Below are 43,658 nucleotides of genomic sequence, written 5' to 3'. Positions count from 1 at the left end.
TTGGGATAGTTTTATCACAGCATTTCAATGTTGCAAGCAAGTGATCGGTAAGTTTTTTACCGTCGGTATTGAAGGTAACAATTGTAGAATTCGTCATCGAATCAGGCGTGGATTTAGGAGAAGTTGCAACTTTTCTAAAAAGCTCGAAAATCATTTTAAAGCCTTTGATTTGACTTTCTTTTACCTTAATAACGGATTTGTTTAACGCCAGCATACTTTTTGAAACACCACCCGTTTTTTTTTGTTTGGTCAGATATGTTTTGGAGATACGTGGTTAGTATGCAACATGATGCAGAAAAAGCATTGACTAAATATGCAAAAGAATATGAAAGTTGTCCAAGATTGTTATTCCTGGTTTGAATCGAAACTCAGGGTTGAATAGAATTTCAATAGGGTAAGATTTATAAATATAGAGTTTAGTTTTTTTTAATTAAAAAAATAATATATAAATTTTTTCCTTTTTTATATTGGAATAATCACTCGTTTTTGATCCTATCATTATTTTAAATAGAAATTATAGTTTTCTATTAGTGTGATTCTTTTCTCATATTTTTTTAAATATAGTATGAAATCTTATAGTAATTTAAAGGGTGGTATTTATTTCGCTATTTTTTCTCTGCATGCTGATATTTAATTTTTCCAGTAATTATTAAATTATACTTAATTTTTATGTATTTACATAAACAAAAGACTCTGATAAGACTCTGTTTAAAATAACTGTATTTAAATTAATCCAGAATAAATGGGCACTAATCAATAATAATGGGGTAAACAATGAGTAATATTTCAATCTTAGTAAAAAAACCAAATGGTGGATTTGAAGAAAAAGCTATTTCAGATATCCAGACAGGGACCAACCAGATTAGTTTACAACAGGGTGAGTTATTAAAAGTTGGAGTTACTCCAGATCAGATTCAAAGTATTAGCCAAGAGGGAAATAATCTGGTCATTCGCCTTAAAGATGGCAGCCAGATTATGGTAGAGAACTATAATATTTTGACTGATCCACAAATTGTACTGGGTGATGGCAGTAATTTATGGATGGCAGAAGCCACTCAGGGGGCAGGTGGTGAATTAGTCATTAACTATAATCCAACGACAACTGTCGTTGGTACATCAGGAGCTGCCAGTAGTGCTGCGATTTCAGCCACTGCTTTAAAAATTGGCTTAGGATTGGCTGCGATTGGGGGGATTGCTGCGGCAGCAAGTGGTGGTGGGGCATCGGGTTCCGCGCCTATTGATCGTGAACCACCCGAGCCAGGCGCTCTTAATGTAGAAGATTTTCTTGATACGGGGCGTTCCAATACCGATAAAATCACCCAGGATACCAGTTTTAAATTGGTACTGAATGGACAGGAACCCAATGCTTTAATTTCTTACTGGGTATCAAAAGATCAAGGTGAAACCTGGCAAGAAACCACATTAGATCAGCAGGAACTGCTTGATGGCAGTTATCAATATAAAGCGATTGTTAAAGATCAGGCAGGGAATCAGTCAGAAACTGAAATCGTGACTGTTGTTATTGATACGACCCCGCCTCCAGTACCAGCGCTTATATTGACTGAGTTTAATGACACAGGAAGTTCAGATAGTGATGGGGTGAGCCAGGATAAAAGCTTTAAATTGAGCGTAAATGGGGTATCAGAAGATATTGCTGTTGAATTCTGGATTTCTAAAGATGGTGAATCTTGGGAGGTGACAATCTCAGATCAAACGGATCTCCCAGATGGTATTTATCAATATAAAGCGGTACTTACGGATTTAGCAGGCAACACATCTGAAACAGCTGTGAAAACTGTGACTATTGATACGACAGCCCCTGTAGCTGGAACACTGGCTATTACTGATTTTAATGATACAGGCAGTTCAGCAAGCGATAAGATCAGTCAGGACAAGAACTTTAAATTAAGTCTTAGCGGACAGGAGGCCGGAAGTACTGTTCAGTATCTGGTGTCTAACGATCAGGGTGCGACCTGGCAAGCGACTACAGCAGAGCAGTCGAATCTGGCGGATGGCATTTATCAATTCAAAGCCGTCGTGACTGATGTTGCTGGTAATACAGATGAAACAGCGATTCAAACCATCACAGTCGATACGACAGCCCCTGTAGCTGGCACACTGGCTATTACCGAATTTGAAGATACGGGCAGTTCAGCAAGCGATAAGATCACTCAGGACAAAAACTTTAAATTAAGCCTCAGTGGACAGGAAGCCGGAAGTAATGTTCAGTATCTGGTGTCAAAAGATCAGGGTGCGACCTGGCAAGCGACTACAGCAGAGCAGTCGAATCTGGCGGATGGCATCTATCAATTTAAAGCAGTCGTGACCGATGTTGCGGGTAATACAGCTGAAACAGCGATTCAAACCATCACAGTCGATACGACAGCTCCTGTAGGAACACTTGCTATAACTGAATTTAATGATAGCGGCAGTTCTGCAACGGATAAGATTAGTAATGATCATAATTTTAAACTGGGTGTAACCGGTCAAGAAGCCGGAAGTACTGTCCAGTATCTGGTGTCAAAAGATCAGGGTGCGACCTGGCAAGCGACTACAGCAGAGCAGTCGAATATGGCGGATGGCATTTATCAATTTAAAGCCGTTGTGACTGATGTTGCTGGTAATACAGCTGAAACAGCGATTCAAACCATCACAGTCGATACGACAGCCCCTGTAGCTGGCACACTGGCTATTACCGAATTTGAAGATACGGGCAGTTCAGCAAGCGATAAGATCACTCAGGACAAGAACTTTAAATTAAGCCTCAGTGGACAGGAAGCCGGAAGTAACGTTCAGTATCTGGTGTCAAAAGATCAGGGTGTGACCTGGCAAGCGACTACAGCAGAGCAGTCGAATCTAGCGGATGGCATCTATCAATTTAAAGCAGTCGTGACTGATGTTGCCGGCAACAGTGCTGAGACAGCAGCACAAACGATCACTGTTGACACCGTTGCCAACACAGGTCAGCTGAACCTGGTTGAATATGATGATACCGGGGCTTCTCAAAGTGATTTCATCAGTCAAGACAATAGTTTTAAATTGGAAATTACGGGTCAGGAAGCTGGGGCAATAGTGCAATACCTGATTTCCACCGATCAGGGTGTTACCTGGCAAACCACCACAGCAGAGCAAGCCAATCTGGCGGATGGTATCTATCAATTCAAAGCCGTTGTGACCGATGTTGCTGGTAATACAGCTGAAACAGCAATTCAAACCATCACAGTGGATACCACAGTACCTCCTGCAGCTACGTTAAATATTACAGATTTTGAGGATACAGGTCTTTCATCTACAGACAAGATTACTCAGGATAAAAGCTTTACCTTTACTATTGGCGGTCAGGAAGCAGGGACTACTGTCCAGTATTTTGTGTCTAAAGATGGGGGAGGAACATGGCAGGAAACCTCTGCAGCACAAAACGACCTGAACGATGGTTCTTATCAGTTTAAAGCGGTTGTGACAGATAAGGCTGGAAACCAGACCGAAACGGCTATTCAAAATATCGTGGTCGACAATACAGCTCCGATTGCCGGGAGTTTAGCAATTACTGAGTATCTGGATACAGGTGATTCTGGCTCTGATCAAATCAGTCAGGGTAAGAGCTTTAAACTCAATGTGAGTGGGGCAGAAGCCGGAACAACGATAAGCTACTGGATGTCCAAGGATGGCGGTACCTGGCAAGGCGTATCGGCCGACCAGACAGATCTGGACGACGGGGTTTATCAGTTCAAGGCTGTGGTGACCGATGTTGCTGGCAATACATCAGAAACTGCGATTCAAAGTGTGACCGTAGATACCACAGCACCCGCTGTTGGTACTCTCAGTATTAGTGACTACGATGATACCGGTAGCTCGACGACTGATCAAATTAGTCAGGATAAAAGCTTCCAGCTGGGTATTCATGGTCAAGAAGCGGGTACTACGGTGCAATATCTGGTTTCCAAAGATCAGGGCGCGAGTTGGCAAGTAACCAGTGCTGAACAAACCAATCTAAATGATGGTACATATCAGTTTAAGGCAGTCATTACGGATATTGCGGGGAATCAGTCAGAAACCAATGTAGAAACGATTATTGTTGACACAACAGCACCCCAACCAGGTAGCCTTATCCTGTCAGATTATGAAGATACCGGCGTATCGGCGACTGACTACATTAGTCAGGACAAGAACTTTACTCTGGGTATTATTGGGCAGGAAGCTGGCACGACCGTGCAATACTATGTGTCAAGCGATGCAGGGCTCACTTGGGCGGTAACAAATGCTCAGCAAAGTAACCTGGCCGATGGTGTCTATCAATTTAAGGCAGTGGTCACTGATATTGCCGGGAATAGTTCAGAGACAGCAGTGCAGACTATCACGGTAGATACCACAATTTCTGAGATTTTCTTACCGCTGGGTGCGGCTGATACCGGAATATCAGATTCTGATTTTATTACCCAGTCCAATACGTTTACTCTGGCTTTGCAAGGTGACGATTTTCTTAGTGATTTAACCGAGTATCTGGTGTCAAAAGATGGCGGCCCATGGCAAACCACAACGGCTGCGCAAAGTAACTTGGCCGATGGTGTCTATCAATTCAAGGCCATGGTCACAGATGTTGCAGGTAACATTGCAGAAACTCAGGTGCAGACCATTACTATTGATAATACACCACCTGTGCCAGGGCAGATTATGGTGAATGACTATCAGGATACTGGCCGTTCAGGTACGGATTTTATCAGTCAGGATAAAAGCTTTAGTTTGAATATTGCGGGTCAAGAGGCTGATACGACGGTGCAATATTTAATTTCTACCAACCAGGGTGTTTCGTGGCAAGAAACCACGATTGAACAAACTGACCTTGCCGATGGAGAATATTATTTTAAAGCGGTTGTCACCGATATCGCAGGTAATACGGCAGAAACAGCGGTTCAAAAGATGACAGTTGATACCACTGCACCTGCGCCTGGACAGCTTGTTTTTGAAAATTTCGTTGATACTGGCCGTTCGACATCTGATTTAATCACGCAGGATCATAGTTTCAACCTCAATGTGATTGGGCATGAAGCAGATGCAATAGTCAGCTACTTTGTTTCGCAGGATCAGGGACAAACCTGGCAAGCAACGGTGGCAGAGCAGCAAAACCTGGCTGATGGTACATATCAGTTTAAGGCGGTTATTACTGATGTGGCAGGCAATGAGTCTGAACTGGTTAAAACTGTTGTTGTAGATAATCAGGTGACAGCAACCTGGGGATTAAAACAGTTTGAGGATACCGGTAAATCAGGGGCAGATTATATTACCCAAGATCATACTTTTGAATTGGGATTTGCCAATGAAATCTATGAAGGTGTTGATATTAGCTATGAAATATCTGTAGATGGCGGCACGTCCTGGACATCTACCACGAAAGAGCAGGTTAGCCTGGCAGATGGAACATATTTGTACCGTGCCACCGTAAAGGATCTGGCTGGAAATATTGCCAATATTAATCCTCTTGGCGTCACTGTTGACACTACCTCACCGCAGATTGGTGAACTGGAAATTACGCAGCTAAGATATACAGGTAGTACTTCAGACCAGATCAGTAGTGATAATAAATTTAATCTGGCCCTGACCCGACAAGAACCATATACAGATCTGGTTTACCAAATTTCCAGTGATGGTGGGCAAACCTGGACAAATACCACAGCTGATCAGAATTTGGCAGATGGAACATATCAGTTTAAGGCAGTGGTCACTGACATTGCAGGTAATGTTTCTACAACGAATGTGGAAGAAGTCACCATAGATACGACTGCGCTTGGAATTGAGTCAATCCAGTTTGTTCCTGATTTTTATAATAATGGTTATTTAAAAGTCAAACTGGATGCAGATGATGTTTACTATGGTGAGCTTTATAACGTCGATGGTAGAGAAGTTGGTTGGTCATATACAACAATTGAGGATCATACCATTAACTTCGATTTAAGTGGGTATTTGGTGGATCCCGCCTATAAACTTGATCAAGGTATAAAAGTTGTACTCTATGATAAGGCCGGAAATACCACAGAAACCTTCTACCAGATTCCAGTAGATACGACTGCACCAAATCCAATCCAGAATTTCAGCTTTGAGGCCAACGAAGATTGGGGAGGGTTTAATCTGTCAGGTAAAGTGGATGAAAATGTTAAATTACTTCTTGTGACTGAAACAGGTCGTCAGATCTATGCGGGGAACCTATACAGTTCAGATTTCAATGTTTGGGTCGATACATATTATGCCCAAGGTGAAACTGTGAATATTCTTCTCGAAGATCCGGCAGGAAATAGAACGGTAGTAGATCAAGTCCTGATTCCAGCTGATGACGATATCTTACCAGCCCCTGATCAGGTGCAAATTAATGCTGATGGTACCGTGGTGAGTGGTTATGCAGAGCCTGGCTCGAGAATAGTCGTCCTGGATGAGCAAGGATCTTGGATAAATAATGACTGGTATAACTCCTTTGCAGATAGCACTGGATACTTTGAAATCGCAATTAATCTGCAACAGTTGCTGGGACAACCACTTTTTGTGGCTGCCACAGATTGGGCAACAGGTAAAGCGGGCAGCTTTGTCGAAATATCAGCTCCGCTGGATAGTACACCACCGACTGTCAGTATCTTAAGTATTGATCAGGATTATATTTCTGCACAGTCAGAGGCGGGCGTAAAAGTACGGGTGTTAGCAACAGATGGAACTGTCATTGAAGAAAATATCTATGTAGATGCATCAGGTTACTTTGATATTTATATGTGGGGTAAACATTTCTGGTTGGGTGAGGATCTGATAATTGAAGTTACAGATAAAAATTACAATGTAACGAGTGAAACTGTCCATTATGATTTTGCAGTGGATGCCCCTGCCGCGCTAACAGATGTTCTTATACAGGATAATGGCTTTGAGATATCAGGAAAAGCCGAGCCAAATACAACGGTCTATGTATTTGATCAAAATCAACAGCTTGTCAGTAGTTATTATACCTATAGTCAAGGTGAGTTTAGTGGTTATTTAGATAGGCCTTATTTAAATGGCGAAACCTTATACTTTAAAACTTATAATGGGTCTTACAGTGCTCATACGGTCATTACTGCTCCAGTTGATACAACACCGCCAGAGATTATAGAAGAGCTAACTGTGATTACAACGGGTACCTATTTCTTCGAGCTTACTGGTCAAGCGGAAAAATATGCAACTATTGAGCTCTTTGTTAATGGACAGCTTATTAACTCTCAGCGTATATGGAATGATGATGGTAAATTCACGTTTACTTTACTTAAAGAGCAGTATACCGGGGAACAAATCAGGGCAAGGGTTATTGATGAAAATGGACGTAGTAGAGAATTTGTAACCATTGATCTGCCAAATGATGTAACCCCACCGAAGCCCGTATCAAATTTGGGGATTTCTGCTGGTACACTTTATGGGCAGATGGAACAGGATGCATATCTAGAATATAAAGTGGTCCTCAAAAATGGCCAAAGCTTTGAAAGTATTGCAGGTTATAGTTATCTGGATGGTACATTTAGTGTTGGTGTGAGCTATGCCAGCCCTATTGATTATATTGAATTCACTGTAAAAGATTATGCGGGCAACTATAGCACTACGACTGTTGTCAATTATGAGGATATTCCTGAGATCACAGAAGATGTATTAGCAGGCACTGCCGGCGATGATGTTTTTATTGTAGATGCTCAATATGACTTCGTAAAAGATTATGCTGTTACAAGCATCGATGGTCAGCTGACGGTGGTCGATAACGGAGGGTATGACCGGGTAGAAAGTTCAGTAAGCTATGATCTCTCTTGGACTCGCTATGATTCAGAACTTCAGGGTTATGTCTATACAGCTGAATTTGTGGAAGAGTTGAAGCTTGTTGGCCAGGCTGCGATTAACGCCTATGGTAATGAGCAGGATAATATTCTGATCGGTAACGATGCAAATAATATTCTGAATGGCCGTTGGGGGAATGATACATATATTGGTGGTGCAGGGTCAGACACTGTTCAATTATACTATCTCACTGGGGACGGAACTACAGATGGAAACGGACATGATGTCTGGGAAGATTTTACGCTAGGTGATACCTACACGGATTCACAGGCAGATAAAGTAGATCTCACTCAATTACTTTATAACTATAGTCCGGACAAATCTGTGGATAATTTTATTAAAGTGACGACACAAGGAAGTGATACTGTCATCAGTGTGGATATTGATGGCGCAGATGGCAATGCTTTTGTTTTTAGTGACATATTAACGCTGAAAAATGTAAATACTTCACTGGAGGAGTTAATTAATAATCACCAGTTAAAGTATATGTATTAATCTAATCTCGTCACTTTAAAAACCCCGAAATGATTCGGGGTTTTTTTATTGTCTATTCTTTATTGCACGGCTTGATATCGTTGATCTACGTAAGCGTCCGCTGAATCCCATACCAATTTTAATTCGATTTAGGTTTCCAGCAGTGCGGCAGCAATTCTTCAATCTGGGTCTTTAAATGAGGTTTGAAGAGTTCCTCTAATTCTTTTAATCGGCCTAGTACCATGGCAACGCGTATTAAATTTTCAAATGAAACATTTCGACAAGCTTCCAGATTAGATACTGTATTCACACTAATACCAGCACGTGTAGCGACGTCTGCCTGAGTCATTTCCAGATAAAGTCGTTCTTTACGAAGCCTCTCACATAATAAAGTAACAACTTCTTCAGGTTTTCTAAATTTTAAATCTATGATATTGGGTCTTATGTCCATATATGTCTATTAAGCCACAAAATAATGGAGTTATAAAATAAACCAGTTGATCTGTAAGAAGGTGCTTTATTGGCCTGATTAGATCCTATTAGATTAAAGAAATCTAATTAGACATTTACAATCTAATGGAATCTAATACAATCTATGGTAATAAATAAATCATTGCCGAGTAATTAAAATGATGACCATCTCCAATGACCCTTGGCACTTTCCACGTACAGAACTGGCGAAACAAATTTTAGGCATGTTTGAGACTGGACTAGCTAGTTCTCTGACTTTTTTTGCCCCACGCCGGATGGGAAAAACTGAATTTTTACGAAAAGATATTACGCCTCTAGCTGAACAGCTTGGATGGCGCGTTTTTTATTTCAGTTTTTTAGATGCAGGCCTGCATAGTGAAGGGCAGTTTGTAAAAGCTCTTGATGAGTTTTCAAAACAAAATAGCTTAATGGGGAAAGCCACACATTGGATTAAAAATATTGGTTCTTTAAGTACAGAGGTGGCAGGGGTAAAAGCTGAAGTGACACTTTTACAAGGACAAGTGAATTCCAGTATTTTGTCTAGCATTACTAAACTGGCTCAGCAGGGGAAACCTATTTTACTGTTACTTGATGAGATTCAGGCTTTAGCTAGTTCAAAATATAAAACCACGATTGCCAGTTTACGTACCGCTTTAGATATGCATAAAGAAACAATAAAGGTGATTTTTACTGGTTCAAGTCGAGAAGGCCTGAGACAAATGTTTTCTGTAAGTAGTGCTCCATTTTTTCATTATGGACAGAATTTACCTTTTCCAAATCTAACAAAAGCATTTACAGATCATCTGGCAGATGTATTTAATCAAACAACAGGACGTAGTTTGAATAAAGAAATTTTATGGCATGCTTTTTTAGATATGAAGCAAAGTCCTCAACTAGCAAGATCATTAGTGGAGCGTTTAGCCTTAAACCCAATGCTGGCTATAGATTTTGCAAAGGAACAGCTTATAGCCGATACAATGGGGCATCGTGACTTTTCGGGATTATGGGGAGAGTTTAAGTTATTAGAACAGCTAATTTTAAAAGCCATAGCGGAATCACAAGTTGAACTTTATAGTAGTCAATTTAGACAACATCTGGCTGATTCCATTGGTGTAGATAACATTGCGGTATCAAGTATTCAATCGGCCCTACGTTCTTTATCAAAAAAACAAATTATTTTTAAACCAGAAAATGGTACTTATGAAATCGAGGATGCTCTTTTTAAAGAATGGATTATGGATGAAGCATAATTTTGAAAACTCACTTGGATAAAAATAATACTTTACCACTATAATAAGTATATAATAGGCAAAACCGCCCATACTTTACTATTTAAATAGAATTATGAATGATTTTTGCTCTGTCCAAATATTTCTGAATAATCAATGGATCGATTGTGCCACTATTGAAGTAATAGGTGAAAAAGCTAAAGGTTGGAAAGCTAGCTGCGGAACATATTATTCAATGGATTATGCAATTGAACATATGGGTTTACGAGATGGTCATGCTGTTTCAAACCATTATCCGATTAATTTAGAAAGCAATATTGAGCCTACGTGGCCAGCTTTTCTAGTTGATCTATTACCTCAAGGTTATGGTCGAAAAGAACTATTAAAAAAACTTGGCCGCCCCGAGTATGAAGAAGAGTCAGCAGATTGGCAATTGCTTAAAGTAGGAGCGAGCAACCCTATCGGTAACTTAAGAATAAAAGAAGCTCATGAATGGCTTTTAACTCAATATGCAGATCAGTTAGTACAAGGATTTGCAATACAGGAAATTATCGAACGTAGTGAAGAGTTTCTCGAGTCATTATCATCTTTTGGATTATTTATCTCTGGATCATCGGGTGTTCAAGGCGAGTGGCCAAAACTATTACTCACACAAGGTCATGATGAGCTATTTTATCTTGATCATACCTTACCTGATGAAATGGCTAAACAGCACTGGTTGGTTAAATTTAGCCGAGGAACAGATCAACGTCTAAACAAAATTTTGAATCAAGAACCCTTATATATGCAAATAGCAGCATATTTAGGATTGCGAGTATTTAGACCTCTAGAATTACATGGAAGAACTTTATTTATTCCACGTTTTGATCGGCAAGTGGTTGATAACCGTGTTGAAAGAATAGCCCAAGAAAGTTTAGCTTCTTTCAGTGGTAAAGCGGGCTTCGGAGTAAAAATGTCTCATAACGAAGTCTGCAAAATTATAATGAATTGCTGTACGGATCCAGAAACAGAAATTCTTGAATATGTAAAAAGAGATTTAGCCAATATCGCTTTAGGAAATAAAGATAATCATACCCGTAATACAGCATTTCAAAGGTTTAACAATGGCGATATTCGATTAACGCCTTTATTTGATTTTGCCCCTATGTGGTTACATCCAGATGGAATCGCAAGATCTACTCGATGGGAAAAAGACGATAATAACTGGGCTTCAATTGCTCATCAAATTGTAGAATGCAGTTCTTTAACCATAGAACAAATAAAATCTTTATTTTCTGAACAGTTACCTTTGTATCAAGGGCTTTTAACCAAGATGAAATCTATCGGGATAGATGATGAAATTCTAGAAAATTGTGCATATCGCATTGAAGGTATTTGCGCACAATTAAAGGAGATTTGCTATGGATAAACGTTTTATTCCACTCTCTCAAATAGAGCAAATTAAAAAAAGACAATATGTCTTAGAACAGATTCAACTGAATCCCGATTGGCCGATACATGTCATTGCAAAATTCATTAGAACAGAGTTGCATCTGACTTTAAATGAAATGTCCAAGATCACTAAAATTTCGCTTCAAACTTTACAGAAGCTAGAGCGATCCGATGCAAATCCAACCTTAGAAACAATGCTAAAACTTTTAACCCCATTTGGTTTAAAATTAACGGTCGTGAAGAAATGATAACTTTCTATCAGGATATTTTCGACCTCAATGATCTGTTTAACTTCTCGGATTTGATTGTCTTTACTCACAATATTCCTATTGAGTGAGTCGAATCTGTGCTCAGGTTGAGCAGTTCGGCTACTGTTCTGAAATGAGAGCTTTGTCCGTTATAATTGTATAAACATTTTTAGTGTCCGGTAATTATGTCCTCATTGATCAATTTTCTATCTCGTTTTAGTACCGCAACTATTCAGCGCAGTCTGAGCTATGCTAAACACATTGATAGGGAAACGGTTGAGTTCTTTGAGGAAAAAGACGGTGTCACGATGTATGCCCAAATTGAAGGGACAGATTATTACGATACTGCGATTACCTATAATCCCCAAAAAGACCGTTTAATTGATGACGACTGCACTTGTCCGGTTGGATATAACTGTAAACATGCTGCGGCTTTAGCGCGGTTATTCTTTCAGGAATATCGCCAGGAATTTCAGCAGCGTTATGCTGACTCTCAATCCCCGCAGGGAATCACAAAACGCCAACGGGGGGATGATCAGGCGCAGCGCTGGTTGAATGATTTTAAACGGTATTTACAACAGACTGAACCAGAGCAATCTGTCAAAACAAACAATTATTTAATTTACCTGCTAGATCAGTCTGTCAGCTTAAAGAAATTGACAGTTGATGTTCAGAAGGCCAGACGCAATAAAAACGGCTCAATTGCGGGGGAAAGTTATTATACCCAATATGAAAATATCACCAGAAAGCATCTGACTTTACCTGAACAAAAACGACAATTATTTAACCAGATTTATTATTACGCCAAAATAAACAGCGACGAGCGTTTTTATCAAAGCAATCTTGATATCTCCGGAATTTCATTGGAGCACTTTAAATCTTTTATTCAAAGTGGCGATGTGTACTGGCAAAAAAAGAGCTATGCTGCACTTCAATGGTCAGAACAAGGCTATCACATCGAATTGATCTGGGAACAAGGTGTCAACAAACAGACGGAGCATTTAAACATTGAATTGGTCAATGGCGATATTCGACTCGATTTAAAATCAAACCCACATATCCAGATTCTCGCGAGCCAGCCACCATGTTATGTGGATATTCAACAGAACACGGTGGGCCAGTTATATGGTGAATATACGGCAAATCTGCTCTACCATTTTTTACAGATGCCTGATCTTCCAGCTACGCTCTTGCCAGAGTTTGAGCAACTGACTCATCAATATTCAGATGTGAAAAATCTGCCTCAACCCGAGTTTATTCAGCATATTGATGTCTTTGAGGGTAGTCCCCAGCCAATTTTACGCTTCGGTGTTTTAGATAAATTTGATTGGAAATGGGAAGAGTCTGTTTGTGCTGAAATTGAATTCTCCTATGCAGGTGGGCGAATTAAAGCAGGTACATCAGGTGACAGTTTTATTGGTGAACAGCATGGCAAAATGGTGCGACAGCTTCGGGACTTAGTTCAGGAACAACAGTCAATCCAGCGTTTACAGCTATTGGTCGAATCACTGAAGTGGGTGAAAGATCTTAGTTATGACCAGCAATTAAAACTGGATAAACAACGTCTTGATTCTATGGTTTTTGCTTTCTATGGAGACTGGATCAAACAGCTCATGCCCATCAATCAAATTGAGTTGATGGGCTGGCAGATAGAGCATTTGGAAAACAGCCCCTTTAACCTGCAATATGTCGAAAATTTAAATATTTCTATCACTGAATCTGAAGGTCAGCAGGACTGGTTCAATATCGGGGCGACGGTTCAAGACAGTGCAGGTAATTCTTATAATTTGCTTGATGCGCTCGTAGCTTTGGTGCGAGTAAATCCTGATTTACTTGATCCGCGGACGTTTATTCATCTGCATGACAGTCAAATTTTCACCGTGAAAACTGCAGTTGATCAACCTGATTTGGCTCTATCCGCTAGGGATATTAAGCCGGTATTGTTACATCTGCAGAGCATTTTACAGCAAGAAGAGCGCAGTATTGATCGCTATGATGCGAGTCAATTATTAGAATTGCAGCATAATCTTGGGATGACATGGCAGGTCAGTGATCGCCTGCAGCAATTTGTACAGAAATTCAAACAAGGCTATCAGCAACAACTGCCGACACCACAAGGTTTTCAGGGGGAGTTGCGTCCATACCAGCAGCAGGGCTTAGGCTGGTTACAGTTTTTAAGGGAAACCCAGCATGGCGGGATTCTGGCAGATGATATGGGCTTGGGGAAAACAGCACAAACTTTAGCCCATTTACTCATGGAAAAGCAGGCTGGATATTTGCAGGACAGTCCCGCCTTAATTGTTGCACCCACATCGCTGATGCATAACTGGTTCAAAGAAGCGGAGAAATTTACCCCTGAGCTCAAGGTATTGCTGCTACAGGGGCCCGACCGCCATCAGAATTTTGAGCAGATTCCGCACTATGATATTGTGTTAACCACCTATCCGCTTCTAGCGAGAGATGAAGAACAACTAAAGCAATATGAATATCATCAACTCATTTTGGATGAGGCGCAGAATATCAAAAATCCGCGTGCCAAAGCTGCACAGGTAGTACGCCAATTAAAAGCACGACATCGTTTGTGTCTAACAGGTACCCCGATGGAAAATCATTTGGGTGAACTGTGGGCACTATTTTATTTCCTGATGCCAGGATTTTTATATTCACAAGAAATTTTTAATAAAAAGTACCGTCATCCGATTGAAAAACGCGGTGATCAGCAGTTAAGGCAAAAGCTAGTCAACCGGATTAAGCCCTTCATTTTACGTCGCTTGAAAACTGACGTAGCCAAAGAATTGCCAGAAAAAACTACGATTGAAGTCAATATTGATATGAATGACCAGCAATCCAAGTTATATGAGGCTGTTCGTGCCACGATGCAGGAAAATATTCAGAAAATTGTGGCAGAAAAAGGCTTTAAACGTAGTCAAATTCAAATTTTAGATGCCTTACTGAAGCTACGTCAGGTGTGCTGCCATCCTAGCTTACTAAAGCTGGATTCAGTGAAAACCGGGCAGGCACACTCTGCCAAACTTGAACAGTTGATGGATATGGTCGTTCCAATGGTGGAGGAGGGGCGAAAAATTCTGATCTTCTCTCAGTTTACCTCAATGTTGGAACTGATTGAGCAACAGCTCCATCACGCAGAAATTGGCTATGTGAAGCTGACTGGAAAGACCAAAAAGCGAGATGAAGTCATTACAGCATTTCAGTCTGGACAAGTGCCAGTATTTTTAATCAGTCTGAAAGCAGGAGGGGTCGGTCTGAATCTAACTGCCGCAGATACGGTCATTCACTATGATCCATGGTGGAACCCTGCTGCTGAAGATCAAGCTTCAGATCGTGCATGGCGGATTGGACAGGACAAGCCAGTATTTGTGTATAAGCTGATTACCAATAAAAGCATAGAAGAAAAAATTCTTGCCTTACAGCAAAATAAAGCAGAACTGGCACAGTCTATTCTAAGTACCGATCATGAGGGCGAAGCGAAACTGACGGAAAATGACGTGATGAACTTGTTTGAGAAATTTTAGTTTGGTTTCAGATTACCCTAATCATCTGTAAGTATCTGAAAGTCTGGATGCAATTTTTTCCAATGTTCTCTTAATTTTTCTTTATGAACAGAAATCATAGGTAAGTCTAGTAATAGCACTGGCCATACTGACCGTGCTTTGTCCATGATCGCGTGAAGTTGTTTTTCAATAACACGCCATGGAACACCGACTTTTTCAGCCCATTGTTCAAAGTGTTTCATCTCAGCTAAATACCAATCTTTATTTTTGGTAAGATTCAATGCGAAATGACGCTCATTTTCAACATATACACTAGTCATCAATATATCGTATGCGGGAGATAATCTTGGTGTTCTTTTGTCCTGATAAATCATACTCCAGTTTTTTAAGTGTGCATCTCCATTGGCGAGCAAAATGTTGACAAGTAAGCGGCTGGCAAATTGCTGAATATCAAAAATTTTGTTATCTGAAAATTGATAAATGATCTTTCCTATCTGCTCATAATTTGTGGTGCTGTATTTCTGCTGTGGATATGCACCGAAGATCTGAGCAAAGTCTTCGATGTGAATAAGCTCTGTAGTATCAGCAGTATTCTGTCTATCAAATCTTTTGATTGCAAAAGCATATTGCTCTTGGGGTAAATTTAATGGTGGAAGGTCTTGTAAGAGTGCCATATCCACCAAGCGAATCTCAGGGACATCTATTCCGACCGTTTTGGCAAGGGTCATCATAGAATATTCATTTAGCGGAACAAAAGCATGTCTGGAAGAAGGAGTTTTGACAATCCAGTCCCCGAGTAGAGTCGTTTCCGTTGCCTGTGCTAGTGTAAAACGCCCATCTTTGGCTTTCATGGAAAACTTCATTTGGACGCCGGCCAAGGAAAACTTATTATCTGTTCGGATCTCTTGCTTTAAGATCTGATCTGGATTAGAGATCTGCAATTTGAATTTTATTTCATCTGGAATTTCTTCTGGATCTAATGGAGTCGCAATGAGTGCTCCAGGTAAATCATGACCTAAAGCTGCCAATAACTGAAATTCATTGTCTATATGTACTTTGAGGCTTTGTGCAATCAGTTCGCGTAATGCACCTTCTGGTAGCAAGTTTGATAGCAAGGGATGTAAACGCTGATGTGTAACATAGGTCTTTTCTAAAATTTTATCCGCTTGAGGATACAAGGGGGAAGTCAGCAGGCTCAAGGTCGGACGTTGCTGATCAAAGCGGAAAGAATCTGTAAAAACCAGAATATTTTTTCCGCTCTGAAATCCTGCCAAGTATCCAACGACAGCGTGATGTAATGTTAATTTCAGGACGGCAACAGTATTCATGGTTCCTCTCCTCCGAGAAGACCCTTCCATGGGTTAGTCATTAAGTTATCCTGATCTTCAATAGTGACTTTAATTTCATCATTCAATAATTGTCTAATCAAATGAACCTTATCATCAGGGATGAGCATCAGTTGAGCATTTAATCCTGCCGCGATAATTTCTAAGGTCTCTAATCGAGGGTTACCCTGACTTTCCAGCTTTTGGTATTGCTGTCTTGAAATGCCTGTACGGGATTGCATATCAACTTGCTTTAAGCCCAATTGGGTTCGTCTTTTTTTGATTTGCTGAAGTAAAGACTTATTCATTGTAGATACATTTATTGCTTTTAGGTCATATAAGAAACATATTAGTTTCTTTTTTTTTGAAAAGCAATTTATGAATTTATCATTTCGATCTGTAAAATAGCCCTACTTGTATGAGAAATGGGTGTTCAAGTTGTTGTTGATTTTGCATTGAACCGTACCGGGTTTGTCGGAGACTTTTTTATTTAAGTTAGGCCACCTGACCTAACGTGTTAATCTTATCATCGAACATTTTTTCAAACACAAAAGGTGGCACATAACCTAGCACACTTGTACAGCGCGCAATAACATAACTTCTCGTTGCAGTTATTGCTAGACCTTACGAACGCCATATCGCCCCGAACTTTCTTTCCAAATTCGTTTGATTCGCTCAGCATGATGAAAATCATGTAGACCTCGTTTTGCTCGATGTTTCCTTGCGAAGCGATGCTTCTTATCTCAGGGAAAGTTGGTCTCCGACAAACCCGGTACGATTCATTCTGCCGTATACGTCTTGTGTTTCTTGCTCATGATAAACTCCTGATGAGTATGTATAGTTTACCAAGTTAAAACCTCTTGTTTTTTCAGCACACATCATTTAGATAAGGCAGCAACGGTTAAATTATTTAATCGCATGTAGTGATTTTTAGACCTTCAACTTGCAGTTCAAGAGATCGAGGTCTGCCAATACAAGCTAGATGTAAGCAAAATTTAAATGCGGCCAGTGCTTTGGCATCTTTTGTCGAGTAAAGCTGGAGACGAACATAATCTTCTTGAGTCGTAGGATGCTCTGTTGTGCTCGATTTAGCCAGCTTCAGTAATAAAGGTTGTTTCTTTTTATCTAGCAATTGTACCAAGTCTTGTCCAAGCAAATGCCAAAATTGATGGGGAAACAGGTCTTTTACCTTGCAATAAAATGATTCCAATTGATCAATTTTATTCCAGCGATAATGAATGCCGGTATGCGAAACTGTAACACGACTTAAAAATGTCTCAAGCACCGCTTTTATTTGATCTGGCTTTTTTTCAAAGATATTTTGAATATTTTCAAAGAAATAGTTCCTTGCTTTGCGCTCTTCAAAGGTATCTATCATCGAGGGTTTCAAAGGTTTATCCAGATGATTTGTGTTGTTGAGATCAAATAACCTTGGGTTGTTTTTTTGAGACTTGAGTTGGCCCAGTTGTTTGGCATTTTCATACCAGTAGTTAACCAGTTCGACAGGTAAACTCATTTCTTGTGATACCCGATCTGGATCATGATGAATTTCCAGTAAATTTAGGCACTTAAAAAACCATGCAAATGAAACTTTGGATTCTTTTGTTCCCGCGAAATATTTAAAAAAATCATGATGCTTTGAGTTAAATGAAACCTCATCTAGAATGTCTTCTACGTTACTTTTTAACCAGTCAGTTTGATCGTTGAGTAACTGCTGACTTAAATGAACAGCATGCTTTTCGAAATTGAATGGAGCAGAATCTTTTACTGTGTTTAAAAATTTGAAAGAAGGTAGGTAGCCCATCATCTTTTTTGCCAGTTGAGTATCGATGTCTGGGTGATATTTCAGTATTTTATGCCCAGCAATCAGGTAGCTTAGATGAATATAACTTTTAAAAGTTTCTGTAGGGTCAATGTGACCCAGTAAATGGGCAATCATAAACCAATGATTTTGACCATGTGTATGACGGAGTAACTCTGTCCGAATGGACTGATATTGTTCTTCAGTATAATCCGTCAGATTCTTGACTAGGGGAGCGTAATCGCAGTTGAGCAGAACGGATAAGTGATTGGCAGCCGTGTGTCGAAATGAGTGAAAAGAATAATCATGAGTTTTAAAAAGCTCGTTCATAATCATTCTAAAAGGTGTTGTCACCGTATGTTTGTTCAGCTTGCTATTTTCATTCCAATTACGGAATAAGTATAAGTTTTGCTGATTGAGTAAACGTTGCTCGACTACATGATTATGAAATAGTTGATATTCATCGGTTTTTAATAAGCAATACACAGGAACTTTGCGTTCAGCACTATCTGTTTTAAGTTGATGTAAGTTTCCTTTCTTTTTTGAGCCGTAGGGCTGAATCCATACTGATAGACAGCTCAAGCCCTCGATATCCCGCACACGTAAGCCTAGAATTTCATTAATACGCATACCGGTACGGTAAGCTAAGATATAGATGATTTTTAATGTCTTATAAGTGTTTTCTTGACTATTAGCACCTGAAAATAAGGTATCTAATTTGTTCATGAAAGCTTGATAAGTCAAAGGGCCAATAATACGGGCTCTAGGCCTATTTTGTATGGCGAGTGATTCTAATTCGAGAGATTCAGCTTCGAAAACTGTTCGTTGAAAGCTATGGAAGCGCTTCAACATCCTGCTGGTTTGACCTCTGGATTTTTTAAATTCAGGTTGGCCTGCTTCATCTGCGAGACGGGTGTTTGTAATAATTTGTTGGTAGATCTTCGCTAGGTTCGTATTCAGATCATCTTCGCTATCTAGATATTGTAAGGAATGGGTGAGCCAGGGCTCAGCAATACGGGAGTAATAAGTGTAAATGGAACTATCTGCTAACGGTCTATTCTGCTGAAACGCTTTTTGAAATTGGTTTACGCAAAAATTAAAACGTTCAGCCAGTTGCTGAATCTGTTCTAATTCTGGTTTATAAAGGCTGATGAGCCATAATGCGACACGTTTACTGTACTCATTAAATTTATCAGTATTTTCAAGACAATATTTAATGATTAATACATCAATGGCTTGATCAGTTTGTGATGTACGAATCAGTTGTAAAAGGTCTTTGTGAATCTTTATAACATCATCCAAAGCTTGCTGAATGTCATCATTGGAGTAAGATTTACCCACAATAGATGGTGATTTTTCTACATCTGAATCAGTAAGCGTGTCCTGCTGATATTTAAATTTTGGATGAAGAAATCTTTCAAATTCTATTTCTGATAAGCCACAGGTTGCAGTATTTTCTATAAGACATTGTGAGAGAGCAGGATCAATGTCAACTTTCGGGAGTTGCATCCAGTTAAAGTTGGCGTAGTCGCGTAATAATTTATAAGTTTTAAGATTAAATGGTAACTTAATCTTATTAAAAATAAGCTGTAGATAATCTTCTACATTCTGGTTTACTGTACGAATATTTCTGCTATTAAAATGAATTAACCATAAGCGGGTGATTTGATCAGGAATAAAATTACGCGATTTACGAATGGTTTTTTCATCAATAAATAGATCTCCATAAGAGGGAGAGAGCGGTTCTAAAAATATAATATTCAGATCTTCGATCTTTCTGATTTTTGCCGGATCTTTTAAGTGTTCAAGCAAAGCTTCTAAAGAGGCTTTTTGATTTAAGCCGGAATAAAGCATGGCAGAAATAACAATATTTCCAATGATTTCATCATCAGAAAATGTCTTGCTATCTTTTGCTAGAATCCAGTAGTCCCAAAGCTTATCAAGAACTTCATCAACCTGCTGTCCCTTCTCGATCCAGTCCATGGTAAAAACTGGTTGATCACGCTTCATCTCAAATGTCAGATTCGGTAGGGGCAAAGTCTCACGACGATTTAAATTGATTTGCTTGATATATGACCGAAAAAACTCATGTGCATATTTTTTCCAGGCCAAGCTTGGAGCTTTGCGTTTAATAAACTCATAAATTGCGGGATATAAGGATTCAAGATGTTCTTTTTGTTCTAGTTCTATTTCTTGGAAATATTGAATTAATTCCTTTTCTACATCCGATCGAGGAGATTTCTCTTTCTCAAGACGAATTTGTTTTCTACGATTTTCTGCATATAGTGGTCGAGCTTGCTTAGTTCGTTTATTGGATGAGGACATCGAGTTCAATACCGGTAATATTAAAATAATCTTTCATTTGTTCAAGAACATAAGCAATGCTTGAATATTGTGAAATAGATAAGCTGGAATAAGGATGCGCAGCTTCTTGCTGCATCGGCTCATGACCGAATAAAGCTAAAATTTCAATTTCGCTAATTTTATTGCTGAGAAAAGCACGGGCTGTATGCCGGTGCCAGTTTTCATGTTCCAAACCTAACTCTGGATGAAAGTCTTCTACAGTCGAAGGTCTCAAAGGTTGCCATTGACCATCCTGAAAGATATTTAACAGTGGGAGCTTGCTCTCTAGAATCTGCTGAATATTATTTGAAATTTCTGGCTGAATAGGAGTAATTTGAGTTTTAAAATAATGTAGAAAATCTATGAATTTCAGGAGTTCTTGTACAACAAAATGACACAGTGGAATCAAACGTCCATAGCCTTGACGCCCACCCACCTCTTTATCAGAAACCATCAAAATTTTTCTTTTCAGGTTAAAGCTTTTTAAAAAACCAGGAAACTCAGCGACGGGTCGCGCAGCAGTAAAGAGCAACAAGAAATGCCACATCCACAGATTATAGTGATTAAAAATTGCTATCCAGTCGTCTTCTTTTTGTGAAATTATTCTGAATTTGAGAGTGGCAAAGATATTTTGAATCACATTTGAAGTAGGTGCTTTGCGGCTTCCAAAGTTTTTTTCTGCAGCATATTCAATATTCTGGTATTCATCGGATAACGACTCACACAGCTCTTTTAAAATCGAGACATACTCGGTCTGTAAAGTCAGGATATTTTGATGACAATAAGAAGTAGAAGAAGACTTATTGGCATCAATACCAGTGAGAAGGTCAGCAAGCTGTTTATTTCCAGTGCGTTGCAAAATAGTCTGATGTAAAAGAGAGCCAATTCTTATTAGTGATAGTTTTGGAATATAAAATTTGGCTCTCAGCTGTTTCAAATGTTGCTGAAGGTCCTCTTCCTTAACGGGGTCACCGTCCCGCAGAGAATCAATAAATGAATTCGGGATCGGGATGTCCAGATAGATGGTTTGGTTGAGTAAGGACTCAGGATAAGCAAAATCTTTATTTTCAAAAATTGAAAATTTAGTACGGAGGAAATATTGTTCATCCTGTTGTAGGATCTTTTGGCGGGAATTTAAAGCTTTAACACGTTTACTTTGCAGACGTAGCCATTCCTGTATCTTATTACCTGTCAGAAATGACAGCATCAGGATCAAGGATGCCTTCTTTTTTTTGATTTCTTTATCCTTGTCTTTAGAGTCTTCTTTAATCTCAACAATGTAATTTTTATATAGTTCAGTAATTAGGGCACTTATGCTTGTGGTATTAGGAAAGAGGCTGCTGTATGGCAGCAAATGTTCTTTCCGTTGAATATGTTTGGCAACCAGAGGCAGCACATAGCTTTGGCCGGATTCTGAATATGCAGCAAGGGGGGTAACGATGGTTGGGTCTACAAGTATTTGACGTGTATCTTGGTCATCTAATTGTTCTTCTATATTAAGAGCTTTAGACTTTTGACCTTTTTTAATTTCTGAACTTTCTACAATCAGCTGATCTTCATCTAAAAAATCATGTTGAAGTTGAGTCTCGATGCTCGCTTTGGCAATTTTGGCCTTATTGTTTAAAATATAAGTAAATGTAATGCGTAGATTATTCAGTAGATTTTTTTCAAAATCATTGGATGGATCTGTATTGAAATTACTTAAATATTGAACAAATTCAGTTAACGAAAGCGTAGGATCTTTAAGATGCTTTTCCCAAAGGATCATGTATTCGCGTGTATTTTGATATTCTTTATCGGGATTCAGAACCCTATTGGCCACACGGAAGCGTTGAAATAAGCGTTTTACAGTATTGAAATGTTCAGTGTAGTCTTCTTTAAAAAGCTCAGGTTTAATGTCTGGAAGGGCAATTAAATAGATTGCTGCTTTTAAGACCAGGATATTCCAGATTAAAGCGTTTTCTTCCGACTCTGCTAATTGTGCAATTGAGTTCACATACCAAGTAACTGGTGTTGCGCTAACAGTATGTTTTCGAGAGGAGACCAATGCAGCTGGTCTAGCAACAACAGAATTGGTTTCTAGATCAAAATCTAATAGATCGAGATTCAGTCCTTCCAGACATTGATCAGTTGGGTGCGAAGTCAGTAAATCAGCAACATATTGAATATGTTCGGTACGTTGGAGCTGCTCATCACCAAAGAGTTTTTCCAATGTCTGTTTTAATGATACCCCTGGAATATCAGCAATATTTTGATGGGTTGGGTTGGATTCTGACATTATGCTTTCCATAGCTGATCTGGCGTGAGAACGAAGTCCACATTATTTAAAAGCTGTTGTACAACTTCACTAGTTTGTTCTAGTTGATCAAGCACACTTTGTCTTTTTCGGTTTATAACTTTATTGCGATAATTCAGCTGATATCGTGTGTATGAGAGTAGTTTTGCTAGCAGGTCTAAGCTCATAGTACGGTGAGGTTTGAAAGAATTTTCTTTGTTTAACTTGTAAATAGCCTCGGCAGAAATGTATTCATTTATTAAGTTATGTAACCTTTTGGGATTTAATCGATTAAGATCATAATAAGTAGATAATAGAAATTTTAGAAATTCGGAACTAGCCACATTTTTTAATAGTTCGATTTTTTTGTTATCTTTGGGAAGAGAATGGATAATTAGATTAATTTCTTTGGGTGCATTCTGAGTCCAGTATAGGAACCATTGGAAATTACTGGCGATGGTATAACCGGATAGATTAGTATCTTTCCAGACGTGAATTTCGGGACGTGGATTCAAGATACCTAGATCTGTTTTTAAAGCTTTGAAAGCCTCTTGATAGCAAAGATAAATTCCAGAAAAATCAGGGTGTATACTGATTTGGATTTTATTAAAATTTTTGCACAACAATTTTTTAGGTGCGCCAAATTTTTCATTGAAATCAAAAGCCGTTTCCATAGTCCTTCATAAGTGTAAAAAATAATCAAGTGAATATTCTTATAGTTTTTTGAAATATTAAACAAGATCGATCTGCCCTATATTTTGTGTATATTTACAATCTATATACAATATATTGTGATTTTTTATATTTTTATGAGTGGGGTCACAACTTATAGCAATGCTATTTATTTTAAAATTTATAAGCTCTTAAAATGGAAATTAAACAACTGAAACAGGTAGAAGTCGTTACAGATGTTGTATGTGATGTATGCAACCAATCAACGAAACTGGAGTTTGGAACTTTATCGGCGCATTGGGGCTATGGTTCTAAGCATGACGGGGAAAGATATGAATTGCAGTTATGTGAGAAATGTTTTTTTTATGCACTTGCGACATTAAAAAAAGAGCGAGCAGATGAGTTTATGTTTGATGAAAATTTTGACCCTTCAACCCTAGATGGGTTTGGGTTGAGGTGAACCTATCATCGCGATAGGTTCTAAGAATCCAGAAAATACTGATTCAGATCCACGCCAGCAGCTTCATTTTTAATGGCGAGTAAGGGATTCAGGAAAAATATTTTTCTTTGCTTCGAGGTCACTGAGTTCGGAAAATGCTTGAATACCGCCTGCGGCTTTAATTCCATCTAAAGCGACAGATAGAGCTTCCTGATCTGACGGGAATGTTTCATCCCATACCGTAGAAGTACCACTTTGGTTCACCACTTCCAGTGTCCAGTCACTATCAGGTAATCGATAAATTAGAATTTCAATTTGCTCATTATCCTCTTGTAAAACTTGAGATAAGGGAGAGTCGATTAAATCATTTTCATCATAATCCAGAGTACTGTCATGATCAGACATCAGCGGTAACCTTTATTGTATTTAACATCCTTCCATAGTAATGAATGAATTAAATTTTGCCTAGCAGTGGAGATTATGGGGTACAAAGAATGGCTAAATTTAAAAAATAATTGCCCCGACAATAAAACAAAATAATCCAAAAATCACCCAAATCCAGACATTCGATTTGGGTTTCTCAGTATGTGATGTATAGAACGATTGTTGTTCCTGAGTAGGATTTTTTTGGTTGCCAACTCTGTTCTTATAGGGCTGGTGTTTTGAATAGGATAGGCCTGTGCCAGGAATACCAACGCTGGTTCGCGTACCTTTTTTGCCAATATTTAAAGAAGCACCAGGTTTACCAATGCTTGCACTGCTGATGCCTTTATGCGTCAGATTGATTTTTAATCCAGGTAATATTTTAATACTCTTGCGAAATCTGAAGCCCATATTTTTTCCATTTACAAGAACCAGTTTGGTTTCTATCTCAGTTGTCCGGATACAGTGAAATAAGAGTTTGATTCATTCATAGGACTGATCATTTGACTTATCTAGTGAAAAATCAGTATGTTCTTTAACATAAGATATTGGCTTTTAGACAATGAATCAAACATCAAATTATTACAATCAACATGCTCAAGCATTTTTTGAAAATACCTATCAGGTTGAAATGGAAAGTCTTTACGCACCATTTCTAAGATATTTGCCGGAACAGGCATTGATCCTAGATTTGGGCTGTGGCTCGGGGCGGGACACTTTGGCATTTAAGAAAAAAGGCTATCAAGTTGAGGCAATTGATTATTCTGCCGAGCTGGTTAAAAAGGCCAGGGAGCTGACCAATATTGAAGTACGTCAGCAAAGTTTTTATGACCTAGCTGAGAATAATAAATACGATGGTATTTGGGCTTGTGCATCTCTTTTACATTGTGAAAGAGATCGCCTAACTGAAGTGCTGGGGCTTATATTCAAAGCATTAAAGCTAAATGGTGTGTGTTACATGTCTTTTAAGTATGGCAATACAGACCGTGAGATAGAGGGGCGTAGCTTTACTGACTTGAATGAACAGCAAGCTCATGACTTACTTAAGCAGATCGATCAGGCTTTACTGTTACAACAATGGATTACTGTAGATAAACGTCCAGAGCGTACAGAAGAGTGGATGAATATTTTGATTAGAAAAGTGCAGGCTTAGATATGTTATTCAGTATAGCCGAAATACCAACCCCTCAAGAACAGTTGAAATTCTTAAAGCATATTCAGCAGATTTTGCAGTCAGGGACTTTTACTTCGACATATAAGTTTGCTTTGCTGATAAGTATCACGCGTCTGGCGATTGAACAGGGGCAAGATACTGGTGCTGCCTTGCATTTAGAATATCAGGATATTGCTGAAAAGTTTATTGACTTATACTGGAAACAGTCACTGCCGTTTCAGTTTAACCAGTATGAGCCTTTTACTATTCATCAAAGCACTGGTAAGCAGGCAAAGATCATCAGTGAAATTCAGAATGCACAGCAACAATTCAAGACTTTGGCCGCGTTGAGAAAGGATGTACTTTACTGGAACAGGCTGAAGCGAACAGTTGCGACAACGGTAAAGCAAATGCCGGTAGTATATTTGCAGAATCTGAATGGTCAAACGGTAGAATTTCTCTATTGCCTTGAAGACTCCAAACAGTCCCTCAAGCTTTTACCCAAAGTGATGTATTGTTTAAGACAGTTTAGTGAAATTATTGAAGAGCTTTGCCAGAAGCGCTGGATTGATTTTGTCCGGCTGAATAAGCAGAACCTGGTTGTATTAGATGGGTTACCTGACCTAGATGAATTCATGTTTGCACCGAGTCGTAACCAACTAGGACAGGTCGCAGACTTTCTGATTGATTTGCAAGAATGCCAGTGTTTTTATTGCGGTAAAAGCCTAAAAAAATCTAAATATGCAGTGGATCATTTTATTCCATGGTCTTTATATCCTGCCGATACCGGACATAACTTTGTCCTGGCGGATGAAAAATGCAACTCACAAAAAAGTAATTATTTAGCATCACCGCAATTCTTACATCAGTGGCAGGAGCGTAATCATCTGCATGATCAATCTATTATTCGAGAGATTTCTCAATTAGGTTTTCTAACCGATCTGCAACGTTCGCATCGGGTTGCCGACTGGGCGTATAAGCAGGCAATAGAGAATGAGTATTTAGTTTGGTTGGGGGGAAAAGATAAAAAGATATTAGCCCAAGAGTATTAAAGAATTTATTTTCAATAGATATATTTAAGTACTTGAATGTAATAAAGATATAAAGCACCTTAGTAGTGCTTTATATCTTTAGGTGTGTGCATTTGTTCTAACCTTTCTAAGACGGTAGCAGAGAACGGTTGCCAATAGTTCCATGAACGATATTTTTGATCAAAACGGCCACCACCTTCATTCCGCCATTGCTTTAGAATTGCAATGATTTCGGGGTTGTAAATACAATTCACGGATAGCATTCCACTCGAAAATTTGCGAGCACGTACCCATATTCCATTGATGGTAAATTGATAATCTTCCCAAGATGAAACATTAGGAGTCGTGTTTGTTGCGAGTTGTTCAGTTGCTTCAAGTGGATTTTTAGATATTTTCCCTTCAACTCCATTTTTAATCACTTTAGGGGCTTGAGGATAAAGCCAACTTTTATGATCCAGACTTTCAAGGATCAGTTTCTTTGCTTGTTCACTTGGTATTACAAGTTCAGTCTGTAATAAGCTCGATAAATCAATCTCTAATGTATTAACGTTCATTGATTCAATGATCTTGAGTTTATTCTCATCAATAAAATGTGTGACAGCAATTTCAATAAATACTGGTTCATCATTGTAATAACAGGCTAAATCAGGACGAATTAACCCTAAGTGAAATTCAGGAATAATTTTGTCAAATGTCCACCATGCAGCTTCATTGTCTTCAGTATTTGGGACCGCAGGAAGCATTAAACCCATAGATTCTAAAATGACTTCTTTGGCGTATTTGTGTAGTACAGATTCTGGATTAATGTTACAGCTCTCCTTATTGCTGGCATGTGCAAAATGATGCTCTTTGATATCACCTTTGCGTGCAATGACAGTTTCACCGCATTCAAAACAAGTACATTTACACGCTAAGCCACGTTCAACATTTTCTATTTGGACCAGATTATTATTTTCATTGAGAGCAACATACATAGTCATGAGTACAAATCCTTTAGCAAGTTAATTTACTCTTCTACTATGACTGTGATTTAATCGCTAAAACACCGTATTAACAGGGGTAATACGGGTAAGTGGGGTGTATAAGTGACTGAAATAGAAATAAAAGTACTAAAATTATTTTATGGCTTACTAGTGAACCAGCCTACGATCAACAGGGCGTATGATTGTTTAAAGGTGTTATTTGAAAAAACAATTGAGAGTTATAAGAGTGGTTTTGAAGAGAAAGTTACTTACTCCAGGCAGCAATTGAAAGTTGCTGTTGATGGAAAATTGTCAGCGGAAAGAATGGATTCTAAAGAACTTGGAAAATGGATCAATGACTCACGATTAAATGATTTTTTAAAGTGTGTTATTCACCGGCACAGTGCAGTGTTTGATGAGCTTGGATACATCCCATTTGTAAATACAAATGATACTAAGGGTGGGAAGGGGAATGAGCGAATATATTGGTTGGAAATAAAAAAAATTACAGCTAAAGTTGATGAAGATAATCAGAGTCCTGAAGATAATATTGTTCATTATGAGCGAAATAATCCTGCCGACATTCAACTGTCGTGGTTTTATAAATTCATTTTTAAAAATGGCGAGTTAAAAAATAAGAGCTTGAGAGGACTGGTAATGATTACCGTACTCTTTGGTAGTGTGATTGGCTGGGCTATTTATGTTTTTATTTTTTCATTGGTATTGGTTAGTGATGAACAATCTTTTACATCGTTGGACTTATTTTGGATTAGTTGTCTGATTTTCTTTTCATTTATTATGTTTAAGTACTGGGCAATTCCGTTATGGAATTTACCAGAGCATCGTGTAATTAAAGCCCCTATGAGTTTTATTTCATTCGCTGAAGATCATGCTGATCTTGAAATGTATCGGGATAAAGAGAGAAATCAAATTACTCGGGTGACAAAGTTTAAAGGTACATGCCCGATATGTGCTTCTGATGTCCTCTTAAAAAGTGGGAAACCAGATCAAAAGATGCCTTTAGTGGGACGGTGCGTTGAGAGTCCTTTTGCCCATGTGTATAGTTTTGATCGTGTGACACTGAAAGGTGAGCAACTAAAATAAATCATAATTTACATGGGTAAATTGTTATATGTAAATGTGATTTTTAAAAATAAGTGGGCGATTGTACGGCCACTACATTTAAACATGAAATTTTTGAAAAGTAAGAGGGTTCGGATTGACCCCACAAACTTGATAAGAGACGGTCTTATTTTGATAGCTATTCAAAATGTTTAATTATTACAGGCCTGTCTTATCTAAGTCTTATGCTTATAGTAAGATTCTCATTTATCTAAAAAATATTGTCTATGAAAAAAATTGCTGTTGTTGCTGCCGTAATCAAACATGAAGATAAAATTTTATGTGTACAAAGAGCACCATCTAAATATGATTATATTTCTTTGAAATATGAATTTCCTGGTGGGAAAGTTGAGCAAGATGAAACGCCAGAGCAAGCAATTATTCGTGAAATTCAAGAAGAATTAAACATGGAGATTGTAGTACATTCACATCTTATTACGGTTGACTATGACTATCCTGACTTCAGTATTTCTTTGAATACATTCTTATGTCATAGCAATGATAAAAATTTACAGTTATTAGAACATGTGGATTATCAATGGTTGACTATTGATGAACTAACTATTCTCGACTGGGCAGCAGCAGATTTACCTATTGTTGATAAGTTGCAAAGAAAATGATTCTAGATGCATTGAGTAAAGGGTTAATTACAAGCTTTATTGATCAATCTTCCTATTCAGAAGATATTTATCAAACTAAGTTGGTACAAAATAATTATCCATTAGAAAAAGTGATCAATACCTTTGAAGGTGAATTAGAACATTGCACAAGGTTTTGGTTCACTACAGCTTTTTTGAGCATGAGTGGTTTTAATACACTTTATTCTTTGCTAGAGAATTTACAACGCAGGAATGTTCCTGGTCGAATTTTAGTTTCTCAGTATCTTAATTTTACTCAACCAGATGCACTAAAAAGACTAAAAAAGTTTAAGAATATTGAGGTCCGTATCGATACGAAATCTGATTTACATGCGAAAACCTACGTATTCCAGCGTGAAGATCATATAAGTGTGTTGTTAGGTAGCAGTAATTTAACTGCTAATGCATTGAGTAAAAATGAAGAGCTCAATATTTTTATTCGAGCTTTGCCTCAAAGTAAAATTATGCGAGATATGCTGCTTAAAAAAAAGACTTTATTTAATGATGCACAAGAATTGACTGATGAGTATTTAGCACAATATAGTGAAATATATCAGGCCCAAAAACAATTTGTTCAGAAACTACCACAACAGAACATAAAGCTTTCTAGTTCAATTACACCTAATTTAATGCAACAAGAAGCCTTGAGTAGTTTGGAAAAATTACGAGAGGGCAATGTTTCTAAGGCTTTACTCATCTCTGCAACAGGTACAGGAAAGACTTATCTTTCGGCTTTTGATATACGCAATTTCAAAGCAAAAAGTATGCTTTTTATTGTGCATCGAGAAAATATTCTTCTTGATGCACAACAGACTTTCAAAAATGTATTCGGGACCGATTTTAAATCTGCTATTTTTTCAGGATCTAATCGAGATATAGCTGGGTACAATAATGTTTTTGCCACTATACAGTCTTTATCTAGAGATCATCATTTAACTCAATTTTCACCAGAGGCTTTTGACTATATCGTAATAGATGAAAGTCATCGTTCAGGCTCTGCTAGCTATTTAAAAATTTTAGAATATTTCAAACCTAAATTTCTTTTAGGTATGACCGCGACTCCAGAAAGAAGCGATGGTATTGATATTTTCAAAGCATTTGATTACAACATAGCCTATGAAATTAGGCTTAAAAAAGCCATGGAATGTAATCTCATTTGCCCTTTTCACTATTTTGGAATTTCAGATTTAGAAATAGATGGAGAGCTGATTGATGATAATACTGATTTTGGTCATTTAATTAGTGATGAGCGTGCTCGAAAGATCAAAGAAGCTTCAGATAAGTTTGGTACAGATAACGGCGAATTAAGAGCCTTAGTTTTTTGTTCTAGCGTTAAAGAAGCGAAAGAGCTTGCAGGGAAAATGAATCTCTTAGGGATTCAAAGTATAGCTTTAAGTGGTGAGAATAGTACGGAACAGCGAACAGCTGCGATCGAGTCAATCAGCTCGGCAGATAATCATCGTATTGAAATGATTTTTACGGTTGATATTTTTAATGAAGGAATTGATATTCCTAAAATTAATCAAGTAATTTTTCTACGAGCAACAGAGTCATCGATTATTTATGTCCAACAATTAGGTCGTGGACTACGAAAAACTGCAACTAAAGAATACCTGACCGTTATCGATTTCATTGGCAATTATGAAAAGAACTTTCTAATCCCAATGGCTTTATTTGGTGACAGCTCATTTAATAAGGATCAATTGCGCAAATTAGTGACGAGTGGTGGTTCATTATTACCAGGTGCATCGACGATTCATTTTGATGAAATTGCTAAAGAAAAAATCTTTGCTTCGATTAATAATTCTAATTTTCAAATGAAAAAAGATTTAGTGAATGATTACAAGTTATTAAAGACTCGGCTTGGTCGTATGCCGATGATGATGGATTTTCTACAAACCGATTTGCGAGATCCATTTAGTTTTGTTAATTATGCAAAATCTTATTATTCCTTTATAAATCCGATAGAAAAAATTACACCAACTTTAAATGAGTTCGAAGAGGCGTTATTACAATTCTATGCTCTAGAAATTAACAATACAAAGCGTGTACTAGAATCATTGCTTTTAGAGAAAATTATTCAATATGATCAAGATGTAATAGAGGTCGAAACATTCCAACATGAAGTAAAGGAAAGATATCAAATCAGTGTTTCTAAAGATGATTTGGTATCCATACTTAATAATTTAAATATGGTTTTTAACCCGACTAAATATTTTAAAGATCATGGGGCAATGAGCTCTTTAGGGATAAGAAATTCTTATTTTTTTGCTTCTAATGATTTAAAGAAAGCTCTTAAAAACTCTACTTTTAAAAAATTCTTAAATGATAATGTGCAATATGCAATCAGTAAATATTTTAAAGATTTTGATATAGTTAAATTCAACCGTGGTTTTGTTTATTATGCGAAATATGGACGTAAAGATGTATTCCGTATTTTAAATTGGGAAAAAAATCAAAACCCACAAAATGTGGGTGGATATTTAGCTAGTAAAGATAAATCAAATTGCCCAATATTTGTCACCTATCATAAAGCAGATGATATTTCTGATAGTACAAAATATGAAGATAAGTTCATTGATCCGCAACATTTTCAGTGGATGTCTAAATCAAAAAGAAAAATTTCTAGTCCTGATGTTCAGGTGATTTTAAATGCACAGCAACAAGGAACATTGCTACCTTTATTCGTGAAAAAAGATGATGATGAAGGTGTTGATTTCTATTTTATCGGTTTTCTAAGTTATATCGAAGGTAGTGCACAAGAGACTTTAATGCAAACAGATGCTGGTCCTGTTTCTGTTGTTAAAATTGATTTTAGAATAAATAAGCCTGTTGAAAATGGATTATATAAATATCTTGTAAATATATGATATGTATAGTTCAAACTTAATAGGATATTGATTGTGGAAACCGAGAGTTATCTGCTGGGTTAGATGTTCTGAATCTTTAGAAAGAAAGCCAATTATCTCGGAAGATAATTGGCTTGAGCAAAGAGTTTGGCTATCCGCTTATTCGTCGGTCATCCCAATAACACGGCACTACAATCAAATGGTTCTCATGTAACCGAGACCATAATCGGACACCTAAATCCCGCTGCATATTTTGGACTGTAAAATTGGAAATCAGAAGGGTAGATTTCATATTGTCATAACGACTATATAAGACTTTATGCACCATCTCCAGGCGTTTTTCATGCCGGTCATGCAGGCCATATTCATCAATCACCAATAAATCAAAGCTGGAGAAATGGTCGATGACTTCCTTTTCAGAGCGTGAAGCATCTGACCAAGTGTCCATCATTTTTTGAGCAATTTCTGCACTGGTATAGTAGCGTGCAGATTTTGTACTGTTATGCAGAATGTTGCGAATAATTGATGCACTCAGATGGGTTTTACCTGTACCTGGTGTACCAATCATCAACATGTTCGGGTTGTGGTCAGAAATAATCTGCTGTGCAAAGGCCTGACATAGTTTGATGGTATTGTCTTGTGCAGGGCATGCAACTACATAATTCTTGAAGCCACGATCCAGGTAGCGTTTATTGAGCCCTGAGTTTTTGATTTTCTGTTGTAGCAATCGCTGTTGCAACTCATCTGCATAGGCTGCATGTGAGTGATGGACGGTTTCTTTGGCACACAATTTACATAGCTTGTGACCAGCGATTTCCATCAGGGGTATATGATGGATAGGGCAAAGTGTTTCCGTTGTTTCTGTGCGAAACTGGAGCGTTTTAAGCATGGTATTCATGATCACTCTCCTAAATCCATTTGGAATTTTCTAAAAAATCCTCATTTTTTTCTTCAAAATTTGAAGATGAAGATGAAGATGAAGATGAAGATGAAGATGAAGATGAAGATGAAGATGAAGATGAAGATGAAGATGAAGGGCATGGTTCAAGCATGACTTGAGTAATACTCGGGTTCTTCTCAGGAGCTGCTTGAGCATTTACTTTTCGTTGCTTGGCTGATGCTTGAGCATTACTTGCGGATTTCCCCCAACGTGCTTGAGCTGCATTTTTAGCTTTATCAGATTTCATTTGCTGATTTTGCAATGCCTGGCTTTTTAAACTGGTTAAAAAACTTGAATGAATCTCCTCAGACTCGACTTCAAACAATTCCAGAGCCATCAGCGTATTCAACAAAGTTTTAGCCTTGGTGTGCTGAGGTAATTTCGTGATGCTACATACAGTAGCTAGGTCATGAGGGATGGCACCATTTTTCCAGAAATCCATCATTAACAGCAGTGCCGCACCAATTTGTTCTGCCGTCATTCGTGCAAATTTTGCCTGTAGGTCGCCAATATAGAGTGGCATCCAAATTGAAATATCTTTATGCATGTGTTCACCTTTTTATAGATATAGAGGGGCTAAGGTCATCGATTGGATGACCTTCTGTCTGTGTTTGTTTTATTAGTGAGCGAGACTCATTAAGCGGAGACGGGCCTGTTGGGCCAAGTCATCGTAATGGGCTTGCCCTTCATCCAGCATTCGCTGTAACCAGAGTCTCAACGCCTGGTGATCATCGAAGCATTTATTGATTTCCAGCAAAAAGGCCAGATTGTGCAGTTTGGGAATGTGTAGCTCATGGATTAATTCACGAGCGACCATATCTGCTTCAGGGCTGACGACCACACCACCAAAGAAAGCTTTACTATTCATGTGCAAGCTCCTCTGTATTTAGTTTTTCCAGCATGGCTTCAAATGCACTGCCATCGCGGCGCGTAACATTGGGGATGTAACGGCTATAGACCCGGAATAGCATTTCAGTCGTTGAATGTCCCAATTGACGTGCGATCCATTCCGGATTTTCTCCTGCCGACAGCCAAAGAGTTGCTGCTGTATGACGTGTTTGATAGGCTCTTCTAGGCTTTAATCCTAGAAAGCGCAAGATTGGATGCCAGACACGTTTATTCACCAGACGATAATCTAGAGGTCCACCATCACGATTGCAGAAAACAAACTCTGATTTACCATTATTTAAGCTTTTCTGTTGCAGAAAGGCTTGGTAAACCCGGTCATTCATCTGGATCGTGCGGTCAGAACCATAAGTTTTGGTTCCACCAAGCACACCGTTCACTAATGCTTCTCTGATGTGGATTTCACGACGCTGTAAGTCAATATTTTTCCATTGCAGACCATCGATTTCACTAGTACGCATACCCGTAAAAAAGCGAATGGTGTAATAGGGGCGGAAGTCTTCACGCACTGTGGTAAGAATTTTATGCACCTCTTCCAGAGAAAAAGGTGTGACTTCAATCTTGCTTTCCTTCAGATTGTTAATATTTTTATAAGGCGACTCAAACTCGTATCGTTCAGCCGCATCATTGAGTATCATACGTAAAGGCGTCATGATTTGATTGATCCTCGATGCTTTCAGACTTGTTTGATCTTTTCCGTGTGTCACTTTGGCGAGAGAGGCACGGAAGTTCAGCAAGTCTGACTTCTTGATTTTCGAGAGAACCTGATTACCAAAAGCAGGAATCAAATAGTTTTTGATCACAATTGAAACCTTTTGCTGATATGAGGTTCTCCATTCAACTTGTTTCTGCTTAAACCACAATTCAGTAAACTCTTTAAAAAGAGGAACTTTGGTCTGTACAGCAATTTGCTGACTTCTTTTTTCCTTAAACTCCTCAACACGGTTACTTTTTGGAAAGTACTTTTCGTATTCAAAAGTTCCCAAAGTAATTTCAGCTTCAAGCTGTTCGAGACGTTTTTTCAAAATGCGTCGGTTATAAGCATTGTCTTCAAGATTGGTTGTCTCTCTACAACGAATGCCCATGTAGCGAAAGTCGGCAATCAGTTTGCCACTTCGTTCCCGGATGGTAGCCATCAGTTAAACCTCCTAAGCCTTATTGCAAGGCATCCATGCTTAAACCGGTGAATTTAAGCATTTCAGTTTCAATGCGTTCCCAAACAAAAAGAATTTTTCGACCACCAAAAGGACGGATGTAGTGAACACCTTCAATAAAGACACTGTCCTTCAGTTGGTTGCGGATAGTACGAGCGTCGTACTGGATTTTTTCAGCCAGTTGCTGGGCTGTGAGATAGGTATATGACATAATAGAGCCTCATATTTTTTACTAGGTAACTAGGAAAAATTATTCCTAAGACATAAATTATCATATTTTTATGTTGTTGCAAGTACTTTTTATGATTTAACTAGGAAATTTTATGATTATCTCAAACTTGGCGGTTTTATTAGCAGAAAGGAAACTTAAGGTTGCTGATTTGGTGAGAAGTACTGGAATTAATAAATCTACTTTGCATAAACTTTATAATGATGAATCTGTACGGATTGATTTTGAAACCATTGATAAAATTTGTATTGCATTAGATGTAGAAGTGGGCGATTTATTGATTTTTAAGAAAATTGATAATAATCAAAATGATAATAGCTAGTTTGGTCACAAATGGTCACATCAAAAAGTGAAATGGTCACAAATCTTTGATCGTTTGGTAAAAAACACTTTGTTTGGAAGAGAACAGGGTGATTTTTTGCTTTCAAAAAAGCTCTGAAAGTGATGATCGATTGAGGACATTTAAGGTCAATTGAGGCCATTTTTATTGTCGTGGGCACGCCATGGTCACATCTTGGTCACAAAATACAAATTACATTAAGAATATTTTTTATTGAATCGAATAACAAAGGAAGAAGGTTTTTTAAAAAACATAATAAAATCAACATAAAAAAAGCCCCCATCTTTCGATGAGGGCTTTTTGAATCTGGAGCGGGAAAGGAGACTCGAACTCCCGACCCCAACCTTGGCAAGGTTATGCTCTACCAACTGAGCTATTCCCGCGGAGTCTATCAATTTTTTAAGTGAAAAAACTGAATAAAAAATTTTGAGCGGGAAAGGAGACTCGAACTCCCGACCCCAACCTTGGCAAGGTTATGCTCTACCAACTGAGCTATTCCCGCATGCCGTGTATAATACAGCATGAAAAATCAGGGTCAACAACTTTATAAAAAAATATCGTGTGATTGAATAAAATTAAAGCATTTCAATGTATTTCGCTTAATTTTTGATAGGTCTTAAGCTCAACATCAAAGCGCATCTATCCAATGGCTGTGTGGTTTATTTACTTTTTATTCTAAAACTTCACGGTATACTGCTGGCAACCAATGAATGCGTGTGGAATGTAAGCATGACTTTAGAGCAACAATTAATTGAACGTTTACAACAATTGTCTCCTGTGCACTTAGATGTGGTGAATGAGTCATCAGGTCATGGTGGCTATTTCCCTGGTAAAGAATCGCATTTTAAAGTCACTGTTGTAAGTGAAGTGTTTCAAGGCTTACGTTTAGTACAACGCCATCAAAAAGTATATGCACTGGCGGGTGACCTATTGAGTCCAGGAAAGATTCATGCTTTGGCGATTCATGCTTATGTGCCAACTGAATGGACTGGTCAAGCGCCAAATAGTCCTGAATGTGCACATGCACCGAAAGCTTAAATTTTAAAAGTAGGAGAGTGGCTGAAATGGATACACACTTAGTCATTAAAATCGTGCATATGTCGAGTTTGCTCTTGTTGATTATTGCTGTATTAGCACGTGCGATAACTTTATATTTTGGCGTCGAAAATCAACAACCCAATCCGAAAGGACGTAAGGCTTATGTTGCGCTTCAACATTTGGCATTTACTTTGGTCATTGGGACAGGCTTGATTTTATTGTTTTTGAATAATTTTCAAGTTCAACCTTGGTTCTATGCCAAAGTGGTCTTGGTGATCGTGATGTTATCTTCATTAATTAAAGCCTATCGCCAAGATGCGTCTGTACTGTTAATTCAACGTCGTGCGGGGGTATTGATTAGTTGTGTCGCATTTATGGCCATTATCGGCATTGTGATGATTAAGCCAACTTTCGGTTAATTGTTAGACACAATCGCTTAGGCTCTCACCCCTCTAGGTTAAACTTGATTCATAGAGTGAATTGAGCCTAGAGGGAATGATGCGTACACGTGTGGTGTTTAATCAAAAAGGTGGCGTTGGTAAATCCAGTATTACAGTAAACTTGGCTGCACTGAGTGCACATCAGGGTTTTAAGACGCTTGTCATTGACCTCGATCCTCAGGCCAATTCTAGTCAGTATCTATTGGGGGATGATGCGACTTATAATGCCGACAAACCTGCACTAGAACCCAATATTGAAAATTTTTTCGAAGATGTATTGGCGAATCAGTCCAGCAAAGGTTTGATTGGTCAAGCCATTGGAAATTTACTCAAAAATAAAAATAAAGGCTTAGAAGCCTATATACATCAGTCACCATTCCCATCTCTCGATGTTTTGCCTGCAAGTCCCTCGCTTGGTGCTTTAGAGCATAGCCTCGAATCCAAACATAAAATTTATAAGCTGCGTGATGCGATTCAACATCTAGCAGGGACTTATGATCGGATCTATATCGATACACCGCCTGCATTTAATTTTTTTACTTTGTCGGCATTAATTGCAGCAGACCGAGTGTTGATTCCATTTGATTGTGATGTCTTTTCTAAGCGTGCTTTAAACACGTTGATCGAAAACATCATGGAAACCCAAGATGATCATAATGATCGCTTGGAAATTGAAGGTATCGTCGTTAACCAGTTTCAAGCGCAAGCAAAACTTCCTCGTGAAGTGGTCCAGCAGCTCAGAGATGAGCAACTACCTGTGCTCAATGCGATGGTGCCACCGTCGGTATTGATGAAAGAGTCTCATCATAAAAATATGCCGTTAATCTATTTAAATACAGATCATAAATTGACGCAGGCCTACCAATCATTGTTCAATGAAATCGAGAATAAATAAGATTTGAGAAGAGTATGAACTCACGCGCGATGAAAATGGTCATGCAACTTGGTGCAGTCGGTACGGTTGCTGTATTGATGACTGCTTGTGCGACGACGGTTAAACCGAGTTATGTTTCCCCGACGCAATATCAAGCATTGAACTGTGTACAACTTGGTGCTGAATTCAATCGTATTCAACAGTACATCAATAATGGTGTACAACCGCCTAAACGTACAGGTGTTGGCGTTGGTCTAGGTGTTGGTGGTGGCTGGGGCCGTGGCGGTTGGGGCTTTGGTCCTTCAGTTTCCGTCAATATGGGACAGTCATCGAATACTAAAAATACTGAATTGTCTCGATTATATGGTGAGCAAGATGCGATCTCACAAGCGGCAACATTTAAAAATTGTCCTTATGTTCCTAAGCGTCAACAGCAAGCTCAGTAATTTAAAAGGGCTGTTCAATCTGAGCTTGAGCAGCTTTTTTTTAGCAAAATGTTTCAATGTAAATTTATTAAAATCAACTCTTTAGAAAATTATTAACTGAAAATAGACGCGACATTCATCATTCTTTCACTTTAAAAACTTGTCTTTAAATTCGTTTTTCGTTTAAGGTGTGCCTCCTCTAAATCTCCGATTTTAATCTATGGTAGAAAGTTGGCTTTATATTTTTGCAGTGTTCGCGGTATTACTTATTCCCGGTCCAACCAATGCATTATTGGCTAGCGCAGCACATCACCATGGCGTATTAAAAGCATTCTATTTCGTACCTCTTGAATTACTGGGTTATATCTACGGCATTAGCATTTGGGCACTGTTGGTGCATTTAACCCTACCAATTTGGCCGATGCTGATTCATATCTTACATTTGGTGAGTGCAGTTTATGTGATTTGGATGGCTTTTCATTTATGGAAAGCTTCACATCTTAAGCAATTGAGCCAAAAAAACATTCGAATGAGTCGTAGTCATCTTTTTAAATCGACTCTGAAAAATCCAAAATCTATTTTGTTTGCAGTTGGTATTTTTCCAGCATGGACTTGGGATTCTTTTCAAAACTATTTTTTAGTTTTGGGTGTATTCACCTTATGTTTAATTCCATGTGCTTTATTTTGGATGTATTTTGGTCGTAAAGTCTTGGCAGGGAATCAGACGGTGGTCAGCGCAGATCGCTTATACAAAGGTTCTGCCATGTTACTTATGCTCAGTATGTTACCTGTCATTATTGGATTTTTCTAAGCTATTTAATATTTTGTAGTGATAAAAAAAGCAGATTCTTGGTGGAGAATCTGCTTTTTTTGAAGCCTAAGATCATTACATCATTTCGGGATTTTTCTTTGGGAAAAACTTGTGGCGAATAAAGCCAATGATCCCCGGCAATACGCTCAGAATAATGATTCCGAAAATTAAATGGGTGAAATTATCTTTCACGATCGGCATATTACCGAATAAATAACCCAAGGTGATAAACGAAGAAATCCACAAGAAAGCACCAACGACATTGTAAGTAATGAAGTATTTGTAGTTCATGCTTCCTGCACCAGCGACGAAGGGTGCAAATGTACGTGCGAATGGGACAAAACGCGCAAAAATAATGGTTTTACCACCGTGTTTTTCGAAGAATTTTTGCGTATAAACCAAATGTTTTTTATTGATAAATCGAGATTCAATCTCAAAAACGCGTGGTCCGATATATTTTCCAATATGATAATTTAAGGTATCACCCAATACTGCCGCAGTGAATAACAACACGCCCAAGAGCCACGGATCCATTGCACCTGTTGAGGCTGCTAAAGCACCTGCTGCAAACAGTAAACTGTCCCCGGGTAGAAAAGGCATGACCACCAAGCCCGTTTCTACGAAAATAATCAGGAATAAAATTCCGTAAATCCAAATGCCATAATTGGTAATAAATTCAAGTAGATGATCATCTACATGCAGAATAAAATCGATTAAATCCATGAGGGGTGAACTGAGCAAAAATGTGTTCAAATGCTAACAGCCATCGGCGCTGATGTCAGTAGTCAATTGATTTAAATTATAGGTGAATTATTGTTCTGATTATGCAACGCTGATTCTTTATATTGATTATTTATCCTAAAAATAAAAGCTACTAATCTAAGGTCATTACCAAAAACAAAACATAGATAGGTCAACCCAATGTTTAATCCAAATCAAGTGATTCAAAAAATTGTTGCTCAACCGATAGTGCATGCAACTTTAACCCTCGTCGCACGTGTCCTTTTAGCATATATCTTTATCGTGGCGGGGTGGGGCAAACTCGCAGGTTATACGCGACAGTTGGATATATGGAAGCGATGGGTGTACCAGGTGCATTATTGCCAATAACCATTTTGGTTGAACTGGGTGGAGGCTTAGCACTGTTGTTTGGGGTGCAAGCACGATTATTCGCAGCAGCTTTAGCTGGTTTCAGTTTAGTTACCGCATTTCTTTTTCATGGTACACCTGAAGATTCGATACATTTCATGAAAAACTTTGCTATGGCGGGTGGTCTAATCTTTCTCGTATTGCATGGTGCAGGTCAATGGAGTGTGGATCAGCGTTTTGAAAAATAAATGACGAATACGCAATGCAGGTGAAATGAGAGAATTATTCGCCTGCTGCATCGTGATTTGAATGTAACGCCAAAGCTTGTATGATCAAAGCAATCGACTGAAATTGTTGAATAAAAAGACAATATTTAATAATAATGTATTGAAATATAGAGAGATTTGAATAGTGTGCGTAAGCTTAATAAAAATGATAGAATAGCGCGCTAATCCTTCGTTAGCCTTTCATAGTTGTTATCATGACTACCAATACTCAAATTACCGAAGATCGTATCCTGATTTTGGATTTCGGCTCTCAATATAGCCAATTGATCGCACGTCGTGTACGTGAATCAGGCGTATATTCTGAAATGTATGCTTTTGATATGTCGGAAGAGGACATCCGCGCATTTAATCCAAAAGGGATTATTCTTTCAGGTGGTCCTGAGAGTGTTCACGTTGAAGGCAGCCCACGTGCGCCAGAAGTTGTGTTTAACTTAGGCGTACCAGTATTGGGTATTTGTTACGGTTTACAAACGATGTCTGCTCAGTTGGGCGGTAAAGTTGAGCCGGGTACAGTTCATGAGTTTGGTTATGCTGAAGTCGATATTAAAGTACGTGATGCTTTAATTGGCGATCTTGAAGATTCAGCAGACAAATTGAAAGTATGGATGAGTCATGGCGATAAAGTGACTCAAATTCCAGAAGGTTTCCAAATTACTGCAAGTACACCAAGCTGCCCAGTGGCAATGGTGTCTGACGAAGCTCGTCGTTTCTACGGTATCCAGTTCCACCCTGAAGTAACCCATACTGCTAAAGGTAAAGAGTTACTTGAGAACTTTGTACAAAAGATCTGTGGTTGCCGTAGCCTATGGAACTCTGAAAACATCATTGATTTGCGTGTTGAACAATTACGTGAACAGATTGGTGATCAGAAGGTTCTTCTTGGTCTTTCAGGTGGTGTAGATTCATCTGTTGTGGCTGCATTGCTTCACAAAGCAATTGGCGATCAATTGACATGTGTATTCGTTGACAATGGTCTTCTTCGTTTAAATGAAGGGGATCAAGTGATGGAAATGTTTGCGAAAAACATGGGTATCCGTGTGATTCGTGCTGATGCTGAACAACGTTTCCTTGATGCTTTGGCAGGTGAGGTTGATCCTGAAGCAAAACGCAAAATCATTGGTCGTGAGTTCATCGAAGTATTTGCTGAAGAAGCACGTAAGCTTGATGGTGTAAACTTCCTTGCGCAAGGTACGATTTATCCTGATGTGATTGAATCTGCTGCAAGCAAACAAGGTAAAGCGCATGTGATTAAATCACACCATAACGTGGGTGGTTTACCAGAAGATCTCGCTTTTGAATTGGTTGAGCCAATTCGTGATTTATTTAAAGATGAAGTACGCCGTTTAGGTACGACTTTAGGTTTACCATTTGAGATGCTTTATCGTCACCCATTCCCAGGACCAGGTCTTGGTGTTCGTATCTTGGGTGAAGTGAAGAAAGAGTATGCTGACATTCTTCGTTTAGCCGATGACATCTTCATGCAAGAACTTCGTGCAAGTGGTTGGTATGATAAAACTGCACAAGCATTCGCTGTATTCCAACCAGTAAAATCTGTGGGTGTAGTCGGTGATGGTCGTCGTTATGCATGGGTGATTGCACTTCGTGCGGTTGAAACGGTTGACTTTATGACGGCTCGTTTCGCACATCTTCCTTATGATCTTGTTGATAAAATTTCGACGCGTATTATGAACGAGATTGCAGAAGTTTCACGTGTTGTTTATGACGTATCGTCTAAACCACCAGCTACGATTGAATGGGAATAATTTCCTGACGGAAATTATTTAAAAAAGGACGCTATTGCGTCCTTTTTTATAAATCGCATAATTCTAATTGGTCAAAATTTTCTAATTCACCATATTTAACTTGATTAAATTTTAAGTGTGATAATTCAGGATTTTTTTTGACAACTTGGATTATGGTATCGATTTCTTTTTCAGTAATATCCCATCCGAAGGTTAATGATTTAAAACATGGAAAGGGAATTTTTTTAAGATAAATATTATTGGGCTTAATTACATCATGATCTAATAACTTAAAAATTATCCTATATTCATTTTCAATTGCCCATCGCTCATTTTTTGTCAAAAGTAAGCGTTCAAAAAAATCTTGCTGATCAATATTGAGAAAATAATAATTTGATATTTCATCAAAATTTTTAAATTTATCTGGAATGGTAATACCATTGATTCGTATGACTCCTTCATAATATGAAATAGAAGCTCTTCTAGAATTTTTATATACAATTTTTTGAGGATTGTACTTCTTAAAAAAGGGATGATTGGAATCAAATGAAACAGCCAAACCTTTACCATGTTGACCGTAGCGTATCCACATTTCTTGGTTTATTAGTGAGTTAGTCAGAGAAAAAATGCCTATATAGCTATTTAGTATTCCCAATAAATTCGTATTTATGTGCTTAATAAAATTTATAGCTTGGAAGCGATCATATTCCTCCATCGTATTAAAACTATCAAACTCGTCAAAACTCCTCAAGCTTGGAGATTCATCAATACTGTATCTTTGACCTGAAGGTAATAAGTAGTGTTTTATTAGAAATTCATCTGTTACATTTGGTCCATCATAAAATATTGAACCCTGATATTTTTTATAAGCAACCTTGAGATCAGCGTCAGAAAAGATGTTGAAAAATGGTGTAAAAACACCTTCACCTGACGGATCATTTAAGTATTGAGGTTGCGTAATTCTGAAAAGTCCATTTTCTAAAAACTCTATTCTATCCGTTGGTAGATATTTAACAAACATGAAGTTACGCCTGTAAAGTTACTTCTAAATTTTATAAATTATTTCTCTGTACACGACAAATTTCACAGAACCCTTATCCTATCAGGATTCTGCTTTCTTAAAATTGCCAAAATTTCCTTAAACTCTTCTTTTTT

At 38.2% G+C, this 43,658-nt stretch carries 35 protein-coding genes, 2 tRNA genes and 2 pseudogenes; 20 read left to right on the top strand and 19 right to left on the bottom strand.

The window, feature by feature from the left end; translation table 11 throughout:
• Both AC1M9D_RS11060 and AC1M9D_RS11055 read left to right on the top strand, forming a co-directional pair.
• The coding region (locus AC1M9D_RS11060; RefSeq protein ID WP_481612176.1) for an IS1 family transposase at positions 1 to 205 on the top strand (205 nt) is incomplete at its 5' end.
• A 569-nt stretch (positions 206 to 774) separates the two neighbouring features.
• A complete protein-coding gene (locus AC1M9D_RS11055; protein WP_481612175.1) occupies positions 775 to 8,325 on the top strand; it encodes an Ig-like domain-containing protein in 7,551 nt (2,516 codons plus the stop codon).
• A 118-nt stretch (positions 8,326 to 8,443) separates the two neighbouring features.
• On the opposite strand, the gene AC1M9D_RS11050 is transcribed toward AC1M9D_RS11055, so the two are convergent.
• Positions 8,444 to 8,734: a helix-turn-helix domain-containing protein gene (locus AC1M9D_RS11050; protein ID WP_481612179.1), complete on the bottom strand. Its 291-nt coding sequence runs from the start codon at positions 8,732 to 8,734 to the stop codon at positions 8,444 to 8,446.
• A gap of 199 nt (positions 8,735 to 8,933) precedes the next feature.
• On the opposite strand from AC1M9D_RS11050, the gene AC1M9D_RS11045 reads away from it, so the two are divergent.
• The 4 genes from AC1M9D_RS11045 (at position 8,934) to AC1M9D_RS11030 (ending at position 15,216) form a co-directional block, all read left to right on the top strand.
• On the top strand, positions 8,934 to 10,025 hold the full coding sequence (locus AC1M9D_RS11045) for an ATP-binding protein (RefSeq protein WP_174659105.1): 1,092 nt from the start codon (positions 8,934 to 8,936) through the stop codon (positions 10,023 to 10,025).
• Between the two features lie 94 nt (positions 10,026 to 10,119).
• Complete coding sequence (locus tag AC1M9D_RS11040) at positions 10,120 to 11,412, top strand: type II toxin-antitoxin system HipA family toxin (protein ID WP_174659106.1); 1,293 nt, start codon at positions 10,120 to 10,122, stop codon at positions 11,410 to 11,412.
• Positions 11,405 to 11,683, top strand: coding sequence for a helix-turn-helix domain-containing protein (locus tag AC1M9D_RS11035; protein ID WP_174659107.1), 279 nt, complete (start codon positions 11,405 to 11,407; stop codon positions 11,681 to 11,683). The genes AC1M9D_RS11040 and AC1M9D_RS11035 overlap by 8 nt, the downstream gene beginning before the upstream one ends.
• A 185-nt stretch (positions 11,684 to 11,868) precedes the next feature.
• A complete protein-coding gene (locus tag AC1M9D_RS11030) occupies positions 11,869 to 15,216 on the top strand; it encodes a DEAD/DEAH box helicase (RefSeq protein WP_481612174.1) in 3,348 nt (1,115 codons plus the stop codon).
• Positions 15,217 to 15,233: 17 nt separating this feature from the next.
• Here AC1M9D_RS11030 and AC1M9D_RS11025 read toward each other — a convergent pair whose 3' ends face one another.
• The 6 genes and pseudogenes from AC1M9D_RS11025 to AC1M9D_RS11000 all read right to left on the bottom strand — a co-directional run bounded on the left by AC1M9D_RS11025 (position 15,234) and on the right by AC1M9D_RS11000 (position 23,613).
• Positions 15,234 to 16,523, bottom strand: a complete 1,290-nt coding sequence (locus AC1M9D_RS11025; RefSeq protein WP_472586698.1) for a type II toxin-antitoxin system HipA family toxin — start codon at positions 16,521 to 16,523, stop codon at positions 15,234 to 15,236.
• Positions 16,520 to 16,828, bottom strand: a complete 309-nt coding sequence (locus tag AC1M9D_RS11020) for a helix-turn-helix transcriptional regulator (RefSeq protein ID WP_017397672.1) — start codon at positions 16,826 to 16,828, stop codon at positions 16,520 to 16,522. The genes AC1M9D_RS11025 and AC1M9D_RS11020 overlap by 4 nt, the downstream gene beginning before the upstream one ends.
• Positions 16,829 to 17,096: 268 nt before the next feature.
• A pseudogene (locus tag AC1M9D_RS11015) lies at positions 17,097 to 17,239 on the bottom strand (IS3 family transposase); the annotation flags it as partial.
• Positions 17,240 to 17,430: 191 nt separating this feature from the next.
• Positions 17,431 to 20,646: a tyrosine-type recombinase/integrase gene (locus AC1M9D_RS11010; protein WP_481612173.1), complete on the bottom strand. Its 3,216-nt coding sequence runs from the start codon at positions 20,644 to 20,646 to the stop codon at positions 17,431 to 17,433.
• Positions 20,630 to 22,942, bottom strand: coding sequence for a hypothetical protein (locus AC1M9D_RS11005; RefSeq protein ID WP_481612172.1), 2,313 nt, complete (start codon positions 22,940 to 22,942; stop codon positions 20,630 to 20,632). Before AC1M9D_RS11005 ends, AC1M9D_RS11010 begins: the two co-directional genes overlap by 17 nt.
• Positions 22,942 to 23,613, bottom strand: coding sequence for a hypothetical protein (locus AC1M9D_RS11000; protein ID WP_481612171.1), 672 nt, complete (start codon positions 23,611 to 23,613; stop codon positions 22,942 to 22,944). Before AC1M9D_RS11000 ends, AC1M9D_RS11005 begins: the two co-directional genes overlap by 1 nt.
• Before the next feature lie 194 nt (positions 23,614 to 23,807).
• On the opposite strand from AC1M9D_RS11000, the gene AC1M9D_RS10995 reads away from it, so the two are divergent.
• Entirely contained in the window at positions 23,808 to 24,071 is a 264-nt protein-coding gene (locus AC1M9D_RS10995; protein ID WP_034585555.1) for a hypothetical protein, read from the top strand.
• A 69-nt stretch (positions 24,072 to 24,140) separates the two neighbouring features.
• Here the strand turns inward: AC1M9D_RS10995 and AC1M9D_RS10990 are convergent, their stop codons facing one another.
• Together AC1M9D_RS10990 and AC1M9D_RS10985 are read right to left on the bottom strand one after the other, a co-directional pair.
• Entirely contained in the window at positions 24,141 to 24,455 is a 315-nt protein-coding gene (locus AC1M9D_RS10990) for a hypothetical protein (RefSeq protein ID WP_096911306.1), read from the bottom strand.
• Positions 24,456 to 24,554: 99 nt separating this feature from the next.
• A complete protein-coding gene (locus AC1M9D_RS10985) occupies positions 24,555 to 24,884 on the bottom strand; it encodes a DUF4236 domain-containing protein (protein WP_104498419.1) in 330 nt (109 codons plus the stop codon).
• 151 nt (positions 24,885 to 25,035) lie between these two features.
• Here AC1M9D_RS10985 and AC1M9D_RS10980 point away from each other — a divergent pair, with 151 nt between their 5' ends.
• Positions 25,036 to 25,626, top strand: coding sequence for a class I SAM-dependent methyltransferase (locus AC1M9D_RS10980; RefSeq protein ID WP_016658949.1), 591 nt, complete (start codon positions 25,036 to 25,038; stop codon positions 25,624 to 25,626).
• A 2-nt stretch (positions 25,627 to 25,628) separates the two neighbouring features.
• Complete coding sequence (locus AC1M9D_RS10975) at positions 25,629 to 26,678, top strand: HNH endonuclease (protein ID WP_481612170.1); 1,050 nt, start codon at positions 25,629 to 25,631, stop codon at positions 26,676 to 26,678.
• Between the two features lie 59 nt (positions 26,679 to 26,737).
• Here AC1M9D_RS10975 and AC1M9D_RS10970 read toward each other — a convergent pair whose 3' ends face one another.
• Positions 26,738 to 27,637, bottom strand: coding sequence for a competence protein CoiA family protein (locus AC1M9D_RS10970; protein ID WP_085064818.1), 900 nt, complete (start codon positions 27,635 to 27,637; stop codon positions 26,738 to 26,740).
• Positions 27,638 to 27,742: 105 nt separating this feature from the next.
• Here AC1M9D_RS10970 and AC1M9D_RS10965 point away from each other — a divergent pair, with 105 nt between their 5' ends.
• From AC1M9D_RS10965 to AC1M9D_RS10955, 3 genes are all read left to right on the top strand, one after another.
• Positions 27,743 to 28,723 (top strand): hypothetical protein, encoded by a 981-nt coding sequence (locus AC1M9D_RS10965; RefSeq protein WP_168542676.1) that lies wholly within the window; start codon positions 27,743 to 27,745, stop codon positions 28,721 to 28,723.
• Between the two features lie 245 nt (positions 28,724 to 28,968).
• Positions 28,969 to 29,361 (top strand): (deoxy)nucleoside triphosphate pyrophosphohydrolase, encoded by a 393-nt coding sequence (locus tag AC1M9D_RS10960; protein WP_225530340.1) that lies wholly within the window; start codon positions 28,969 to 28,971, stop codon positions 29,359 to 29,361.
• On the top strand, positions 29,358 to 32,249 hold the full coding sequence (locus AC1M9D_RS10955) for a DUF3427 domain-containing protein (RefSeq protein ID WP_481612169.1): 2,892 nt from the start codon (positions 29,358 to 29,360) through the stop codon (positions 32,247 to 32,249). The genes AC1M9D_RS10960 and AC1M9D_RS10955 overlap by 4 nt, the downstream gene beginning before the upstream one ends.
• A gap of 130 nt (positions 32,250 to 32,379) precedes the next feature.
• Here AC1M9D_RS10955 and AC1M9D_RS10950 read toward each other — a convergent pair whose 3' ends face one another.
• From AC1M9D_RS10950 to AC1M9D_RS10930, 5 genes are all read right to left on the bottom strand, one after another.
• Positions 32,380 to 33,126, bottom strand: a complete 747-nt coding sequence (locus tag AC1M9D_RS10950) for an ATP-binding protein (RefSeq protein ID WP_481612168.1) — start codon at positions 33,124 to 33,126, stop codon at positions 32,380 to 32,382.
• 10 nt (positions 33,127 to 33,136) lie between these two features.
• Positions 33,137 to 33,715: a DUF1376 domain-containing protein gene (locus tag AC1M9D_RS10945; RefSeq protein ID WP_481612167.1), complete on the bottom strand. Its 579-nt coding sequence runs from the start codon at positions 33,713 to 33,715 to the stop codon at positions 33,137 to 33,139.
• A 72-nt stretch (positions 33,716 to 33,787) separates the two neighbouring features.
• Positions 33,788 to 34,036 carry a hypothetical protein gene (locus AC1M9D_RS10940; protein ID WP_004895356.1) on the bottom strand — a complete coding sequence of 83 codons (249 nt, stop codon included), beginning with the start codon at positions 34,034 to 34,036 and terminating at the stop codon, positions 33,788 to 33,790.
• The gene (locus AC1M9D_RS10935; protein WP_104492318.1) at positions 34,029 to 35,210 is read right to left on the bottom strand and encodes a site-specific integrase; all 1,182 of its coding nucleotides are present in this window, start codon (positions 35,208 to 35,210) and stop codon (positions 34,029 to 34,031) included. Before AC1M9D_RS10935 ends, AC1M9D_RS10940 begins: the two co-directional genes overlap by 8 nt.
• A 19-nt stretch (positions 35,211 to 35,229) precedes the next feature.
• The gene (locus AC1M9D_RS10930; RefSeq protein ID WP_000122748.1) at positions 35,230 to 35,439 is read right to left on the bottom strand and encodes a hypothetical protein; all 210 of its coding nucleotides are present in this window, start codon (positions 35,437 to 35,439) and stop codon (positions 35,230 to 35,232) included.
• Positions 35,440 to 35,551: 112 nt separating this feature from the next.
• On the opposite strand from AC1M9D_RS10930, the gene AC1M9D_RS10925 reads away from it, so the two are divergent.
• Positions 35,552 to 35,779: a helix-turn-helix domain-containing protein gene (locus AC1M9D_RS10925; RefSeq protein WP_005094613.1), complete on the top strand. Its 228-nt coding sequence runs from the start codon at positions 35,552 to 35,554 to the stop codon at positions 35,777 to 35,779.
• Positions 35,780 to 36,104: 325 nt separating this feature from the next.
• Here the strand turns inward: AC1M9D_RS10925 and AC1M9D_RS10920 are convergent.
• Positions 36,105 to 36,180, bottom strand: a tRNA-Gly gene (locus tag AC1M9D_RS10920).
• A 46-nt stretch (positions 36,181 to 36,226) separates the two neighbouring features.
• Positions 36,227 to 36,299: transfer RNA gene (locus AC1M9D_RS10915), tRNA-Gly, on the bottom strand.
• Between the two features lie 227 nt (positions 36,300 to 36,526).
• On the opposite strand from AC1M9D_RS10915, the gene AC1M9D_RS10910 reads away from it, so the two are divergent.
• The 5 genes from AC1M9D_RS10910 to AC1M9D_RS10890 all read left to right on the top strand — a co-directional run bounded on the left by AC1M9D_RS10910 (position 36,527) and on the right by AC1M9D_RS10890 (position 39,385).
• Complete coding sequence (locus tag AC1M9D_RS10910) at positions 36,527 to 36,835, top strand: BolA family protein (protein WP_035268950.1); 309 nt, start codon at positions 36,527 to 36,529, stop codon at positions 36,833 to 36,835.
• Positions 36,836 to 36,861: 26 nt separating this feature from the next.
• Complete coding sequence (locus AC1M9D_RS10905) at positions 36,862 to 37,254, top strand: SirB2 family protein (protein ID WP_481612166.1); 393 nt, start codon at positions 36,862 to 36,864, stop codon at positions 37,252 to 37,254.
• Between the two features lie 79 nt (positions 37,255 to 37,333).
• Positions 37,334 to 38,170: a ParA family protein gene (locus AC1M9D_RS10900; protein ID WP_481612178.1), complete on the top strand. Its 837-nt coding sequence runs from the start codon at positions 37,334 to 37,336 to the stop codon at positions 38,168 to 38,170.
• 35 nt (positions 38,171 to 38,205) lie between these two features.
• Complete coding sequence (locus tag AC1M9D_RS10895; RefSeq protein ID WP_481612177.1) at positions 38,206 to 38,595, top strand: hypothetical protein; 390 nt, start codon at positions 38,206 to 38,208, stop codon at positions 38,593 to 38,595.
• A 199-nt stretch (positions 38,596 to 38,794) separates the two neighbouring features.
• Positions 38,795 to 39,385: a LysE family translocator gene (locus AC1M9D_RS10890; protein WP_092767920.1), complete on the top strand. Its 591-nt coding sequence runs from the start codon at positions 38,795 to 38,797 to the stop codon at positions 39,383 to 39,385.
• Between the two features lie 75 nt (positions 39,386 to 39,460).
• Here the strand turns inward: AC1M9D_RS10890 and AC1M9D_RS10885 are convergent, their stop codons facing one another.
• Positions 39,461 to 40,108: a DedA family protein gene (locus tag AC1M9D_RS10885; RefSeq protein ID WP_035268957.1), complete on the bottom strand. Its 648-nt coding sequence runs from the start codon at positions 40,106 to 40,108 to the stop codon at positions 39,461 to 39,463.
• 198 nt (positions 40,109 to 40,306) lie between these two features.
• Here AC1M9D_RS10885 and AC1M9D_RS10880 point away from each other — a divergent pair.
• Positions 40,307 to 40,722, top strand: a pseudogene (locus AC1M9D_RS10880) (DoxX family protein).
• A gap of 233 nt (positions 40,723 to 40,955) precedes the next feature.
• Entirely contained in the window at positions 40,956 to 42,524 is a 1,569-nt protein-coding gene (guaA, locus tag AC1M9D_RS10875) for a glutamine-hydrolyzing GMP synthase (protein ID WP_481589363.1), read from the top strand.
• 46 nt (positions 42,525 to 42,570) lie between these two features.
• Here guaA and AC1M9D_RS10870 read toward each other — a convergent pair whose 3' ends face one another.
• Positions 42,571 to 43,524, bottom strand: a complete 954-nt coding sequence (locus AC1M9D_RS10870) for a DUF2971 domain-containing protein (protein WP_481612165.1) — start codon at positions 43,522 to 43,524, stop codon at positions 42,571 to 42,573.
• Between the last annotated feature and the right edge of the window lie 134 nt (positions 43,525 to 43,658).

The organism is Acinetobacter sp. ANC_7682 (assembly GCF_056779795.1).
This window is presented reverse-complemented; position numbering and strand designations above follow the sequence as displayed.

Bases quoted from the DNA above. Each gene is read 5' to 3' on its own strand.
- AC1M9D_RS10870 (WP_481612165.1), bottom strand. From the start codon at position 43,524: ATGTTTGTTAAATATCTACCAACGGATAGAATAGAGTTTTTAGAAAAT.
- AC1M9D_RS10885 (WP_035268957.1), bottom strand. From the start codon at position 40,108: ATGGATTTAATCGATTTTATTCTGCATGTAGATGATCATCTACTTGAA.
- AC1M9D_RS10985 (WP_104498419.1), bottom strand. From the start codon at position 24,884: ATGGGCTTCAGATTTCGCAAGAGTATTAAAATATTACCTGGATTAAAA.
- AC1M9D_RS10975 (WP_481612170.1), top strand. From the start codon at position 25,629: ATGTTATTCAGTATAGCCGAAATACCAACCCCTCAAGAACAGTTGAAA.
- AC1M9D_RS10930 (WP_000122748.1), bottom strand. From the start codon at position 35,439: ATGTCATATACCTATCTCACAGCCCAGCAACTGGCTGAAAAAATCCAG.
- AC1M9D_RS11045 (WP_174659105.1), top strand. From the start codon at position 8,934: ATGATGACCATCTCCAATGACCCTTGGCACTTTCCACGTACAGAACTG.
- AC1M9D_RS10925 (WP_005094613.1), top strand. From the start codon at position 35,552: ATGATTATCTCAAACTTGGCGGTTTTATTAGCAGAAAGGAAACTTAAG.
- AC1M9D_RS10905 (WP_481612166.1), top strand. From the start codon at position 36,862: ATGGATACACACTTAGTCATTAAAATCGTGCATATGTCGAGTTTGCTC.
- AC1M9D_RS11040 (WP_174659106.1), top strand. From the start codon at position 10,120: ATGAATGATTTTTGCTCTGTCCAAATATTTCTGAATAATCAATGGATC.
- AC1M9D_RS10895 (WP_481612177.1), top strand. From the start codon at position 38,206: ATGGTCATGCAACTTGGTGCAGTCGGTACGGTTGCTGTATTGATGACT.
- AC1M9D_RS10950 (WP_481612168.1), bottom strand. From the start codon at position 33,126: ATGAATACCATGCTTAAAACGCTCCAGTTTCGCACAGAAACAACGGAA.
- guaA (WP_481589363.1), top strand. From the start codon at position 40,956: ATGACTACCAATACTCAAATTACCGAAGATCGTATCCTGATTTTGGAT.
- AC1M9D_RS10890 (WP_092767920.1), top strand. From the start codon at position 38,795: ATGGTAGAAAGTTGGCTTTATATTTTTGCAGTGTTCGCGGTATTACTT.
- AC1M9D_RS11000 (WP_481612171.1), bottom strand. From the start codon at position 23,613: ATGGAAACGGCTTTTGATTTCAATGAAAAATTTGGCGCACCTAAAAAA.
- AC1M9D_RS10945 (WP_481612167.1), bottom strand. From the start codon at position 33,715: ATGCATAAAGATATTTCAATTTGGATGCCACTCTATATTGGCGACCTA.
- AC1M9D_RS10955 (WP_481612169.1), top strand. From the start codon at position 29,358: ATGATTCTAGATGCATTGAGTAAAGGGTTAATTACAAGCTTTATTGAT.
- AC1M9D_RS11030 (WP_481612174.1), top strand. From the start codon at position 11,869: ATGTCCTCATTGATCAATTTTCTATCTCGTTTTAGTACCGCAACTATT.
- AC1M9D_RS11055 (WP_481612175.1), top strand. From the start codon at position 775: ATGAGTAATATTTCAATCTTAGTAAAAAAACCAAATGGTGGATTTGAA.
- AC1M9D_RS10995 (WP_034585555.1), top strand. From the start codon at position 23,808: ATGGAAATTAAACAACTGAAACAGGTAGAAGTCGTTACAGATGTTGTA.
- AC1M9D_RS11025 (WP_472586698.1), bottom strand. From the start codon at position 16,523: ATGAATACTGTTGCCGTCCTGAAATTAACATTACATCACGCTGTCGTT.
- AC1M9D_RS10960 (WP_225530340.1), top strand. From the start codon at position 28,969: ATGAAAAAAATTGCTGTTGTTGCTGCCGTAATCAAACATGAAGATAAA.
- AC1M9D_RS10970 (WP_085064818.1), bottom strand. From the start codon at position 27,637: ATGACTATGTATGTTGCTCTCAATGAAAATAATAATCTGGTCCAAATA.
- AC1M9D_RS10990 (WP_096911306.1), bottom strand. From the start codon at position 24,455: ATGTCTGATCATGACAGTACTCTGGATTATGATGAAAATGATTTAATC.
- AC1M9D_RS11035 (WP_174659107.1), top strand. From the start codon at position 11,405: ATGGATAAACGTTTTATTCCACTCTCTCAAATAGAGCAAATTAAAAAA.
- AC1M9D_RS11020 (WP_017397672.1), bottom strand. From the start codon at position 16,828: ATGAATAAGTCTTTACTTCAGCAAATCAAAAAAAGACGAACCCAATTG.
- AC1M9D_RS10980 (WP_016658949.1), top strand. From the start codon at position 25,036: ATGAATCAAACATCAAATTATTACAATCAACATGCTCAAGCATTTTTT.
- AC1M9D_RS11005 (WP_481612172.1), bottom strand. From the start codon at position 22,942: ATGTCAGAATCCAACCCAACCCATCAAAATATTGCTGATATTCCAGGG.
- AC1M9D_RS10940 (WP_004895356.1), bottom strand. From the start codon at position 34,036: ATGAATAGTAAAGCTTTCTTTGGTGGTGTGGTCGTCAGCCCTGAAGCA.
- AC1M9D_RS10910 (WP_035268950.1), top strand. From the start codon at position 36,527: ATGACTTTAGAGCAACAATTAATTGAACGTTTACAACAATTGTCTCCT.
- AC1M9D_RS10935 (WP_104492318.1), bottom strand. From the start codon at position 35,210: ATGGCTACCATCCGGGAACGAAGTGGCAAACTGATTGCCGACTTTCGC.
- AC1M9D_RS10900 (WP_481612178.1), top strand. From the start codon at position 37,334: ATGCGTACACGTGTGGTGTTTAATCAAAAAGGTGGCGTTGGTAAATCC.
- AC1M9D_RS11010 (WP_481612173.1), bottom strand. From the start codon at position 20,646: ATGTCCTCATCCAATAAACGAACTAAGCAAGCTCGACCACTATATGCA.